This window comes from Limosilactobacillus sp. (assembly GCF_022651205.1).
Classification (GTDB): Bacteria; Bacillota; Bacilli; order Lactobacillales; family Lactobacillaceae; genus Limosilactobacillus.
The window spans coordinates 1-51,669 of sequence record NZ_JALCQI010000007.1 but is presented as its reverse complement, the minus strand read 5'-3'; the positions used below and the strand labels follow the sequence as shown (position 1 = coordinate 51,669).

Annotated in this window: 57 protein-coding genes, 2 tRNA genes, 1 pseudogene and 2 other annotated features; of the genes and pseudogenes, 52 read left to right on the top strand and 8 right to left on the bottom strand. The window is 39.9% G+C overall.

Going from position 1 to position 51,669, the window contains the following annotated elements; all coding sequences use genetic code 11:
* The 4 genes from LKJ51_RS03055 to LKJ51_RS03040 form a co-directional block, all read left to right on the top strand.
* A partial coding sequence (locus LKJ51_RS03055) for a methionine adenosyltransferase domain-containing protein (protein ID WP_291980095.1) occupies positions 1-477 on the top strand: 477 nt, incomplete at its 5' end.
* A gap of 44 nt (positions 478-521) precedes the next feature.
* Positions 522-734 (top strand) — a binding site (T-box leader).
* A 72-nt stretch (positions 735-806) separates the two neighbouring features.
* Complete coding sequence (gene leuS / locus LKJ51_RS03050) at positions 807-3,227, top strand: leucine--tRNA ligase (protein ID WP_291980094.1); 2,421 nt, start codon at positions 807-809, stop codon at positions 3,225-3,227.
* A gap of 101 nt (positions 3,228-3,328) precedes the next feature.
* The gene (locus tag LKJ51_RS03045) at positions 3,329-3,592 is read left to right on the top strand and encodes a type II toxin-antitoxin system HicB family antitoxin (RefSeq protein WP_291979165.1); all 264 of its coding nucleotides are present in this window, start codon (positions 3,329-3,331) and stop codon (positions 3,590-3,592) included.
* A 92-nt stretch (positions 3,593-3,684) separates the two neighbouring features.
* Positions 3,685-5,316, top strand: coding sequence for a putative polysaccharide biosynthesis protein (locus LKJ51_RS03040; protein ID WP_291979166.1), 1,632 nt, complete (start codon positions 3,685-3,687; stop codon positions 5,314-5,316).
* Positions 5,317-5,379: 63 nt separating this feature from the next.
* Here the strand turns inward: LKJ51_RS03040 and LKJ51_RS03035 are convergent, their stop codons facing one another.
* The gene (locus LKJ51_RS03035; protein WP_291979167.1) at positions 5,380-6,240 is read right to left on the bottom strand and encodes an NAD(P)H-hydrate dehydratase; all 861 of its coding nucleotides are present in this window, start codon (positions 6,238-6,240) and stop codon (positions 5,380-5,382) included.
* 95 nt (positions 6,241-6,335) lie between these two features.
* Between LKJ51_RS03035 and pepV the strand changes: the two genes are divergently transcribed.
* The 5 genes from pepV (at position 6,336) to LKJ51_RS03010 (ending at position 11,930) form a co-directional block, all read left to right on the top strand.
* Positions 6,336-7,736 carry a dipeptidase PepV gene (gene pepV, locus LKJ51_RS03030; protein WP_291979168.1) on the top strand — a complete coding sequence of 467 codons (1,401 nt, stop codon included), beginning with the start codon at positions 6,336-6,338 and terminating at the stop codon, positions 7,734-7,736.
* 70 nt (positions 7,737-7,806) lie between these two features.
* The gene (locus LKJ51_RS03025; RefSeq protein WP_291979170.1) at positions 7,807-8,304 is read left to right on the top strand and encodes a universal stress protein; all 498 of its coding nucleotides are present in this window, start codon (positions 7,807-7,809) and stop codon (positions 8,302-8,304) included.
* A 158-nt stretch (positions 8,305-8,462) separates the two neighbouring features.
* Complete coding sequence (locus tag LKJ51_RS03020) at positions 8,463-9,851, top strand: L,D-transpeptidase family protein (RefSeq protein WP_291980093.1); 1,389 nt, start codon at positions 8,463-8,465, stop codon at positions 9,849-9,851.
* Between the two features lie 170 nt (positions 9,852-10,021).
* Positions 10,022-11,092, top strand: a complete 1,071-nt coding sequence (locus LKJ51_RS03015; protein ID WP_291979175.1) for a glycoside hydrolase family 73 protein — start codon at positions 10,022-10,024, stop codon at positions 11,090-11,092.
* Positions 11,093-11,183: 91 nt separating this feature from the next.
* A complete protein-coding gene (locus LKJ51_RS03010) occupies positions 11,184-11,930 on the top strand; it encodes a metallophosphoesterase family protein (protein ID WP_291979177.1) in 747 nt (248 codons plus the stop codon).
* A 79-nt stretch (positions 11,931-12,009) separates the two neighbouring features.
* Here LKJ51_RS03010 and LKJ51_RS03005 read toward each other — a convergent pair whose 3' ends face one another.
* Complete coding sequence (locus tag LKJ51_RS03005) at positions 12,010-12,645, bottom strand: deoxynucleoside kinase (protein WP_291979179.1); 636 nt, start codon at positions 12,643-12,645, stop codon at positions 12,010-12,012.
* Positions 12,646-12,857: 212 nt separating this feature from the next.
* Here LKJ51_RS03005 and LKJ51_RS03000 point away from each other — a divergent pair, with 212 nt between their 5' ends.
* The 8 genes from LKJ51_RS03000 to LKJ51_RS02965 all read left to right on the top strand — a co-directional run bounded on the left by LKJ51_RS03000 (position 12,858) and on the right by LKJ51_RS02965 (position 16,471).
* Complete coding sequence (locus tag LKJ51_RS03000) at positions 12,858-13,466, top strand: hypothetical protein (RefSeq protein ID WP_291979181.1); 609 nt, start codon at positions 12,858-12,860, stop codon at positions 13,464-13,466.
* 63 nt (positions 13,467-13,529) lie between these two features.
* Positions 13,530-13,760 (top strand): hypothetical protein, encoded by a 231-nt coding sequence (locus LKJ51_RS02995; protein ID WP_291979183.1) that lies wholly within the window; start codon positions 13,530-13,532, stop codon positions 13,758-13,760.
* The gene (locus tag LKJ51_RS02990; RefSeq protein WP_291980092.1) at positions 13,747-14,427 is read left to right on the top strand and encodes a CPBP family intramembrane glutamic endopeptidase; all 681 of its coding nucleotides are present in this window, start codon (positions 13,747-13,749) and stop codon (positions 14,425-14,427) included. The genes LKJ51_RS02995 and LKJ51_RS02990 overlap by 14 nt, the downstream gene beginning before the upstream one ends.
* Positions 14,428-14,863: 436 nt before the next feature.
* On the top strand, positions 14,864-15,148 hold the full coding sequence (locus LKJ51_RS02985; protein WP_291979188.1) for a hypothetical protein: 285 nt from the start codon (positions 14,864-14,866) through the stop codon (positions 15,146-15,148).
* Positions 15,149-15,207: 59 nt separating this feature from the next.
* Positions 15,208-15,291 (top strand) — tRNA-Leu (locus LKJ51_RS02980).
* The gene (locus tag LKJ51_RS02975; RefSeq protein ID WP_291980091.1) at positions 15,253-15,414 is read left to right on the top strand and encodes a hypothetical protein; all 162 of its coding nucleotides are present in this window, start codon (positions 15,253-15,255) and stop codon (positions 15,412-15,414) included. Before LKJ51_RS02980 ends, LKJ51_RS02975 begins: the two co-directional genes overlap by 39 nt.
* A gap of 52 nt (positions 15,415-15,466) precedes the next feature.
* Positions 15,467-15,862: an ASCH domain-containing protein gene (locus LKJ51_RS02970; protein WP_291979190.1), complete on the top strand. Its 396-nt coding sequence runs from the start codon at positions 15,467-15,469 to the stop codon at positions 15,860-15,862.
* A gap of 12 nt (positions 15,863-15,874) precedes the next feature.
* Positions 15,875-16,471, top strand: a complete 597-nt coding sequence (locus LKJ51_RS02965; RefSeq protein ID WP_291979192.1) for a non-canonical purine NTP pyrophosphatase — start codon at positions 15,875-15,877, stop codon at positions 16,469-16,471.
* Here LKJ51_RS02965 and LKJ51_RS02960 read toward each other — a convergent pair.
* On the bottom strand, positions 16,445-16,786 hold the full coding sequence (locus LKJ51_RS02960) for a hypothetical protein (protein WP_291979194.1): 342 nt from the start codon (positions 16,784-16,786) through the stop codon (positions 16,445-16,447). The genes LKJ51_RS02965 and LKJ51_RS02960 overlap by 27 nt on opposite strands.
* 140 nt (positions 16,787-16,926) lie before the next feature.
* Between LKJ51_RS02960 and LKJ51_RS02955 the strand changes: the two genes are divergently transcribed.
* Both LKJ51_RS02955 and LKJ51_RS02950 read left to right on the top strand, forming a co-directional pair.
* Complete coding sequence (locus tag LKJ51_RS02955) at positions 16,927-17,256, top strand: hypothetical protein (protein ID WP_291979195.1); 330 nt, start codon at positions 16,927-16,929, stop codon at positions 17,254-17,256.
* A 47-nt stretch (positions 17,257-17,303) separates the two neighbouring features.
* A tRNA-Gly gene (locus LKJ51_RS02950) sits at positions 17,304-17,374 on the top strand.
* 52 nt (positions 17,375-17,426) lie between these two features.
* Here LKJ51_RS02950 and LKJ51_RS02945 read toward each other — a convergent pair.
* Positions 17,427-18,362: an L-lactate dehydrogenase gene (locus tag LKJ51_RS02945; protein ID WP_291979197.1), complete on the bottom strand. Its 936-nt coding sequence runs from the start codon at positions 18,360-18,362 to the stop codon at positions 17,427-17,429.
* Positions 18,362-19,189 carry a bifunctional hydroxymethylpyrimidine kinase/phosphomethylpyrimidine kinase gene (gene thiD / locus LKJ51_RS02940; protein WP_291979199.1) on the bottom strand — a complete coding sequence of 276 codons (828 nt, stop codon included), beginning with the start codon at positions 19,187-19,189 and terminating at the stop codon, positions 18,362-18,364. Before thiD ends, LKJ51_RS02945 begins: the two co-directional genes overlap by 1 nt.
* Before the next feature lie 395 nt (positions 19,190-19,584).
* Here thiD and argS point away from each other — a divergent pair, with 395 nt between their 5' ends.
* The 6 genes from argS to LKJ51_RS02910 all read left to right on the top strand — a co-directional run bounded on the left by argS (position 19,585) and on the right by LKJ51_RS02910 (position 28,874).
* Entirely contained in the window at positions 19,585-21,285 is a 1,701-nt protein-coding gene (gene argS / locus LKJ51_RS02935) for an arginine--tRNA ligase (RefSeq protein ID WP_291979201.1), read from the top strand.
* Positions 21,286-21,473: 188 nt separating this feature from the next.
* Complete coding sequence (locus tag LKJ51_RS02930; RefSeq protein ID WP_291979204.1) at positions 21,474-23,639, top strand: PBP1A family penicillin-binding protein; 2,166 nt, start codon at positions 21,474-21,476, stop codon at positions 23,637-23,639.
* Positions 23,640-23,706: 67 nt separating this feature from the next.
* The gene (locus LKJ51_RS02925; RefSeq protein WP_291979206.1) at positions 23,707-24,081 is read left to right on the top strand and encodes a YlbF family regulator; all 375 of its coding nucleotides are present in this window, start codon (positions 23,707-23,709) and stop codon (positions 24,079-24,081) included.
* Positions 24,082-24,176: 95 nt separating this feature from the next.
* Positions 24,177-25,379, top strand: a complete 1,203-nt coding sequence (locus LKJ51_RS02920) for a metallophosphoesterase family protein (RefSeq protein ID WP_291979208.1) — start codon at positions 24,177-24,179, stop codon at positions 25,377-25,379.
* A complete protein-coding gene (locus LKJ51_RS02915; protein ID WP_291979210.1) occupies positions 25,369-27,837 on the top strand; it encodes an ATP-binding protein in 2,469 nt (822 codons plus the stop codon). The genes LKJ51_RS02920 and LKJ51_RS02915 overlap by 11 nt, the downstream gene beginning before the upstream one ends.
* A 104-nt stretch (positions 27,838-27,941) precedes the next feature.
* Positions 27,942-28,874 carry a peptidylprolyl isomerase gene (locus tag LKJ51_RS02910; protein ID WP_291979212.1) on the top strand — a complete coding sequence of 311 codons (933 nt, stop codon included), beginning with the start codon at positions 27,942-27,944 and terminating at the stop codon, positions 28,872-28,874.
* Positions 28,875-29,145: 271 nt separating this feature from the next.
* Here LKJ51_RS02910 and LKJ51_RS02905 read toward each other — a convergent pair whose 3' ends face one another.
* Positions 29,146-29,583 carry an HIT family protein gene (locus tag LKJ51_RS02905; protein ID WP_291979214.1) on the bottom strand — a complete coding sequence of 146 codons (438 nt, stop codon included), beginning with the start codon at positions 29,581-29,583 and terminating at the stop codon, positions 29,146-29,148.
* 114 nt (positions 29,584-29,697) lie between these two features.
* On the opposite strand from LKJ51_RS02905, the gene LKJ51_RS02900 reads away from it, so the two are divergent.
* The 4 genes from LKJ51_RS02900 to LKJ51_RS02885 are packed head-to-tail and all read left to right on the top strand — an operon-like array spanning position 29,698 to position 32,698.
* Entirely contained in the window at positions 29,698-30,435 is a 738-nt protein-coding gene (locus tag LKJ51_RS02900; RefSeq protein ID WP_291979216.1) for an ABC transporter ATP-binding protein, read from the top strand.
* Positions 30,428-31,630, top strand: coding sequence for an ABC transporter permease (locus LKJ51_RS02895; protein WP_291979218.1), 1,203 nt, complete (start codon positions 30,428-30,430; stop codon positions 31,628-31,630). Before LKJ51_RS02900 ends, LKJ51_RS02895 begins: the two co-directional genes overlap by 8 nt.
* Before the next feature lie 8 nt (positions 31,631-31,638).
* Positions 31,639-32,295, top strand: coding sequence for a tRNA (guanosine(46)-N7)-methyltransferase TrmB (gene trmB / locus LKJ51_RS02890; RefSeq protein WP_291979219.1), 657 nt, complete (start codon positions 31,639-31,641; stop codon positions 32,293-32,295).
* A 16-nt stretch (positions 32,296-32,311) separates the two neighbouring features.
* Complete coding sequence (locus LKJ51_RS02885) at positions 32,312-32,698, top strand: HesB/YadR/YfhF family protein (RefSeq protein ID WP_291979221.1); 387 nt, start codon at positions 32,312-32,314, stop codon at positions 32,696-32,698.
* Positions 32,699-32,777: 79 nt separating this feature from the next.
* Here the strand turns inward: LKJ51_RS02885 and LKJ51_RS02880 are convergent, their stop codons facing one another.
* Positions 32,778-33,125, bottom strand: a complete 348-nt coding sequence (locus LKJ51_RS02880) for a hypothetical protein (protein ID WP_291980090.1) — start codon at positions 33,123-33,125, stop codon at positions 32,778-32,780.
* Positions 33,126-33,267: 142 nt separating this feature from the next.
* On the opposite strand from LKJ51_RS02880, the gene LKJ51_RS02875 reads away from it, so the two are divergent.
* The 23 genes from LKJ51_RS02875 to rpmF all read left to right on the top strand — a co-directional run bounded on the left by LKJ51_RS02875 (position 33,268) and on the right by rpmF (position 51,489).
* Positions 33,268-33,588 (top strand): thioredoxin family protein, encoded by a 321-nt coding sequence (locus LKJ51_RS02875; RefSeq protein WP_291979433.1) that lies wholly within the window; start codon positions 33,268-33,270, stop codon positions 33,586-33,588.
* Between the two features lie 88 nt (positions 33,589-33,676).
* The gene (ytpR, locus tag LKJ51_RS02870; protein ID WP_291979432.1) at positions 33,677-34,327 is read left to right on the top strand and encodes a YtpR family tRNA-binding protein; all 651 of its coding nucleotides are present in this window, start codon (positions 33,677-33,679) and stop codon (positions 34,325-34,327) included.
* A gap of 39 nt (positions 34,328-34,366) precedes the next feature.
* Positions 34,367-35,674 (top strand): UDP-N-acetylmuramate--L-alanine ligase, encoded by a 1,308-nt coding sequence (gene murC, locus LKJ51_RS02865; protein WP_291979431.1) that lies wholly within the window; start codon positions 34,367-34,369, stop codon positions 35,672-35,674.
* 82 nt (positions 35,675-35,756) lie between these two features.
* Entirely contained in the window at positions 35,757-36,470 is a 714-nt protein-coding gene (locus LKJ51_RS02860) for a Bax inhibitor-1/YccA family protein (RefSeq protein ID WP_291979430.1), read from the top strand.
* 178 nt (positions 36,471-36,648) lie between these two features.
* Positions 36,649-39,309, top strand: a complete 2,661-nt coding sequence (polA, locus tag LKJ51_RS02855) for a DNA polymerase I (protein ID WP_291979429.1) — start codon at positions 36,649-36,651, stop codon at positions 39,307-39,309.
* Between the two features lie 18 nt (positions 39,310-39,327).
* The gene (mutM, locus tag LKJ51_RS02850; protein WP_291979428.1) at positions 39,328-40,170 is read left to right on the top strand and encodes a DNA-formamidopyrimidine glycosylase; all 843 of its coding nucleotides are present in this window, start codon (positions 39,328-39,330) and stop codon (positions 40,168-40,170) included.
* The gene (coaE, locus tag LKJ51_RS02845; RefSeq protein ID WP_291979427.1) at positions 40,163-40,768 is read left to right on the top strand and encodes a dephospho-CoA kinase; all 606 of its coding nucleotides are present in this window, start codon (positions 40,163-40,165) and stop codon (positions 40,766-40,768) included. Before mutM ends, coaE begins: the two co-directional genes overlap by 8 nt.
* Positions 40,769-40,811: 43 nt before the next feature.
* Positions 40,812-41,276 carry a transcriptional regulator NrdR gene (gene nrdR, locus LKJ51_RS02840; RefSeq protein ID WP_291979426.1) on the top strand — a complete coding sequence of 155 codons (465 nt, stop codon included), beginning with the start codon at positions 40,812-40,814 and terminating at the stop codon, positions 41,274-41,276.
* 17 nt (positions 41,277-41,293) lie between these two features.
* A complete protein-coding gene (locus LKJ51_RS02835) occupies positions 41,294-42,676 on the top strand; it encodes a replication initiation and membrane attachment family protein (RefSeq protein ID WP_291979425.1) in 1,383 nt (460 codons plus the stop codon).
* Positions 42,673-43,611 carry a primosomal protein DnaI gene (gene dnaI, locus LKJ51_RS02830; RefSeq protein WP_291979424.1) on the top strand — a complete coding sequence of 313 codons (939 nt, stop codon included), beginning with the start codon at positions 42,673-42,675 and terminating at the stop codon, positions 43,609-43,611. The genes LKJ51_RS02835 and dnaI overlap by 4 nt, the downstream gene beginning before the upstream one ends.
* A 67-nt stretch (positions 43,612-43,678) precedes the next feature.
* Positions 43,679-43,808, top strand: a sequence feature (ribosomal protein L20 leader region).
* A gap of 42 nt (positions 43,809-43,850) precedes the next feature.
* Positions 43,851-44,363, top strand: a complete 513-nt coding sequence (gene infC, locus LKJ51_RS02825) for a translation initiation factor IF-3 (protein WP_291979423.1) — start codon at positions 43,851-43,853, stop codon at positions 44,361-44,363.
* 24 nt (positions 44,364-44,387) lie between these two features.
* Positions 44,388-44,585: a 50S ribosomal protein L35 gene (gene rpmI, locus LKJ51_RS02820; RefSeq protein WP_003715352.1), complete on the top strand. Its 198-nt coding sequence runs from the start codon at positions 44,388-44,390 to the stop codon at positions 44,583-44,585.
* Between the two features lie 42 nt (positions 44,586-44,627).
* Complete coding sequence (rplT, locus tag LKJ51_RS02815) at positions 44,628-44,981, top strand: 50S ribosomal protein L20 (RefSeq protein ID WP_291979422.1); 354 nt, start codon at positions 44,628-44,630, stop codon at positions 44,979-44,981.
* 141 nt (positions 44,982-45,122) lie between these two features.
* On the top strand, positions 45,123-45,653 hold the full coding sequence (locus LKJ51_RS02810) for a YqeG family HAD IIIA-type phosphatase (RefSeq protein ID WP_291979421.1): 531 nt from the start codon (positions 45,123-45,125) through the stop codon (positions 45,651-45,653).
* Positions 45,646-46,773 (top strand): ribosome biogenesis GTPase YqeH, encoded by a 1,128-nt coding sequence (gene yqeH, locus LKJ51_RS02805; protein WP_291979420.1) that lies wholly within the window; start codon positions 45,646-45,648, stop codon positions 46,771-46,773. Before LKJ51_RS02810 ends, yqeH begins: the two co-directional genes overlap by 8 nt.
* A gap of 13 nt (positions 46,774-46,786) precedes the next feature.
* The gene (gene yhbY / locus LKJ51_RS02800) at positions 46,787-47,098 is read left to right on the top strand and encodes a ribosome assembly RNA-binding protein YhbY (protein ID WP_291979419.1); all 312 of its coding nucleotides are present in this window, start codon (positions 46,787-46,789) and stop codon (positions 47,096-47,098) included.
* A gap of 15 nt (positions 47,099-47,113) precedes the next feature.
* The gene (locus LKJ51_RS02795) at positions 47,114-47,764 is read left to right on the top strand and encodes a nicotinate-nucleotide adenylyltransferase (RefSeq protein WP_291979418.1); all 651 of its coding nucleotides are present in this window, start codon (positions 47,114-47,116) and stop codon (positions 47,762-47,764) included.
* Positions 47,757-48,374, top strand: coding sequence for a bis(5'-nucleosyl)-tetraphosphatase (symmetrical) YqeK (gene yqeK / locus LKJ51_RS02790; RefSeq protein WP_291979417.1), 618 nt, complete (start codon positions 47,757-47,759; stop codon positions 48,372-48,374). Before LKJ51_RS02795 ends, yqeK begins: the two co-directional genes overlap by 8 nt.
* Complete coding sequence (gene rsfS / locus LKJ51_RS02785) at positions 48,375-48,731, top strand: ribosome silencing factor (protein WP_291979416.1); 357 nt, start codon at positions 48,375-48,377, stop codon at positions 48,729-48,731.
* On the top strand, positions 48,731-49,474 hold the full coding sequence (locus LKJ51_RS02780; protein ID WP_291979415.1) for a class I SAM-dependent DNA methyltransferase: 744 nt from the start codon (positions 48,731-48,733) through the stop codon (positions 49,472-49,474). The genes rsfS and LKJ51_RS02780 overlap by 1 nt, the downstream gene beginning before the upstream one ends.
* An 8-nt stretch (positions 49,475-49,482) precedes the next feature.
* Positions 49,483-50,613: a nucleotidyltransferase gene (locus LKJ51_RS02775; protein ID WP_291979436.1), complete on the top strand. Its 1,131-nt coding sequence runs from the start codon at positions 49,483-49,485 to the stop codon at positions 50,611-50,613.
* A gap of 77 nt (positions 50,614-50,690) precedes the next feature.
* Positions 50,691-51,257, top strand: a complete 567-nt coding sequence (locus LKJ51_RS02770) for a YceD family protein (protein WP_291979414.1) — start codon at positions 50,691-50,693, stop codon at positions 51,255-51,257.
* Positions 51,258-51,309: 52 nt separating this feature from the next.
* Positions 51,310-51,489 (top strand): 50S ribosomal protein L32, encoded by a 180-nt coding sequence (gene rpmF / locus LKJ51_RS02765; RefSeq protein WP_003717284.1) that lies wholly within the window; start codon positions 51,310-51,312, stop codon positions 51,487-51,489.
* Positions 51,490-51,561: 72 nt separating this feature from the next.
* Here rpmF and LKJ51_RS02760 read toward each other — a convergent pair.
* Positions 51,562-51,669, bottom strand: a pseudogene (locus LKJ51_RS02760) (IS30 family transposase); the annotation flags it as partial.

The window sequence follows — 51,669 nt, the reverse complement described above, 5'->3', positions numbered from 1 at the left end:
CCAACTGGACGCTTTGTTATCGGTGGCCCTCAAGGGGATGCTGGTTTAACTGGGCGGAAGATCATCGTTGATACATATGGTGGGGCAGCTCATCATGGTGGTGGTGCATTTTCAGGTAAGGATGCTACTAAGGTTGATCGTTCAGCAAGTTATGCTGCTAGGTACATTGCAAAGAACCTGGTTGCTGCTGGATACGCAAAGAAACTTGAAATCCAGGTTGCTTATGCAATTGGTGTTGCCGAACCGGTGTCAATTTCAATTGATACTTTTGGTACTGGTACGCGGAGTGAAGCAGAACTGATTGCTGCGGTTCGGAAGATATTTGATCTTCGTCCTGCGGGAATCATTAAGATGCTTAATTTGAAGCGGCCAATTTACGAGCCAACAGCAGCTTATGGTCATTTTGGCCGAACTGATGTTGAACTACCATGGGAACAACTAGATAAAGTTGAAGAACTAAAGAAGGTTCTTGGCTAGTTTAGTGCTTGCATTTACGAATGCGGGTTGTTAGAATATTCATTAAATATTTGATCGAATTGGAAGTAGTAATTGTTACTTAATTCTTCAGAGATCGTGTGGTGCTGTGAACACGAGAATTATTGACAACGAACTCATCCATCAAAATTATTACTGAACTTCGAGTAGGTAATAACGTATGCCGCGTTATGGCGTGAAGTGTCATGAGTTAACTCATGGAAATTCGGGTGGTACCGCGGAGTAAATTCGTCTCGTAGAAAGGATTCTACGGGACTTTTTTATTACGATCAAACAGTAGAAAAGTTGTGAATAAATAAAGGAGAGAAAATATGGCTTACGATCACACTGCCATCGAAAATAAGTGGCAACGATTTTGGAAAAAGAATGAAACCTTTAAGGCTACCTTAAATAAGGACCAAAAGAAGTACTACGCTTTGGACATGTTCCCATATCCATCTGGTCAGGGATTACACGTTGGTCACCCAGAAGGTTATACCGCTACCGATGTGATGTCACGGATGAAGCGGATGCAGCGATATAACGTTTTGCACCCAATGGGTTGGGATGCTTTTGGCTTACCAGCAGAACAATATGCATTGAAGACAGGTCATAACCCAAAGAGCTTTACTAACCAAAATATCGATCACTTCCGTAACCAGATTCAATCACTTGGTTTCTCATACGATTGGGACCGTGAAGTTAACACAACCGATCCAGAATACTACAAGTGGACTCAATGGATCTTTGAACAACTTTACAAAAAGGGTCTTGCTTACGAAAGTGAAATCATGGTTAATTGGGCACCAGATTTCATGGGCGGTACCGTTGTTGCTAACGAAGAGGTTGAAGATGGTAAAACCAAGCGTGGTGGTTATCCAGTTTACCGGAAGCCAATGAAGCAATGGGTTTTAAAGATCACAGCCTATGCAGATCGGTTGATCGATGATCTCGACCTCGTTGATTGGCCAGAAAGCGTTAAGGAAATGCAACGTAACTGGATTGGCCGTTCAGAGGGTGCCTCCGTTTACTTCCCAGTGGCAGGGGATGAAGATACAAAGATCGAAGTCTTCACTACTCGAGCAGATACTCTTTTTGGTGCATCTTATGTTGTCCTTGCTCCTGAACAAGAATTAGTTGATCAATTAACTACTCCAGAAAATAAGGAAGCAGTTAAGAAGTACCAAGAAGAAGCTTCCCGGCGTTCAGACCTTGAACGAACTGATCTGAACAAGGATAAGACTGGGGTATTTACCGGCTCATACGTTATTAACCCAGTAAATGGCGAAAAGCTCCCAATTTGGATCAGTGATTATGTCCTTGCATCTTACGGTACTGGTGCCGTAATGGCGGTTCCATCAGGCGATCAACGTGACTATGATTTTGCTAAGAAGTTTGATTTACCAATCAAGCCAATTATTGAAGGCGCAGATATTTCGGAAGGTGCCTTTGATGGCGATGGTAAGCACATTAACTCCGGATTCTTGGATGGCCTGAACATTGCAGATGCCAAGAAAAAGATGATCGAATGGCTTGACGAACATAATGCCGGACACAAGAAGGTTAATTACCGTCTTCGTGACTGGATCTTCAGCCGGCAACGTTACTGGGGTGAACCAATTCCGGTTATCCACTGGGATGATGGTCGAACTACCCTTGTGCCTGAAGATGAATTACCTTTGAAATTACCTGATACTGATAACATTGAACCATCAGGTACTGGTGAAAGCCCACTAGCTAACGTTAAGGACTGGGTTAACGTTTATGACGATCAGGGCCGACATGGTCTTCGGGAAACTAATACGATGCCACAATGGGCTGGTTCTTCATGGTACTGGCTCCGGTATACCGATCCACATAACGATAAGGAATTCGCATCAAAGGAAGCCTTGGACTACTGGTCACCAGTTGATCTCTATGTTGGTGGCGCTGAACACGCGGTTCTTCACCTTCTATATGCTCGTTTCTGGCACAAGGTTCTCTATGACCTAGGACTTGTACCTACTAAGGAACCATTTATGAAGTTGGTTAACCAAGGAATGATCCTTGGTGCTAACCACGAAAAGATGTCTAAGTCTAAAGGAAACGTTGTTAATCCAGATGACATTGTTGAAAAGTATGGTGCTGATACGCTTCGCCTTTACGAAATGTTCATGGGACCACTGACTGAATCTGTTCCGTGGGATGAAGAAGGGCTTCACGGTTCCTACAAGTGGATTCAACGTGTATGGCGTTTGCTAATGGACGAAAATAACCACCTTCGTGATCGGGTTTCAACCTTTAATGATGGAAAGTTAACCAAGGTTTATAACCAAACGGTGAAGAAGGTTACCGAAGATTACGAGCGGATGCACTTTAATACTGCCATTTCACAACTGATGGTCTTTGTTAACGAAGCATTTAAGGCCGATGATCTTCCTGTTGAATACATGGAAGGCTTTGTTAAGATGATTTCACCAGTAATTCCTCACGTTGCTGAAGAATTATGGAGTCACTTTAATGTTAGTGATACGATTGCTTACCAACCATGGCCAACTTATGATCCTAAGGCTTTAGAGGAAGATGAAGTTGAAATGATCATCCAAGTTAATGGTAAGCTTCGTTCCAAGATCAAAATGGCAAAGGACATTGATTGTGAAGAAGCACAAAAACTGGCCCTTGCTGATGAACACGTCCAAAAGTTTACTGATGGGAAGGACATTAAGAAAGTTATTGTTGTTCCTAACAAGATTGTAAACATCGTTGCTAAGTAAACTAATAAGAGATATGAGGTTGGAAATTTAACTTTCCAGCCTCATTTTTCTGATCGTGGTAAAATATTGGTTGTTTCAGTAAAGAAAAGAGAGGAATCGAAATGGAAATTGTTAGTTACCCGGCAATCTTTCAACACAAAAACAATCAGATTGAAGTCGACTTTCCGGATCTTCCCGAAGCATTTACTCAGGGGAAAGATATGGAGACGGCAATGGAATTCGCCAAATTAGGGTTAGCTATTACGCTAAATGATAAGTTGGGGCATTTTGAAAAAGCGCCGCAAGTTAGTGATTTAGCTGAGGTACAATCAGCGCACCCAAAGGCAGTGGTAAAAATGGTAACGGTTGATTTAGAACAGTATTAGCAAAGATTTCTAAAATAATTTGCGACGATGCTCTATTAAGGATAGAATGATTAGTATTGATTTTAGAAAGTAAAAGGTAGGATTCAAAAATTATGAGTGAAGGACAGCCAAAGGATACTGCTCGTTCAAAAATGCTGAATGGTTCAGCATGGATGACAGCGGGGAATATCACCTCGCGCATCCTTGGAGCAATTTATATCATTCCCTGGGTTACTTGGCTAGGAGCATACAGTGACGAAGCCAATGCCCTATACGCACAGGGTTACAACATTTATAGCCTCTTCATTACCATTTCAACTGCAGGAATACCGTCGGCAATTTCAAAACTCGTTGCGCACTATAACGGGTTAAACGAATACGGGGTTAGTCAAAAGCTAAACCGTTCAGCAATGTACATGGCACTTGCTTCGGGTGTTATTTGTGGGACCGTCATGATGTACATTGCTTCATGGCCGATTGTTTATAACGGTGATACAAACTTAATTCCGGTGCTTCGTTCGTTAGCATGGGCAATCTTTATTATCCCATTAATGGCGATTAGTCGAGGGATCTTTCAAGGCTATAGCATGATGGCGCCCTCGGCAATTTCCCAGTTTGTGGAGCAGCTCTTTCGAATAGTTTACATGCTGGTAGCAACTTACCTGATTATGAAGATTCAAAAGGGGAGCTGGGTTAGTGCCGTCAGTCAGTCAACATTTGCGGCATTTATTGGTGCTATCGGTGCCTGTGTTGTTCTCTTCTTGGCATGGTTAAAATACCGTGGCTTTATGCGAGGAGATGGTATGATTGAGCAACCAGCCGAAGAGGTTTCAACGACTGAATTAATCTTAAAAATTGTTTACCAATCGATTCCGTTCATTATTATTGAGTCAGGAATTAATATTTTCCAGTTAGTTGATCAATATAGTTTTAAGCGGATGATGCCGTTAGTCGGTCACTTTAGTAAATACCAAATTGATGTTTTGTACGCCTTGTTTGCATTTAATGCGAATAAGCTTTACATGATTATCATCGCCTTAGCCAATGCATTAGCGGTTACTGCAATTCCGTTACTAGCGATGGCTCGAGCAAGAAATGATCAAGCGGGGATGAGAAATCAGATTGAAAACGTCTTGATGCTCTTTTATTTCGTGATGATTCCGGCAGTCCTTGGCTTATACGCAGTTGCTCAGCAAATATATACCGTCTTTTATCGTTACAATCATGCTGGGGTAATTGTTCTTGAATTTGCGGCATTTATGGCAATTCCGCTTGGCCTCTATACGGTAGCGGCCGCGATGATGCAGGGAATTTCGGAAAACCGTCGGATGATGAAATATCTTGGGATTGGATTAGTAATCAAACTATTAATCCAGTTCCCGTGCATTTGGATTGCACAAGGCTTGGGGCCACTTTTAGCAACTGGAATCGCAATGATGATCATTAATTTGCTTATTATTCGTTCATTCAATCAAGAATTCCGATTGAACTTTGAACAGATGGCATTACCAACTAATCAGATTTTGGCATATTCACTAGTAATGCTAGTAGTGACTAAGGGATTAATGCTTTTACTTGGATTGTTTATCAATCCATACGGTCGTTATACTGCCTTCTTCACATTAATAATTGGTGTCCTTGTTGGTGCTGGTGTTTATGGTTACTTAGCGCTTCACTTCCGCCTTGCGGATCTCCTTCTTGGTGGTCGAGCAGAAAGGTTAAGACAAATATTACACATTAGCTGATTAACTAAAAAACGGCAACGTTAGAATTTACTAACGTTGTCGCCTTATTTTTAAAAATGAAAATTAATTCAAGAAGCCAATGTGGTGCTCTATATTGCCGCTCTCCATTTTCTTCATAAATGATGGAAGTGCACGACTAATTTGGTGAGGAAGGACAATGTATTGGTTCTTTGCGATTTGTTCAGCAACCGCACTATGAGCGTAGACAGCTGCCAAGGTTGCCTTCAATGGGTTGCTTGAAAATTCTGCGGTAAAACCACCAACCATTCCGGCTAGTGTATCGCCCATTCCACCAACAGCTTGAGCAGGGGTTCCAATTGTTAGTTGATATACTTCATCATTGGTGTAGATTTCTGTATGGTGCTTCTTAAGAACGACGGTTGCTCCTAGTTTTGCTTGGGCGGCCTTATTTTGGTCTTCGCTTTGCTCGGCAATTTTAATTCCTGCAAGCCGTTGCCATTCCATTTGGTGTGGTGTATAAATGATATTTCCCTTAGGTTGAGCTAATTCCTCTCGAGCCATTAGGGTGATTGCTGAACCATCAATAACCACATTTTGGTTTTCGCTGGTATGGGCAAAAACATTTTTAAGAATTGCAAGACTAGTTTCGTCATCTCCAAGCCCAGGACCAACGACCACTGTTGTAGCAGGTTCAACAAGTGAAGCAACTTGTTGGGCATCGTTGAAGTCAGCAAACATTGCTTCTGGCAATTGTGAATGAAGGGCACCAGAATTGCTTGGATCGGTAGCAGTTGTAACTAATCCTGCTCCGGAACAAACGGCAGCGGTAGAAGCCATGATGATGGCACCGCCGAAATTACGGTTACCGCCAACAAGGGTTACTTTACCGTATGTTCCCTTGAAACTGTCACTGGGCCGTGGCTTAATAACATCGAAGAGAATTTGATCAGTTAATTTTTGCATGTTTAAGACTCCCTTACATTGAATGCTTTCGAACTGAAAACTACTACTTTCATGGTATCATTATTTTAAGGAAAAGATTAATGGAGGTTGATAGAATGACAGATTGGATGAAGGCAGCCCAAAGCCAGCAGGAAGAATACTTAAACGACTTAACTAAATTATTGAAGATTCCAAGCGTTCGTGATGACGATGCGGCTACTGCTGAATACCCGCTTGGCCCCATGCCAGCAAAGGCCCTACAAGAATTTTTGAAGATGGCTAAACAAGATGGCTTTCGTACCAAAAATATTGACAACCTGGTCGGTTATGCCGAATGGGGTGAAGGGGATGAAACCCTTGCAATATTGGCTCACTTAGACGTTATGCCTGCCGGAAAAGGTTGGGACACCGATCCATTTGATCCAGTTATTAAGAATGGTAACTTGTATGCCCGAGGTGCTTCTGATGATAAGGGACCTGGAATGGCTTGCTATTATGCCTTGAAGTACCTGAAGGATCAGGGAGTTAAATTTAACAAGAAAGTGCGCTTTATCGTTGGGACGGATGAAGAAAGCAATTGGACGGGGATGCACCGTTACTTTGAAGTTGAACCGGCACCAACCCTTGGCTTTTCCCCAGACGCGGAATTCCCAGTGATTAATGGTGAAAAGGGACAATTCTCGTTACTTCTTGATGTTCCAGCTGGTAATAACGGTGAAGTCCAACTCAAGAGCTTTCAATCTGGATTGCGGTTTAATATGGTTCCGCGGGAAGCCGTTGCTGAAATCACAACGCCGGATCAGGATAAAGTGATTAGCGACTTTGAAAATTTTATAACTGAAAATCCAGTAACCGGTAATGTTGAGAAGAATGCCGATTATCTTAAAATAACCGTGATCGGAAAAGCTGCTCATGGAATGGAACCCGAAAAGGGAATTAATGCCGGAACATACCTTGCTCTGTTCTTAAACCAGTATAACTTTGGTGGTGGAGCTGCTAGTTTCATTAGGTTTCTTGCAGAGTATCTTCATCTTGATACCCGGATGAAGAAATTTAATGGTGCATTTACTGATGATGTGATGGGCGAATTGACGATGAATGCTGGAATCTTGAATTATGATGAAAAATCTGGCGGTAAAATTAATATGAATTTCCGTTATCCAAAGGGAATTACGCCCGATGAAATTCAAGCAAATGTTGAAAAGATAACCGGGCCACTAAACATTGTGGTAAAGCAGGGTGACGGTCAGGAACCACACTATGTCGATCCAGAAGATCCAATTGTGAAGACTTTAATGCAAGCCTACATTGATATTAGTGGGGATCAAAATGCACAGCCTGAGGTCGTTGGTGGAGGAACTTATGGCCGATTGATGAAGCGTGGGGTTGCATTTGGGGCACTGATGCCTAACACACCAAATACGATGCACCAGGCAAACGAATTTCAACCGGTTGATGATTTGATTGCATCGATGGCGATCTACATGCAAGCAATCAATAATTTAGTAACCGATTAACCCGCTTAGTGTCAATATGGTAAAATAAAGGTGAAATCCGTTAGGGTATGTATTTCTGGAGGTGTCGGTTATGAGTTATCAAAGAATTCTCGTCGGAATTGATGGTTCCAAGCAATCAGATATGGCTTTGGAGAAGGCTGTTGATATTGCAAAGAAAAATGATGCAGCATTGTACTTGTTGAGTGTAATTAATGGTGAACGCTATCCAACAACTAGCCCAAGTGGCTTTGGCTTTGTTGATAAGAGCATCTATGACTCTGCAATTCAGGAAATGAATAAGCGGTTAGCTGAAAGTAAACAGAAGGCAGAGAAAGCCGGAGTGAAAGAAGTTCATACTGACGTTGAAATCGGGAATGCAAAGGTTGAATTAGCTGAGAAGTACCCGAAGGATAACCACATTGACCTAATTGTTATCGGCGCTACTGGTCTCAATGCTATTGGTCGGTTAATCGTTGGTTCAACCGCAGCTTATACCGTTCGGATTGCACCATGTGATGTGACAGTCGTAAAAACCGATTTGGAAAACAAAAAATTAGAGATTAAAGAGAGTAGTTATCCTGAGATTTAGGATTTATTTAACAGCCTCTGCTGATTGAGATTATCAATCAACGGGGGTTATTTTTGACAACGTATGTTCGATTAGACGATGATAATTGCAACAGAACGTGGTAAAATATGACAGTCGATACTTTGTTATTTCTAGTTCGACGTTAGGAGTATTTATCAATGCGTTTTCAATTAAAGCACGGATTATTGGTGATTATTGCATTATTAGTGATTGTGATTGGGATAAATTGGTGGCATCAAGCACGCCATTTTAACCGCAATGTTACTATTAATGGAATTAATGTTGGCGGGTTAACGGCTAAGCAGGCTTCCCAAAAACTTAAAAATGCTAAGAATAGCAACTTAGTTTATTTGAATGGTGATCTAATCTATAACGGTCCAGATACTAATTCAACATTTACAACAGCTGACGAGGCAAAGGTAAAGGATGCATTGCATAAGCAGTTTTCGTTTTTCCCTTCTCGGAAGTCTTATTCTTTGCAGGTTAAGCCTACTAAGCGTGATCTTAGTCAATATGAAGCCAAAAAAGCAATTGTCCAAACGACTCTTCAACGAGAAAATCGTGGGCGGCAAGCACCTGTAGATGCTTATGCTGAATTGAAAAATGGTAAAGTGACAATTCATAAGGGCCAAAAAGGGACGAAGATTGATGAGCAACGAATCCTAAAGCAACTAAGCTCTCGAGCAACTGATAGTAAGATTTACCTTACAGCTAAACAGCAACAGCCACTTTTGCCGAACAGTAATACGGTTCTGAATGAAAAGAAAAAATTACAAAAACTAACCGGGAAAAAGGTCAACTACAAAGTTGAAAAGAAAACTTACCGGTTAACAACCGATGACGTAATCACTAGTGCTACTTACAAAGATGGTCAGTATCACTTTAATACGTCTGCAATAAACAAGAAAATCAAGCAAATTAACCAAAAGCAGTCAACTTTAGGTAAGGCGTTTAAATTTAAGACTCCTGATGGTAAAGATATAACTACTACTAAGGATGGAAGCTATGGTTGGAAGATTAGTCCGGAACGTGCTGGAAAGACTCTGGCGAACGCAATTGCGGATGGTAAAACTTCTGTTGATGCTAAAGCAGATATCTATGGAATCGGCTATAACCGCAGTGGGACCGGATATGGAGTAACCGAAAATAACGGAATTGGTAACACTTATGCGGTCATTTCAATCGCTGATCAACATGCTTGGTTCTATAAGAATGGGAAGTGTGTGGATGATGTCGATGTTGTCACTGGTAAGATGAGTAACAAGGCTGACCAAACGCCTAAGGGAGTCTGGTATATCATGTACAAACAATCCCCATCAGTCTTGAAAGGAACCAGCGATAATGGTTCTAAGTACAGTAGTAAGGTTAGCTACTGGGCACAGTTTACCGATAGTGGTTGTGGATTCCACGATGCTTCATGGCGCCATAACTGGTCTAAGACGGCCTACTTAAATGATGGCTCGAATGGATGTGCTAACATGCACCCGAGTGACGCTGCCGGAGCATATAATAGTCTGGAAGTTAATGAGCCAGTTATTGTCTATTAAGAGCATACTTGAATTTAATAAATAAAAGGGTCTAAAGTTTGGTAAGTGCTGAACTTCAGGCCTTTTTGTATGGGTATAGTTTTTATTGGTAAGATTATTTTAATTTAAAAATGCAAACTCCCATTAATTACGTATTAACTATTTAGAGGATTAAATTGGGAGTGAATACGATGAATGATAAAGTAATTTTAGGAACTGTTGTAATGTTGGTTTCACTTAATTCAGCGTTGCCGGTAATGGCTAACCAAGTACAGGAGGCACAAAATGATGCTGAGGTAGCGGTTATTAATCAGGAAGCGGTTGACGCAAAATCATTACGTAGCCATGGTGATGAATATACAAGGGAATTTTTAATTCAATTTCACACTGCAACCCAGAGATATCGGCAAGCTTTTCAACAAGGAGTAACTGATCAGGAAAATGGTCAATCTCATTCATTTGCTGGTCGAGTGGAAAATGCAGCTTACCAGCGAGGAAAAGAACACGGAAAAGCATTCAGTAATAATGAGAATGGTCAAGTACAAGAAAAAGGGAAAATGGTTACCCCTGGTGAGCAATCAACCGACCAAACAAAATACTCGGTGAAACAACCATTACCTGACCAGGCACGATTTATTAACCGAATTGCTAGGCATGCACAACGAATTGGCAGGACTTATGACTTATATCCTTCCGTAATTATTGCTCAGGCGGCCTTAGAAAGTAACTGGGGATCGAGTGGGTTAAGTTTAGCACCTCACCATAATTTATTTGGTGTTAAAGGACAATATGCGGGTCATAGGGTTTTAAAACCAACAACTGAATTTATCAATGAACAGCCACGACAAGTACAAGATGTTTTTCGTTCATATGCCGATGATGGTCAGTCATTACAAGATTATGCTGAGACGCTTCAACAGCCGTTATATAAGCATGTCCACCGTTCGCTTGCTAAAGATTATCGTGAAGCAACGCGGGCCCTTGTTGGGTGTTACGCAACGGATCCTGATTACGATAAAAAGCTAAATCAGATTATTGATAGTTATCAGTTAACTAGGTATGACAATCTGAAGGAAGAAGGTAATGAGCATGAAAGGGTTAGAAACTACCAACAATTAGGTGGACCAACAAGATCCGGCATTAAGAAAAACCAACAACAAGAAAAGGCAAAGCAAAAGAAAATTTCACCAGTTATTTCTGTCATTGGTGGTGCTGCATCAGCCGGGATGTTAGCGGGATTGAAGAAAATGATGATTAGTTAGTTATGAAAAAAAGCTAGAAAATAGCAAAATGCTTTTCTAGCTTACAAAGGTAAAATTCTATAGTGTGTTGTGGTACTTCTTTAGTAAGAAGATGAAGAAGATTATACATACGATTGAAGAAACAGCCACAATTCCGAAGCCGGCATTCCAGCTGGTCTTACCAACGATTTGTCTTCGGGGTAATTGGGATGATGATCTAATCCAAGCCTTTGATGGCTCTCATTCATATGATGACGAAACAAAAATTATGATTTCCCGAATTGGTGAATTTATCGGAAATAAAGTTGGCGTCGATTCTATCCAAGAGATGGCAAAATGGCCGATTACGACTAGCATTCAAGTTGGTGTTCTACACCTTATCTTGAATCATAATCTTCCACAAAATAATTCTGGACAAGGTCTCTTTCCGACAAATGAACAGCAGCAAATGGACCAGATTATGGGACCAACACAATGTTGTGATGTTGGAATTTATGCTCATGTTCACCATCAGTTATACCGTTATACCAGTAAGGAGCGATTAATTCTTAATCCTGGGTCAGTTGGTGAACCATATGATGGCTGGAATATTCACCAGACTAATTTACGTGCTAGATACCTATTACTTACTATTGATGACGAGGGAATTGCTGACCTTGACTACCGGAGAGTAACTTGGAATGTACAAGAAGAACGTGATCGGGCACTGAATGAAGAATTGCCATACAAAGAGATGTACTTACGGCATTTGGAAAATGGGCGGAATTTTATCCATGATCAACCATTCTTGGCTCAAATTAATCATGACCATAACTATTTGCAAGAAGTTATCAATTATTCCAAAAGTAGAAAGCATTAGTGATCAAAAAAATAACTTAGTTAAAGGTACCAACTAGGTTAATGGTGTAACTTTAACTAAGCTATTTAATTAATCACTATTAATGCCGAATATCCTTTAGACGATCGTCAATCATGCTAAGGACAGCCTTGACGTTTTGCGGCTCTTCTAGATCATACTTCTCCAGATCAATTTTCATCTTTGGACTCGCGTCATAATCACGATACCAGTCTTTATAAGCATTCCACATCTTATAGTAGTAATCTTTTAATTCAGGATTTTGATCGATTTGTTCATAATCTCGTCCACGCTTTTTAATTCGGTAAAGGATCGTTTCAAAATCAGTTTCAGAATATACCATTAAGTCGGGTGACTTCTTTGGTAGGCGGTTGAGGTCAGCCATCATGTTATCCAATAATTTCAAGTAAACCTCTAACTCAGTATCACTAATGTTTCCTTCAGCGTTATTTTCACGGGTAAACAACGCATCCTCGTAGATTGAACGATCCAAAACATTGTTATCATCAGACAATGCTTGCTTAATCATTGAAAAGCGTTTATTAAGAAAATAAATTTGTAGTAGAAATCCATACTGTTTTGGATTTGCATAATAAAGTGGTAATACTGGATTCTCACCGACTGGTTCATAGTAAGCTTTTGTATTCAAATGCTCAGCAATTTTACCGGTCAAGGTGGTTTTACCGACCCCAATCATTCCTGCAGTAATTATCACCATAGTGGCCCCTCTTTACTTTAATTTTAAACACAAGCATTATCTTACTACAAAATATTGTGGATTCCTATTGAATTTTTGATATATTTTGTATTATAGAATAATCATTTATCAAGCAGTAGGGCTTGTAAATTGAATTTACTGGATGATTCCTGGTAAACTATTTTTTACGAATTCTTATTTGATTAATCAAATGACAGTTAGGGGGCAAAAGTTTGGAACAATCAAATAACCAGGATATTAAGATTAAATTGACAATTGCTAAGCAGCAGGGAAAGTTAGTTGAAGTCCATAATATTAAGGGTGATGATTACTTTAATGTTGGCTTTGTCGTTAGTATTGATAATTACTTTTGTCTAATGATTAGTATTGACTGGGATGGCAAAATTAACGGACTAATTGCGATTAGAATTGAGAGCATTAATGAAGTTAATGACCAAACAGATTATTTAACCACCGTTTCGGAAAAAACTAAGGTAGCCCACGAAAATAATTATTTTGATATCTGGCAAGTACAGCGATTTTTAGATGAGCACCCTGAAATTACGAACGGAAATATTTTAATGAATGTTTTAAGGGATGCAGCTAGAAATGCATTGCCGGTGGTTATTGGGACGAAAAAATACCAGGGAATTGATGATTTCTCTGGAATGATTCACAATCTGAATGAAATTACCTTGAACCTTCACTATTTTAATGAGAAGGATTTATCTTCAATGTGGAGTTACGATATTCCCATTTCTCAAATTGATTATGTCCGTTCCCGCGGGACACAAACAGCAACCACAAGGCAAATATTGAAAGATATTTTTCATCAGGATTAAATGAACTTGCAAGCAGGGAGTGCTTTTAGTAAACTTTCTTTAAATAAATGGAGGATATGAGAAGTGAAAGCTGAATTAATCTTAAAAGTAGTCATACCACCGTTAGTCATTTTTGCAATTCTTGTGGCTTTAACGATTGGTAAAGTAATTTCTGGTTGGTCAATGTACATTTTATGGATCCTGGGGTTTGTGGTTGCTAACCTATTAGTTACAAAGGTAACGGCAAAGTGGAGTTATCAACAACGCAAGCAAAAGCGACTTCAGGAGACAAAAAAGGATAATGAAAATGAGTAAAATTTTTTCCTTGATTAAGCGGATCTGTCTAATGGCCGCTTTTTTCTTGTGTATTGAATTACCACCAATTGCCGTCCAGATTGCCAATCGAAGCCGGCAGGTTACAGTTAAAACGGTAATTTTAATTGTGATCTTCCTTCTATTGTTTGGTTTTATTATCGTTTGGGCACGACAAACATACGAGCATTATAATCAGATACCAATTAGGAAAAAGATTAATCTTAAGCTGGTTATTAAGGGTTACCTAGTTATTTTAGTTGGTGAATATATTTTAGGGATCCTGAATGTCCTTTTTTATCACCAAACGGAAACAGCTAATAATCGGAGCCTCATGACAATATTAGGTCATAATCCGTTAGTAACAATCGTTTTTGCTACTTCGGCGGTAGTCTTAACTCCAATAGCGGAAGAATTAATCTTTCGTGGGGTATTAATGAATCTCTTTTTTAAGCCCAATACTTTTTGGCCCAAGGTTGTATTATCGGGAGTTGTATTCTCTGCTGGCCATATAAGCACGAATATTATTAGTTTCCTTCTATACTGCGTTTTAGGGATGACTTTGGCGTATGTTTATCGGAAGAGTGGCGATATCCGGAACTCAATTTTATTGCATGGATTAAACAATCTAATTGCGATGTTATTGATGCTTTCGCAAGTTTTTAATTAAGTCTTGAAAACGCTTACTAGAGGTGGTATATTATTGGTGAGGAAGGAAAGCGAGGCAGTGTTAAAGCACTGAACCTCCCGTCTCAGTAGAGCCGAAGGAAGTTAAGGAGTAGGCTAGAAGCAACGTAAGAGTAACCAGAAAGATCTTGATTTTAAATTGGGGTTACCAGGGTGCACTACTAGAGCGGTATCAGATTAAAAAGCGACTTTGCGGAAGATGAGAATCAAAAGTTTGTATTTAGTAATTAAGTTCCAGTGCAAAGTGGCAAGATTCCTTCCGTAGATGTTATGAGGAAGCGGACGACAGAACTAATAGGTCGAACCCCTCATAAGTACAAAACGAGTTCCAATACTTGGTGACGATCAGGTATTGGAACTTTTTTAATCTTCGTTGAATAAAAGTCAAATCTGATATAATAAATTCGGGAGGTGGTCAGATGTTCCTTTCAACAGAGGATTATCCACAGGCACACAAGGTACTGGGAGTTGCAAATGCAACAGCGCATTTAATGCTACCAAGTGATGCAATCGATTCATTCGAGTCATTGGATCAACTATTTGCTGAGGTACAGCAAAAATTACGTGAACGAGCAGCAGAAAAGAATGCGGACGGCATTGTTGGTGTTCGTTTCAATACAAATGTTGCAAATGTCCAAGTTGCACCGAAGTTTTTAGTATTGACCGGTTATGGGACAATGATTCAATTCATTGAAAATAAATAGATCTTGTAATTCAATAAAATTCCGGTATAATTAAACTGTTGTTATTTATTAATAACGATGCCCCAGTGGCGGAATTGGCAGACGCGCAACGTTCAGGTCGTTGTATGGGTTTCCATGTACAGGTTCGAATCCTGTTTGGGGCATTCTTGAAGAAAATTAACAAAGCACAAAAGCTCGGTAAACGCTATTACATCAACGTTTACCGAGCTCTTTTTCTTTATATCAAAGAACACAGAAAAGCACACATTAAATTTGTTATTATATAGCTTGGATTCATCTCTAAGATATTTAAATAAAATAAGCAAGGAGTTACTCTCAATGAAAGCATTATCCATTCGTTCAGACTATGCAGCTGATATTATAAATGGCACCAAAACAGAGGAGTACCGTTCCTGGTCGACTAATTATCGGGGCGATCTTTTAATTTGTAATACTGCAAAGAAAATTCATGGCTTTGTCCCTGGCTATGCCCTTTGTGTTGCCAAAATCACGGGAGTCGAGCAACGTAATGATAAGGATGGAAAATACTATGCTTGGAAGATTGCTCCTTTTACGGATGGCGGTTCGTACTGGATTGAACCAATTAAGGTTAAAGGACAATTACGTTTGTTCAATGTGGATGATAAGTTAATAAAAAAGGCGCCGTTCACTAATATTCACAGTCAAGAAGCAATAGCCTGGATCAATCAGATGATCGACCCGCTTCGATACTAGGAGGGAAAATAATTGCAATTCGTCATTGCCAGCCATAATCAAGATAAGATTAATGAGCTTCAAAGGATTTTTCGTACCTGCCATCATGATGCGGTTCCATACACAGAGTTACTTTCTAAAAAGGTATTTCCAGCTGAAGGGGATACTTCATATATGGAAAATGCCAGTCAAAAAGCACTTTTCATTAGTAAATACCTGAATCGTTATTTAGTAATCGCTGACGATTCAGGTTTATTTCTTACTGCTCATCCAAATATTCTTGGAGTAAGGACAGCACGAGATCTTGTTAACTTTCCGACTCCACATGAATATGCGGAATATATTATCCAATTAGTGCATGGTAGAAATCGGGCATTTAAGATGCAAACTAGTATTGCATGTGCATACCATGGGAGAATTCTCAAAGTAACTAACGGAACCTTGGAAGGTCAGATTGCAATAACAGAACGGGGGACTGCTGGGGAAGGGTTTAGTCAGATTTTGATTCCCGAGAATTCCACTAAAACTTTAGCCCAAATGACATTCGCAGAACGTTATCCTTATTTAACCCGAGCACGAGCGGCTGAAGGACTTATTCAATGGCTAAAAGAGAATAACAATCAATACTAAACAAAGTTCGATAATCATCCCCGCAAAGATAATTCGTGAATGGCGAGGATTGCCAAATGTTACTATCTTTTCTCGAAAGGCATTTGCGGTCAGTGCAAACAAAATAATTGAAACGGTTAGCCAAATGAAATTAACAAGTAAACGGGTCTTCCAGGTAAGAAATAGTTGAACAATTTGGCATGTTAAAAGAATGAAAAAGAAACAGCGGGTAATGATTAACCAATCATTAACGTGCTTTTCCATCTTTGCGTGAAGACCGGCAGTGGAAGAGATCAATAGGATAATGATCGTGAAGAGGATAAACAAGTTTAGCATTATAATGCTCCTTTCAGGATATGATTTTATCACTGATAGGAATTTATGGGACGAGACGGGCCAACTTTGCTTGAAAAAAAGTCAAAAAAAGTGTATTGTACATTACTGTGTTTACTATACTTATGAAGAGGTGATAGCCTGTGGCTGATTTTGAAATTGGTGATCTTGTTAAAGCAAAGAAGTTTGGCCCAATGGATCATGATTTTACCGGAATCGTCGAGAAAGTTTATAACAATTCCGTGATGATTTCGATTCAAGATTTCGATCCTAGTGATAAGAACGGGGTCAATGAATTGAATAGTCGTGCTGTTATTCGGCAAAGTGAGGCTAAGATGATCAAGGCTGTTCCACGAACCGAAAAAGATGATGATGAAGACGAAGATGCTAGTGAAGGCGCGGATAAGAAGTCTTCCAAGAATACTGCCGATAAAAAGGCAACGAAAAAGTCATCAAAAAAAGCTGACAAATAATTTGATTAGCGGTATACTTACTAAGTAATTGTTATTGCTTAGTTTTTGCGGGTATAGTTTAGTGGTAAAACTTAACCTTCCCAAGGTTGCGTCGCGAGTTCGATTCTCGTTACCCGCTTAGTAAATAAAGGAGCTGGAAAGATTAATTCTTTTCAGCTCCTTTTTCAATCTTATTTAACTTCTTTCAAAACCTTTGTGAGTTGTTCAGCGGATGCGTGCATCTTAGCTAATTCCGCCGCTGATAACTGGTATTCAACAACTTGGCCGATTCCTTGCCGGTTGATAATGGCAGGGGAGCCAAGGTAAATATCGTTGATCCCGTACTGTCCGGTCATTGGGGCAGAAACAGGAATTACCGTATTTTGGTTTTCAATAATTGCACAGACAATTGAAGATAAACACTTAGCGACCCCGTAGAAAGTTGCACCTTTATGCTGAATGATTTTTGCGCCAGCTCGACGGACTTGTTCTTCAATTTCATTTCTTTCTTCTGCCGTTAATTTAATAACTTCACTTAATGGCTGACCATTAATCATGGTCTCATCAAATGTCACGAATGAGGAATCACCGTGTTCACCAAGAACTTGTGAATCAACTGCATTAACAGAAATATTTAACCGCTGACTAAGAATCAATCGTAGCCGCATTGTATCAAGTGAGGTTCCTGTACCAATAACCCGCTCTTTTGGAAAACCAGAAATCTGTTGGGTTAGGGTGGTTAGAAGATCAACTGGATTACTTGAAATAACGAAAACACCGTTGAAACCACTGGCAACGATTGGTTTAATAATGTCTTTAAGGATCTTAATATTCTTATGTATCAAGTCTAAACGACTCTCACCAGGTTTTCGGGGAACACCAGCGGTAATAACAACAACGTCTGCATCATGAGCGTCTTCATAATTACCTGCTAAAACATCTGTAGGACCTGTTAATGGAGTGATGTCGGCAAGGTCAAGAGCATCACCAATTGCCTTATCTTGCTGACGGGTAACGATAACTAATTCGTCAACTTCACGGTTTGATTGGAGGAGCGAAAAGGCAAACGCTGAACCTACAGCCCCATCACCGACGAGGACTACTTTATGTCGATAGTGATTAATCATTATAATTCCTTCTTTTTTAGTTCACGTTCTGCAGCCCAGTGATTAATTGGACCAAATTTATGACCGACTTCGATCGGGTTTGAAATTGCAGCATAGACTGCATCTTTAGCATAGAGAACAGCATTTTTAACGTTAGCTCCCTTAGCCAGTTCGGCAGCAATAATGGCTGAGAAAGTATCACCAGTGCCGTTAACATGAGTTGTATCAAAGAACGGTCTGCTTAATTCAAATTGAGAACCATCTTCCAATAGAACGACATCAACAACTTCCTTTTGGTTACGATTACTGTGCTTTCCCTTAATAACAACGTTTTTTGCTCCCATTTCCTGAAGCTTTTTTGCCGCGGCAAACATTTCTTGAGAGTCATTTAATTCAAGCCCTGTTAGCTTCTGGGCTTCGTAAAAGTTAGGGGTGATTACGGTAGCCAAGGGGATAATTCGTTCACGGAATAGTTCGTAGGCTGATTGTTCCAAGAGCATTGCCCCATGCTTAGTAATGATGACCGGATCAACTACTAGCGGGCCAAAATCTACCTTAGCATACTGGTCCGCAACAACATTAATCACATCATCATTCGCAAGCATCCCAGTTTTGGCAGCAGAAATCTTAAAATCACTTGATAAAGTTTTGAACTGTTGAGTAATGAAATCTTTTGGCATTACCTGTGCAGCATCAATCCCGTAAGAATTTCCGGCAACAGCTGCTGTAAGGAGGCCGTGACCATAAACACCATCCGCAAAGAAAGCGTGAAGGTCGGCCGGCATTCCTGCACTGCCATCTGAGTCGTGACCAGCAATCGTTACTGCTTGTATCTGTTGATTAACCATGTCTATCAACTACCTTTCTTTGAATATGTTTGAAAAAATTGTAACATAAAAAGGTGAGTAATGGCTTAATAAAGGGCTTACACGATGTAAAACATAGTGTATTTAATATCAAAGAAATTTTATCTAAAGCATAAAAAATATTGTTTACAAACAAATGGAATATGATAAACTAGACAAGAAACCAATGATTGAAGAGTAGTAATAAGAAATGGCTTATCAGCGATCCTGTGATGGTGGAAGTCAGGAATCCGTTTCTTATGAAGGCGTGCTTCATAGGTAAAGCTTAATAAAATGAGTGGAATTCTAATTCAATTAGAGTGGTACCGCGGGAAATTCTCGTCTCTAGTAAATGTTTGTTGTTTACTGGAGACTTTTTGTATAGGAGGAATTATTTTATGGATGAAAAGTTACAAGTAGCCAATGCCCTATCAGCAGCATTACCAGATTTAACGGTTAACGAAATCGAAGAAAAAATTGAACGACCAAAGGATTCAAACAATGGTGACTATGCCTTTCCAACATTCTTCTTGGCTAAGAGCTTACACAAGGCTCCACAAATGATCGCCAGTGAATTAGTGGAAAAGATCAGTCAAGATGGCTTTGATAAGGTTGTTGTTGTTGGTCCATACATTAACTTCTTCCTTGATAAAGCAAATGTTGGTGCCGGTGTTTTACAAACGATCTTAAATGATCCAGAACACTACGGTGAAAGTGACCTTGGCCATAAGGCAAACGTTACAATTGACTATTCTTCACCTAATATTGCTAAGCCAATGGGGATGGGACACCTTCGTTCAACAATGATTGGTGAAGCAATTGCGCGGATTCTTGAGAAGGTTAACTATAACTTAATCCGGGTTGATTACCTTGGTGACTGGGGAACTCAATTTGGAAAAATGATGGCTGCCTACAAGATGTGGGGTGACAGTCAAGAAGTTCAAGACGGATTAAAGAGTGACCCAATTAACACCTTATTACAACTTTACGTACGGATTAATACTGAAGCGGATGAACACCCAGAATATACTGATGCTGGTCGTGAATGGTTTGCTAAGCTAGAACACGGAGATGAGGAAGCTTGGCGTCTTTGGCACTGGTTCCGGGCAATTTCTCTTGAACGGTTCCAACGGGTTTACGACATGTTGGATGTTAAGTTTGATTCATTTAATGGTGAAGCATTCTCAGCACAAAAGATGGAAGAACCAATCCAACTCCTCCGTGATAAGGGATTATTAAAGAAGAGTCGGGGAGCCGAAATTGTTGACCTTGATAAATTTAACTTGCCACCATTGCTGATTATCAAGAGTAACGGGACAACCACTTACATTACTCGTGATTTAGCTACTGCACTATTCCGGAAGCGGATGTATGGTCACGCAAAGTCACTTTATGTCGTTGGTGCTGAACAAGAAGTTTACTTCAAGCAATTACGGATGGCTTTGAAGGAACTTGGCTTTAACTGGTGGAACCAAATTAAACATATTTCATTCGGTTTGATGAACCTGAATGGTCAAAAGATGTCAACACGGAAGGGAAATGTTGTTTCTCTTGAAGATGTGCTTAATGATTCCGTTGACTTGGCACGGAAGCAAATTGCGGAAAAGAACCCTGACTTAAAGAATGCCGATGAAGTTGCTAAACAGGTTGGTATTGGTGCCGTAATTTTCCATGATTTGAAGAATTACCGGCGGAATGCGGTTAACTTTAAGCTAGAAGATGTTGTTAAGTTTGAAGGGGAAACCGGTCCTTACGTTCAATATGCTCGGGCACGGGCAGAGAGTATTTTACGGAAGGGCGGTATCCGTGACTTCAGTAATGTTGACTTAACTCAAGTTGGTGATGGCGCATGGGAATTAATTAGTTTCTTAAGCCAGTACGGTGAAGCTGTAAAGCGAGCAGCTCTTAACTATGATCCATCTGTAGTTGCCAAGTATGCATTGGAACTTGCCAAGAAGTTTAACCAATACTACGCTCATAACCGGATCTTAAATGATGATCCACAACAACCTGCACGTTTGGCATTGACTCAGGCTGTTAGTCATGTCTTAAAGTCAGCCTTAGCCCTACTTGATGTTAAGGCTCCAGACGAAATGTAATATATAAAAGGCTGGGAATTACCCTAGCCATCCTTGCGGGGCGCAAAAACGAAGCCATAAGTGACTTCGTTTTCGCGCTCCCTTATTGTTTTAAATTTTCATTATGCTAGTCGAAAAGCAATCACGTTAAATTTACTCGTGTGTTAAAATGATTTAGATTTAACGTTATTAAATATGGGGATTAATAAATGAGAAGAGAACCAGAAGGAAAGCCACCTTTCCGTGAACGATTGCTTGTCTGGTTAAAGCAACTTTGGCAACGAATAAGGATGGCAGCAATTGAACTTTGGCAACGATTTGTTCGTTGGCTGAAACAGTTTTGGCATCGGTATCAATTGACCCGGTGGCTAATTGTAATCTTTTTAGGATTATTTTTAGTAACTAGCACGTATTTAACATTTGTCGCAAAAACAGCTGATGTTAAGAATCTAGAGCATCGTTTACAACGACCAACGATGATTTATGATCGCGATGGGGAATCGGCAGGAAGTTTATATTCACAAAAAGGAACTTATGTATCTTTGGACAAAATTTCTGCAAACGTTCCAGCAGCGGTAATTTCTACCGAGGACCGAAACTTTTACCATGAACATGGATTTTCGGTTAAAGGGCTGGGACGAGCTGGCTTATTATTAATTAAAAATAAGCTACTGCATCGCAACTACATTTCGGGTGGAGGGAGTACCTTGACTCAGCAGTTGGTTAAGAATGCCTTTTTAACTCAGCAGCAAACTTTTTCCCGGAAGGCACGAGAGATTTTTATTGCGATTGAGGTTGAAAATCAATATACCAAGAAGCAAATTCTTACAATGTATCTTAACAACGCCTACTTTGGTAACGGGGTATGGGGAGTTCAAGATGCGGCTAAACGGTATTTTGACTGTGATGCGGCTGAATTAACGGTCCCACAAGCGGCAACGTTAGCGGGGATGTTAACCTCACCTGGAATCTATGATCCTGTTTCTCATCCTGATGCAACTAAGCAGCGACGGAACTTGGTTTTACAATTAATGGTAGAAAATCACCAGCTAAGTCAGGCAAGTGCTAACCAATATAAAAAATCTCCGTTAGAAGTAAGAAACGGTTATGTTGCGGCGGACACTTATCGTTACCCATACTACTTTGATGCTGTGATCTCTGAAGCGATCAACAAGTACCACCTTTCGGAAAAGGAAATCATGAATAATGGTTACAAGATCTATACGACATTGGATCAGGATCAGCAGCGTTCAATGCAGCAAACTTATGAAGATGATGATAATTTCCCAAGTAACTCGATTGATGGTACAAAGGTTCAATCGGCTTCGGTTGCTATGAATCCGAAAACAGGTGGAGTTACTGCAATTGTTGGTGGGCGTGGAAAACACGTTTTTCGGGGCTTTAACCGTGGAACGCAGATGCGTCGTCAGCCGGGGTCAACGATTAAACCATTAGTAGTTTATGCTCCGGCTTTGGAACATGGCTACTTCTACGATTCAACTTTGCAGGATAAGAAGCAATCGTACGGGACCAATGATTATACGCCAAAGAACTATGATGATACTTATGCCGGTAGTGTTCCAATGTATAAGGCAGTTTACGAGAGCTTAAACGCTCCTGCTGTATGGTTGCTGAATAAGATTGGTGTTAATACCGGTTACAAGATGGCACAAAAGTTTGACTTGCCAGTTGAAAAGAGTGATAAGAATCTTGCCTTAGCTCTAGGGGGAATGACGAAGGGAGTTTCTCCTGAACAAATTGCCCGTGCTTATTCAACCTTCGCCAATGAGGGGAAAATGCCTGATACTCACTATATTACAAAGATTAAAGATGCTTCCGGGAAGACCATTGTTACTGCAAAAGTAGCTAAGCCAAAGCGGGTTGTGACCACGAATACCGCTAAAAACATGACAAGTATGTTGATTGGTGTGTTTGAGCATGGGACTGGTCAGTCCGCTCGGCCATCTGGTTATACCTTAGCCGGGAAAACCGGAACAACAGAATCTGCCGTTAAGAGTGATAGTGCTGATGATCGTGATAAATGGATTGTCGGCTATACTCCCGATGTGGTAGTTGCTACTTGGGAAGGGTACGATGATACTAACTCATCGCACGCTTTACAGGATATTTCGATGAGAAATGTTAATAGTCTTTATAAGGCGGAAATGACCGGAATCCTCCGAAACACACCAAATACAAAGTTCGACGTTCAAGATGCCCAGACGCGGGCAACCGCTAATAGTGGAAAGAGTAATAAGGGCTGGGGTTCACTACTTAAAAATGGTGGCGATTTAATGAATCGCTTTAACCGCTCAGTAGATAATTTTGGTAATCGTGCCGGTCAATTATGGGATAACGTTCGTTCTTTATTCTGAAAGAATGATGATTAACCGATATTATGATACAATCAAATTGTTGAATAAATGAAAAGGGGTTACACAAATGGTTAATATTTACGATACCGCTAACGAACTTAGTAATCAGTTAAAAGAAACACAAGAATATCAAGGACTTAAAAAGGCATTTGACAACTTGAAGGCCCAAAAGGATACTTTTGAAACCTTTAAGAAGTTCCAACAAATGCAAGCTAATGCTCAACAAAAGCAAATGGCTGGTCAAAAACTAAGTCAAGATGAAATTAATGCAATTCAAACCGTTGCTAAGGAAATGAGTTCTAAGCCAGAAGTTCAAACTTTAATGAACCAAGAACGAGCTGTTGACAACATGCTCCAACAACTTAACCGGACAATTACAAGTCCTATTCAAGATATTTACAAGGACGTTATGCCACAGGGTCCACAACCAACTGACAAGTAACTGTTAATTTAGTTATAAAAATGATAACGGGAAGAAGGATGATGACAGTCGTGTCTGATTGCTCTTCCCGTTTTCGTATTTGAAGGGTGGAGAATATGAAGTTTATTCATACTGCAGACTTACATTTGGATAGTCCATTTCGTGGCTTATCGGATATGCCGACACGAATTTGGCAACAGGTTCACCAGTCTACTTTTACAGCATTTGAGCGAATTGTTGATGCAGCAATTGCGCAGCAAGTTGATTTCGTCTTAATTGTTGGTGATATTTATGATCGAGACCACCACAGTGCTGAGGCTGAGGATTTCTTTGTTCGTCAGTGTCAACGACTTGACCAAAATCAAATTCCGGTTTATTTAAGCTACGGAAATCATGATTATCAAGTCGTTAGAGATCAGGAAAATGCATTTCCTAAAAATGTTCATGTATTTGGAAATAGTGTTGAGACAAAGAAACTTACTCTTGCTGATAAGCAGACTGTAGCAATTACTGGGTTTAGCTATGAAAAACGGTGGCTGGATCAACAGGTGATTAATAATTTCCCAGGACGTGAAAACACGGATTGGCAGATCGGAATGCTTCACGGTGCTCTTTCACAAAATAATCCTGATCAAGATCACTATGCTCCATTCACGATTCCTGAACTGCTTCAAAAGAATTATGATTATTGGGCTTTGGGACACATTCATAAGCACCAGCAACTTAATGATAACCCGCCAATTGTTTATCCTGGTGATCCACAAGGCCGTCATAAAAATGAAGAGGGCCAACATGGGTACTATCTTGTTCAGAGTAATTCCGGAAAGCTGGTACCAGAGTTTAAGGTAGTTGCTCCAATTGAGTGGTGCAAAATTAATGTTGAACCCCAGAATTCCCAATCAGGGGAGTCACTGGTAAAGGAACTTATTGATCAGGTTAAAGTGACAGATGATTTTAAAATGATCGCATTTAATGTAATCTTGACTGATAATTCTAGCAGCTTAATAAAGCAGTTACTTGGTAACGGAACAATCTTGGAAAGACTGCAAGATCAACTAGCGGGGGAGAAGTCTGTGCAGTGGTGGCCGTACCAAATAAACCTGATTGAACCAACCGGGCTACCTAAGATGACCGATTTAGATCAAGATTACTGGAAGCAAGCGGCTCAAGAAACCTTTACCCAATCCGCTGTTATTGATCTTGCAGGGAAATTAGCCAAGTATGACTTTATTGCTGAACAGCTTGCTGAACCTTCACTAATTGAAGAACTGCGTCAGGAGGCAAGTCGAGAATTGGAGGGGGAGCGTCATGATAATTAAGAAGATCCATATTGATGGCTTTGGTAAGTGGCATGACCAAGATTTTGACTTTACTAATAATCCTGTAATAGTCTACGGAGCTAACGAAGCCGGGAAAACAACCCTAGCATCTTTTGTTCTGAGTGTCCTCTTTGGGTTCGCGGATGGACGAGGAAAAAATAAATATCAACAATATATTCCTAAGGATGGGGCGAGTTACGGTGGCTCGCTGACCGTGATTGCGGATAATCACCAGTACGTTATTAAACGGGTTAAAGGAAAAAATGGTGGGAAAGTTACGATTACTAACGAGCAAGGGAAGAAAGAAAAGGCTGCTTTTCTGTCCACTTTGCTTGGGCCACTGGATCGTGAACTTTATCAGGCAATTTATAGTTTCAACCAGAGTAACATTTTGAATGATGAACTAGATCGTGAACAACTAGAGCAACAGTTACAAAGATTAGGGGCAGTGGGAAGCCAGGAATGGCTAAAGCAAATTGCCCGTCTAGAAAAAACTGCTGATTCACTATATAAGCCACGTGGTCGAAAACTGAGTTTGAACCGTCATTTGAAAGAATATGATGAGCTTCGTGAACGAGTTAACCAAGCCCAACTACAGAGTGGTGAATATCATCGATTTGCTCAGGAAAAAGCTGAAAAGCAGTCTAGGCTAAAGCAGCTACGCCAGAATCAACCGGAATTGAAACATCAAGTGGAACAGATGGAACGCCTTCAGCGATTGTGGCCGGTATATGAACAGTGGCAAAGTCACCAAAAAGAGACGGTAGCGGGAGTAAAATTGTCTGACGAGAAAGTTATTAAGGTTCAAAAGCTCCAAAATCGGGAACAAGAACTTCAGAAACAAATTACTTCTCTTGAACAACAGCTACTTGAACAACAAGCAATAATTAAAAGGTTTTCGAGATCTGAATTAAATAATTATCGGAAGCAAAAGGCTTATTACCAGCAGTTAAAGGACCAGTTATTAGCTTTGCAGATCCAGGCAAATGGTCAGTCGACGGGTCAACAAAGATCGTGGCAAGCGGAACTTGATCAATTAGCGGAACGCTACGGAAATACTAAATTACCAGACCCGCTTTCTGAACGTGCATTGAGTAAGCTAGAAGAACTTTTAAAGACAACTTCGCAAGAGAAGAATAATCAGAACCTTTTCATCCCTGGGATTGGAATTGTTCTCTTTGTAATTGGTTTAATCATCCATCAGCCATTAATCTGGATTTTAGGAATTATTGCCCTTTGTGGTGCAGGTGGATTGTGGTTTAAGCAGCAACAACAGGAAAAACAGCAAGCGGAAGACCATCGCTCAGCTTTGCGTGATTTTGGAGAGAAGTACGGTCTAACGGCATTTCCAACTAACAAGTGGTTAACAATGCAGGCTGATCTTCACCGTTACCATGATTTGAAAATTCAATTAGCACAAGCTACTAAGAGTAAAAATGACTTTGAGCAACAATTAGCCCAGATTGAGCAGCAGTTGCCAATAAAAATGACGGTTAATTCGATTAATGAACTAATTAATAGCTATAACCGGTGGCTAATTGAAATGCAGGATCAGTCACAACAACTGACAAATGCAGAACAAGAGTTATCGAGGACCGAAAAGCGGGTCGACCAATTAAAGTCTCAATTAACGACTGTCCAGGGAGATAAAGAAGGGGAATATCAGCAATTAGAAATTAAAACTGATGATGACTTTAAGCAACTTCAAGCACAAAGGGTAACAGCTCAAACCAAAAAGGTTACTACTGAAGCATATGCTCAACAGCTAACCGAAAAAGATCGGGAGCAGTTAGCACAGTATGATAAACATTCGTTGGATGATGGAGTTTCACAAGTTCACCAGCAACTAGCTGTCAATGAACGAGAACAAACTGAACTTGAGACTGCCTTAGCGCAGCTTAATGTTCAAATTAATTCCTTGGTTCAAGATGGTTCATTTAGTGAGTTAAACCAGCGATTAGTTAATTTACAGACAATAATTTGGAATGAGACTAAGCAATGGTTAAGTGAACGGTTTGCTATCCGGTGGATCAACGAAGCCCTAAAACTTGCTTCTCAGGATCGTTACCCAAAGATCCTCCATCAAGCAGAACGCTTCTTTGCGGTACTAACCGCTGATCGTTACCAAAAAATAATGGTCAATGATGAGGGAATAAGTGTCTTGAATCAGCAACAGCAGATATTCCAAGTGCCCGAACTATCACTTGGAACTGCTGAACAATTATTTATTTCTCTTCGCTTAGGCTTTGTTTCAGTGATTAGTGATCAAATTAAGTTACCTGTAATGGTTGATGATGGTTTTGTTAATTTTGATAATGTCCGGCGTAGTCGAATGTTGGAACTGCTAAAACGACTGGCTAGTGAAAATCAAGTGATTTACTTTACTGCTAACGATCAGATTAAAGACCTTGGGGCAACCGTTATTGATCTTGATAAAATAAATAAGAATAAAGTTTGAAAATCATTTAAACATTCTGGATCGATGGACGCATCACTTTTTGAGTGTGGTATATTAGATTGGTAATTTTTGAGAAAATTAAATTAAATCGAGGAAGTGTTTTTTTGAAGTCTAAAAAATTAATTGCCATTATTGCCTGTGCAACTTTAGTTCTTCCCTTAGCTGCTTGTGGAAGCAAGGCCGTTGCAACTACTAGTGGCGGTAAGATTACTCAAGAAGAGTACTACAACGAGATGAAGACTACTACTAATGGTAAGCAAGTCCTTCAACAAATGATTTTGGATAAGGTCTTGGAAAAAGAATATGGTAAGCAGGTTTCTGATAAGCAGGTTAATGCCCAATACAACATGTACAAAAACCAGTATGGTTCACAATTCAGTGCGGTATTGCAACAACAGGGATTAACCGAAAAGAAGTTAAAACAACAGATTCGGTCTAACTTGTGCCTAGAGGCTGCTGTTCGAAGCTACACCCACATTACGAATGCTCAAATTAATAAGCAATGGAAGAAGTACGAGCCAAAAGTTCAAACCGCTGAAATTCTTGTTGGAAGTAAGGATGATGCCCAAGAGATTATTGATCAATTAAATAACTCTGATCATCCATATAAGACCTTTAAAAAGTTAGTTAAGTCAAAGTCAACTGACGCTTCAACCAAGAATGCTGGAGGAAAAGTTGCTGCATTTGACAACACTTCCACATCTGTTGATTCTGCATATAAAAAGGCTGCCTTCAAGTTGAAGACTGGTGACTACACTACTGAACCAGTTAAGACCGATGATGGCTATGTTGTAATTTACATGATTGAACACCCAGCTAAGGGGAAGAAGAGTCAGCACATTAATGACTTAAGAACACAAATTGTTCAAGAAAAGATGAATGACTCCAAGTTCTTGCATAAGGTTGTTTCTAATGTTTTGAAGAAGGGGAACGTTTCAATTAAGGATAACGATCTGAAGAACATTATGGATGAATACCTAAACAGTAACGCAACTACTACTAAGTCAAATAGTGGTTCAACATTAGGTAACAATTAATTATTAAAATTAAAAGAAGTCCTTCACGTTCGATTGTCGAGCGTGAAGGACTTCTTTTAACAAATCGATTTAATTCATTTTATTAAGAATCTGTTGGATCTTTTCAAGCCGAGGCTGATTCTTAAACTGCCATTGGTTTACCAGCCTATTTACACTGGTGATATATTCTTCGACCTCTTTAGAAGAGTTGCGTAGGTCTTGGACACTTGTTTGTAACTGATGAAGTGCGTTACAAAGTTCTTTAATGTTGGACCAGTTGGCTTGAAAGTGGTTAGTTATTGGTGTTATTAAATTGCTTTTTGATTGATTCTTGAATTTCTTTATATTTAGCATCATTATATTCACCCGAATTATCTTTGAAAATCATCTTAAAGTCATCCTGATCAGAGTAACGAGGGATTAAGTGAATGTGTGAGTGAAAGACTGATTGATAAGCAACTTTACCGTTATTATTAAGGACGTTTAATCCCTTGATCTTTGGGTTAGATGCCTTGACTGCCCGCGCGATCTTTGGAAGACGGGAGAAGACAGCCGCTGCTAACTCTTCATCGTAGGCAAATAGATCAGGGACGTGTTTTTTAGGGATTACTAAGGTGTGACCTGGAGTTCCTTGTGAAATATCAAGAAATGCCTTGACCACATCATCCTCATATACCGTATAACTAGGAATTTCACCTTTTACAATTTTACAAAAAATACAGTCATCCATTAGTGATCGCTCCTTTTTTATTCCTTATTACCATAAGTATACCAAAAAACAGCTGTCAATAAGTAACCTATGATATAATCAACGCTAGATAAGTCAATAAAAAGAGGAAAGATAATGGCACTTGAAGTAAAAAAACTGGTAGGCGGGTATTCCCAAATTCCAGTGTTAAAAAATGTAAGTTTTCAGGTAGAACCTGGAGAATTAGTTGGATTAATTGGCCTTAACGGTGCTGGTAAATCAACGACAATCAACCATGTTATCGGGTTATTAAGGCCATTTTCTGGTGAAATTACCTTAAATGGTGTTAATATCCAGAAAAATCCGGTTGAATATAAAAAGCAAATCGCATATGTCCCAGAAACGCCAATCTTATATGATGAATTGACTCTCCGGGAACATATCGAATTAACAATTAATGCGTATTCCCTAGATCATGAGGAGGCTTGGAAGAATGCCAATCATTTATTGAAGACATTCCGACTTGATAATAAACTTGATTGGTTCCCAGCTAACTTTTCAAAGGGGATGAAGCAGAAAGTAATGATCTGCTGTGCATTAATGACTAATGCTAAGTTATTAATCGTTGACGAACCGTTCTATGGTCTTGATCCACTAGCGGTTCACGATTTGTTGGAATTAATTGAAGAGAAGAAGAAGGCGGGGACGGCCGTTTTAATGTCAACTCATGTTCTTGATACTGCTCAACGCTATTGTGACCGTTTTGTTCTGTTGGCTAATGGTAAGGTCCGAGCACACGGAACATTGGATGAGCTGCGTCAAAAGGCTGATCGACCAGATGAATCACTTGACGATATCTATCTTAGCTTAGCAAGGAATGATCAAAATGAATAATTTATTTCGTCAACGTCGTCAAAAGCACTTTATGGAGTTGTTAAAGTACTGGCGACTAGTGTTTAATGATCATTTTGTAATCGCGTTATTCTTCCTCTTTGGCGCACTAGCTTATGGTTATTCGCAATGGTTACCCCAATTAAATAGCCATCTATGGTGGTCACGTTGGCTATTGGTATTATGGTTTATCTTGATTACTCAAGTGGGCCGACTTGCGACACTGCTTAAGCGGCCTGATCCAATTTTTCTTTTGCCTCAGGTGACTGCAATTAACCATTACCTTAAACAGGCTATCATTTATAGTATAACCTTGGGCTTGGTTATGATGACTGCACTTTCAGCGATCGCGTTGCCATTTGCCTTAACTACAGAACGATTAACTGAAATTGATGTTGTTCTAATCCTTGTAACGGCATTACTTACTAAAGTAACTTGGCTTTGGACCGCAAGAAAGGCCATTAGTATTCGGTGGGGTGCGCAGCATTACCGAACACTAGCTGAGTACTGGGTAAATCCAGCAATCGTTTGGCTTGTTACCTGGCTTGGTAACCCATTTTGGGGATTATTAGTTTCATTGCTTTTGTTAATTGCAATGGTTGCTTATTATAGACAGGTTGCAATCGATTGGCGGCTGGCGGTTCGGAGTGAGCAGGACCGAATGTACAGTATTTATCGGTTCTTTAATCTGTTCACTGATGTTCCAACTGTACAGGGAAACGTTAAACGGCGAAGATGGGCAAACGGTGTAATAGCCTTACTAGAAAACAAAAGCCACCCATGGTCTTACTTGTACGTCCGTGGCTTTATTCGGAATACGGAAATCAGTGGTCTGGTAGCTCGCCTAACAATTGTTGGAATGCTGTTTGCGTTTTTTATCCCGTTAGACTGGTTAAATAGTGTGGTTGTTATGCTATTTATCTACCTTGTCGCAAGTCAGATGATTCCATTTTATGAACAGTACCGAGCAAATGTATTTACTCATATTTATCCAATTGCCCATGAATCACAGGTTAAGGATTTTCAACAGTTACTGAATAAGATTACAGTAGTTGTGATGCTGTTAATTGTTATTGCTAGTGTTGGTAGTGATCTTAACTGGCAACGATTAGTTGTGAACCTTGTGTTAGGTATCGGAGAAAGTTATCTGCTAACCAAATTTTATTTTCAAAGTCGCGTTAAGAAATTAGCAAAGTGAGGAATAGTATGCGTGTAAAACATAAAAAGTGGGCTGATCCATTAATGGCTGCTCACCCAGAACTCTTGGTTGATGATGCAACAAAGTTAAAGGGAAAATGGCAATCACGATTTCCAAATGAGCAACCATTACACCTTGAAGTTGGAATGGGGAAAGGCCAGTTTATCATTGGAATGGCAAAGACTCATCCAGAGATTAACTTCATTGGCTTAGAGATTCAACGGACCGTTGCGGCGATCGCCTTAAAAAAGGCTTTACCAGAAAAATTGCCTAATTTACAGTTGATTTGTGGTGAAGGTGAAGAATTAACGGAGTATTTTGAACCGGGTGAGGTTGACAAACTATACCTCAATTTTTCCGATCCATGGCCAAAAAAGCGTCATGCCAAGCGTCGATTAACCTACCATACCTTTTTAAGTGAATACCAGTTGATTTTGCAGTCGCAAGGGCAAGTAGAGCTGAAAACAGATAATATGGGATTCTTTGAATTTTCTGTTGTTAGTATGAACAACTTCGGAATGAAATTTGATGGAATTTGGCTTGATTTGCATAACAGTGATGAAAATGAACATAATGTTGAGACTGAGTATGAGCATAAGTTTGCTGCCAAAGGACAGCCAATATACAAGCTAACCGCAACGATGCCGTTAATGAATAATCAGTAATTAAGGAAATGATTTCATGAAATTGATTATTACGGATAATGCCAGCAAGTGGTTTCAGAATAAATATGCTCTTCAAACCGGTGATGGAATAAAGTTATATGGTAAAACAGTCCAGCCACGGGATGTCCGTCATGGACCTTGGCAGGGCTTCACTCCCGAAAAGAAACTAATAAATGCAGCAATTGTGGAAAAGAAAGACGGGATTAATTACCACATTAATTTTGAGGATGCGTGGTTTTTTTCCGGATTAATAACGTTAATTGATTATCGAATTAATGATGAGCAGCCGTTATTTAATTTTCAAAGGGAAACTGCAAGACCAACTACGATCAATACTTTTTCTGCAGAAGACGTTGATGCTTCTACAGGAGCTTCGAGTAAGTTTGAGGATTACTGGGAGTAATTTTTATTAAGATAAAAGAAGAGACCAGGGAGGACATTTTGTTCTTCCTGGTCTCTATATATAACTGGTAGTTTTCTATTTAGTTATTCAATGATCGTTCAACTCGTTTTAACGAAAGAAGGCTTCCTGTTTTAGCGTCAGCAACAAATTGATAGTCAACAGGCTGATCATCTTCTAAACGGGTAATGCCGCCTTCGTATGCTTCGGTTTTAACCGCAAAGCGTTGGTAAGGGATTCGGCGTTGATTTATCCAACTGCCTGTGACTTTGCCCTCACTCTTAAAATCATCACGAATCATTTTGAGGATCTGGTCACCTGAAATATGTCGTTGACCAAACAACTTTCCAGCAAGGAAGCCAACCACTCCAGATGCACCGAGAGTAACTGGCAGTAACCATGGGTTAAGTGAATTATTAGAATCATTCATTTAATTTATTGCTTCCTTTGTTAGTTAGTATCAAAATTGATAACTTTAATTCTAACATTAAGAAGTGGAAAAAGCGAATTAGACACTGGTCAAGGAGTGAGATGGTATAATTGTTTCAAAATTATTATGGAGGTCAAAAGAAATGGAAAAGTTGCCACAAATGCAAGAAGAACAACTATTAGCCAAAATCAGTAACGGACGGTATGTACTATTTTTTGATGCTAGTTGGTGCCCAGACTGCCACTTTATTAAGCCAGCAATGCCTGAAATTGAGCAAGACTTTTCAGAATATCAGTTCATTGAAGTCGATCGTGATGAGAACATTGATCTTGCTGCTGAACTAAATGTTTTTGGGATTCCAAGTTTTGTCGTTTATAATGACGGAAAAGAGATTGGTCGGTTTGTTAATAAAGATCGAAAAACAAAGCAACAAGTAGAAGATTTTTTGAGTGATTTGAAGTAAAATGGTAATCGGTAAAATGAATGAAGGGGTCAGTGAGGGACGATCACGATTCCCTTCATTGTTATTTTGATGGAGAAAGGAAAATTTGATGTTAATTTCTAGTTATAATCCCCAAGAAATGGGAGACGTATTAGTTGTAATTACAGGTCCTGATACAGCTAGTCAAACCGTCACAACCAAAGAAAACGTTACACAAATTATTGACGCGAAGGATGGCCACCTTCTTGGCTATAACTTCTTTAATGCAAGTCAACTATTACCTGAACTAAAAGAACAACAAGGGCAAGTATTTTTAAGTGATGCTCAAGTTGAAAAATTAAATGAATTATTGGAAAAGGTTGGCTTTAAAGATAAGTTGGTTGCTGATCATACACCAAAGTTTGTCGTTGGATATGTTGAAAAGATTGAAGATCATCCAAAGTCAGATCACCTTAAGATTACCCAAACACAGGTGGAAGATGGGAAAACCGTCCAAATTGTTTGCGGTTCACCTAACGTTAAGGAACACATTAAGGTTGTCGCTGCTCGTCCAGGAGCTATGATGCCGGATGGAAAAATTATTTGGCCTGGTGAGTTGATGGGAGTTGCAAGTGATGGAATGCTTTGTGGTTTCCGTGAACTTCGCTTAAAGAACGCCCCAGATAAGAAGGGACTATGGATTATCCCTGATGATTGGCAAGAGACTGGCGAAGCAGTTGACTTTGACCGAGCAAATACGTATTTCCCTGCCAAAGATTAACCACTTATTTAATAACTTTTTGGGAAAGGAACCGGATTAATGGATAAGCAAACTTATTATTTTATTGGAATTAAAGGAACTGGGATGGCATCACTTGCTCGGATACTTCATGATAAGGGAAACCAAGTTTTAGGATCAGACATTGAAAAAGAGACCTTTACTCAGGGTCCATTGTTAAAGAATGGAATTAAAATTTTACCGTTTGATCCTGCTAACTTAAAGCCAGGAATGATTGTTATTCAAGGGAACGCATTCGGCGATGATCATCCTGAAGTCAAAAGAGCGCACGAACTTGGGCTAACGGTTATGAGTTATCCTGAAGCTGTTGAATGGGAAGTAACTAGCCACACTAGTATCGGAATTGCAGGTGCTCATGGTAAAACTAGTACGACCGCTTTGCTTGCCCACGTTCTTGACGGTGTTGAACCAACAAGCTACTTAATTGGTGACGGTGTTGGTAAGGGAAATGCCAAGGATCGTTTCTTTGTCTTTGAAGCAGATGAATACCGTGATCACTTTTTGGCTTACCACCCAGATTACGCTATTATGACTAACATTGACTTCGATCACCCGGACTTCTTTAAGGATATTAATGATGTCTGTGATTCTTTTGAAACATACGGTAAGCAAGTAAAAAAGGCAATCTTTGCCTGGGGTGATGACAAGAACCTTCGTCAACTTAATGTTAACGTACCGGTATATTACTACGGAACAAATGAAAATGATGATTTTCGGGCTGAGAATATTCAACGGACCCCAGCCGGTTCAACATACGACGCCTACTTTAAGGATCAAAAGCTAGGAACATTTACCATTCATTTGTATGGAGAACATAGTATTCTTAATAGCTTAGCTGTAATCGCGGTTGCATACATGGAACACGTTGATATGGCAGATATTAAGCGGGAACTAGCAAACTTTACCGGAGTCAAACGACGATTTAGCGAGACTGATGTTGCTGATGAGAAGGTAATTGATGATTACGCTCACCACCCGAGTGAAATTAAAGCAACCATTGATGCTGCACGGCAAAAATACCCAGATCGCCAAGTAATCGCCGTTTTCCAACCACATACTTATTCACGGTTAGCAGCTTATATTGATGGCTTTGCTGAATCATTAAGCCGGGCAGACAAGGTATTCGTTACCCCAATTTTTGGTTCAATTCGTGAACAAGCCGGTCACATTTCTAGTGAAGATCTTGAGGCAAAGATTCCCAATAGTGAAGGAATTGATATGGATACAATGACTAAACTCCTTCACTACCATGATGCAGTGATCGTCTTCATGGGTGCTGGGGATGTTGAAAAGTATGAAGATAAGTATAAGGAATTGTTGAATAAGTAGTAAGAGGGTTGAAGCTCGTTACTAGATTTGTTATTATTCTTGAAAAGGTCAAAGATAGTCAAATTAAAAGGAATGATATTAAATGAATAACTTTTCTGAGCAGCCACAGCGGCGGGTTGTAACGGATTCCGTAGGGTTAAATCGGTTTTTAACCCGGATGTACGGTAATATGGTTGTTGCAATCCTTGTTTCTGCAATTTCTGCATATTTAACAATGAACACTTTCCGTCAAGCAGTTTTCGGTTACTTTGGTGCTCATCCAGCAATGATTTGGCTCGTATTACTGTTGCCAATTGCACTTTCTATGGGGGTCAGCTTTAGTGCTACCCGTAATCCAGTTGGTGCTTTTGTGATGTTAATGCTAATATCCATTATTTATGGAGTTGAGTTTGCGTTAATTGCGGGTGTTTATACTGGAGCAAGCATTGCGTCAGCTTTTGTTTCGTCATCTGTTATCTTTACTGTAATGGCAGTTTATGGGACGGTAACGAAGCGTGACTTAACCAAATTCGGTTCACACGCAATGGCAGCTTTAATCGCTCTGATTATTGCATATATTATTAATATGTTTCTTCAGAGTCCAGCCATTGCCTACATCTTTTCCTTTATTGCGGTAATTATCTTTACTGTTTTAACCGGGTGGGATGCCCAAAAGATGAAGCAAATTTACGTTAACTACGTTGACCAAGTTTCCGTAACAGGGTTGGCTGTATTAGGTGCGTTACAATTGTACTTAGACTTTGTTAACCTCTTTATTTCACTGTTACAAATTTTTGGAATGAGTGACAGAAATTAGTTAAAAAGCCAATATTGAAAACGAGATAGGGATCTGAAGTGATTCCTACCTCGTTTTTTAGGCTTAATGGAGAGTAAAATGGTTTTATCAATATTTTTTAATTCCATAAACAGGGAATTAACGAAGGTTCGCAATCTTTGGTACAATAATTAGGAATAAGAGAAGGGGCGGAAATTAAATGGCAAAGCAATTATTATTGATTGACGGTAATAGCATCGTATTTCGAGCATTTTTTGCGATGCACAATCAGATTGATAAGTTTACTAATAAGGATGGTCTGCATACCGCGGCGATTTATGGCTTTAAATTGATGCTTGATCATGTATTGAAGAGCTTTCATCCGGATGCCGCACTAGTTGCGTTTGATGCCGGTAAGGTAACCTTCAGGACAAAAATGTACAGTGATTATAAGGGTGGAAGGAACAAAACCCCTGAGGAATTAAGTGAACAGTTTCCGTATGTTCGTGAATTGGTCCAAGATTGTGGGCTCCATAGCTATGAATTAAAGGGGTACGAAGCAGACGATATTATTGGGACCCTTGCAAAAGAAGCAGATGCTGCAGGATACGAAACCCTAATCGTTACCGGTGACCGAGACCTAACACAATTAGCAAGCGCACACACAACCGTTGCCGTTACTCATAAGGGAGTTACTGATACTGAGCACTATACGCCGGAACATGTTGAAGAAAAATTAGGGATTACGCCGACACAGATTATTGATATGAAAGCGTTAATGGGTGATTCCTCTGATAATTATCCTGGGGTCACTAAGATTGGTGAGAAGACAGCAATTAAGTTAGTAAAGCAATTTGGCTCGGTTGAAGGAATTTACGAGAATATCGATCAATTAAAGAAGAGCAAGATGAAGGAACACCTTGTGGAAGAAGAGGCAATTGCTCGTCAATGTAAGACGCTTGCAACGATTCTTAGGGATGCACCACTTGATATTAAGTTAGCTGACCTGAAATATTTTGGCCCACAGACTGAAAATTTAGTGGACTTCTACCAAAAGATGGACTTTAATTCTTTCCTTAAGAACATGAATGTAACCTTTGAAGGTGAGGATACTCAAATAGCGCCAATTAAATATACAGAATTAACGGCTCAAAACTTAGACTTAGTTACTAAGTTAGGCGAGCGGGGCAGTTTTTACTTAGAAATGCCAGATGCTAACTATCATACGTCACCATTTGCTGGATTTGCGATTGGTAACGAAAAGCAATGGTTAGTTAGCCGTAATCCTGAATTATTAAAATCCAAGCAAATTAAGCAATGGTTAACGTCACCAGAAATTAAGAAAGACGTCTTTAATGCCAAAGCACAAATAGTTGGTTTAAATCGTCTTGGTATTAGTTTGAGTGGGGTTGATTTTGATCTTCTCCTAGCATCGTACTTATTAAACACGAATGATAACAGTAATGATCTTGGTAAATTAGCTCATGAACACGAGTATCATGATGTTCAGACGGATGAAGAGGTTTACGGCAAGGGGGTTAAACGAGCGATTCCCGATGATGATCAGCTCTTCTTTGAACATCTTGCTAATAAAGCGCGCGCAATTGAAGCTTTAAGGACGAAGCTGTTTGACCAATTGAAAGAAAATGAACAGCTGCCACTTTACACGGATATCGAGCTACCGTTAACACGGGTGTTGGCGAAGATGGAGATTACAGGGGTTCATGTTGATGCTCAAACACTGAAGAATATGGGAAGCAAGCTGACAGAACGGTTAGCGGAAATTCAAGATCAGATTTACCAAGAGGCTGGTGAAGAGTTTAATATTAATTCCACTAAGCAGCTGGGTAAAATCTTGTTTGAAAAGCTAAAATTACCCGTAATCAAAAAAACGAAGACGGGTTACTCAACGGCTGTCGAAGTTCTTGAAAAATTGGCAGATCAGGCCCCAATTGTTGAAAACATCCTCCAATACCGTCAAATTTCAAAGCTCCAATCAACATATATTAAGGGTCTTCTAAAGGTAATCCATTCAAGTGACCAAAAGATTCATACCCGTTACTTACAAACGCTGACCCAAACCGGTCGATTATCATCCGTTGATCCAAACCTGCAAAACATCCCAGTACGGTTGCCAGAAGGCCGTCAGATCCGTCGTGCATTTGTTCCAAGCCATGATGGTTGGCAGATCTTCTCATCTGACTATTCACAAGTGGAATTGCGGGTATTGGCCCATATTACGGGTGATCATAATCTCCAGGAAGATTTTAAGAACGGTGAAGATATTCACGCAAGTACTGCACGCCGGATCTTCCACTTAAAACCTGATCAAGAAATAGACCGAAATATGCGACGTCGAGCAAAGGCCGTTAACTTTGGAATTGTTTACGGAATTAGCGACTACGGTTTGGCACAACGAATTCATGTTAGTCGAAGTCAGGCACATGAATTTATTCAAAGTTATTTTAAGGAATTTCCTAAGGTCCAAGATTATATCCATGACACCATTGAGTTTGCTCGTGAACATGGTTATGTCGAAACGATTACTCATCGTCGCCGTTATTTGCCGGATATAAATGCCAAAAGTTTTAACCGCCGCTCGTTTGCTGAACGGACAGCAATGAACACGCCAATTCAAGGAAGCGCCGCGGATATTATTAAAATTGCAATGATTAAAATGCAGGACGAATTAGAAAAACGTCAATTAAAAGCAAAAATGCTTCTTCAAATTCATGACGAATTGGTTTTTGAAGCACCAAAAGATGAGATTCCTGTATTAAATAAATTAGTTCCATCCGTAATGGATTCAGCTGTTAAATTATCCGTTCCCCTTAAGGTAGACAGTAAATACGGTGATACGTGGTATGATTTGAAGAAATAAAGTGAGGAGATAGTTAAAATGCCGGAATTACCAGAAGTTGAGACGGTTCGTCGGGGATTATTAAAAATTGCCACTGGCCGAAAAATTAACGGGATCGATGTTTATTACGGCAAGACAATTACTAATGACGTTGAAGATTTCAGGCAATCTTTAATTGGCCAGACGATCGAGACGGTAGATCGACGTGGTAAGTACCTTCTTTTTCGCTTTAGTAATCAGCTCACAATGGTTTCACATTTACGAATGGAAGGTAGCTATTACTCCCAACCAGTTAATACTCCGGTTGATAAGCATACTCACGTTGTATTTAAATTCACTGATGGGACAGAACTTTGTTATCGTGATACCCGTAAGTTTGGCCGGATGACCCTTGTTAAGACTGGCGAGGAGATGACTGTTGGAGGACTCAAGACAATTGGTCCTGAACCAACAGCGGCTGACTTTAAGGTTGAGTATTTTCAAAAGATCCTTCATCGTAGTCGGGGGAAGATTAAACCATTTTTACTTAATCAACGCCACGTTGCTGGGTTAGGGAATATTTATGCTGATGAGGTTTTGTGGATGAGTCGAATTAATCCTGAGCAACCGGCTAATTCCCTTAGTCAAGCTCAGGTTCAAACATTGCATGATAATATTATTAAAGAATTATCGATTGCTACTAAGTATAAGGGGACAACAGTTCATACATTTAAGAATGCATTCGGTGATGCGGGTGCCTTTCAGGACCGGTTAAATGCGTATGGGCATGGTGGCGATCGCTGTCCGCGTTGTGGTACAAAAATGGTTAAGATTAAAGTAAACCAGCGGGGAACAACATTTTGCCCTCATTGCCAACCGCTAATGGAGAAAACTAATGACTAAATTAATTGGTTTAACTGGTGGAATCGCAAGTGGCAAGTCAACGGTTAGTAACTTGTTGAGGTTGAGTGGCTATCCAGTTATTGATGCTGACCAAATTGTTCGTCAGCTGCAGTCTGCTCACTCAAAGGGATTAGCACAATTAACGAGAGTGTTCGGAACGACAATCCTTAATCCTGATCAATCATTAAATCGCCGGGCTTTAGGTTCACTTGTCTTTAATGATCAAGAGAAGTTAGATGAGCTAAACTCGACAATGCAACCTCTTATTCGTGATGAAATTTGGCAGCAAGTAAATCTCTATAAGGATCGGCAGTTTCCATATATTATTCTGGATGTTCCGTTGCTGTTTGAAGCGGACTATGCTCGTGATTGTGACTTGGTTATTGTTGTCGCAGTTGATCGAGCAGTACAGATTCAGCGGCTAATGAAACGAAACGGCTATTCTAGAAATGAGGCGGAACAACGAATTAATGCCCAAATGCCGTTGGCTAAGAAAAAGCAACTAGCCGATATCTTGATTGATAACAATGGTAATCGGGAAGAATTAAAACGACAGGTTGCCGCGTTGATTGATCAAATGCATAGTTGTAAGCTATGATAAAATTATAAGTATTTAAAACGATATTAAGGAGGGAAGCCAAATGCGTTGTCCACATTGTCATAAAAATGGTTCACGGGTTGTTGATAGTCGACCGAGTGAAGATGGAACCTTTATTCGTCGTCGTCGGGAATGCGTTCATTGTGGCTTTCGGTTTACTACTTTTGAGCGTTACGAGGAGACGCCACTGTTAGTAATTAAAAAGGATGGAACCAGGCAAGAATTTAGTCGACAAAAGGTTTTGAACGGAATCGTCAGATCAGCCGAAAAACGTCCTGTTAGCATGGAACGTTTAACTAAGATTGCTGATAAGATTGAAAAAGAAGTTCGGAGTCTTGGAGAAAATGAAGTATCTAGTCAGGTGATTGGTAAGTTCGTAATGCAGGAACTGAAAGATGTGGATGAAATTGCCTATATTCGTTTTGCAAGTGTCTATCGTCAATTTAAGGATGTCGATGCGTTTATGAATGAACTAGAATCAATGATGAAGAACGGCGATAAGAAATAGGGGAGAACGAGGCCATAATGACTGAAGATAAAGTAGTTTTTGATCCAGGAGCTGGATATATTGTTACTGCCAGTTACCAATGGTCAAACTTTGATGAACATGTTTTTGAGTTGTTTTATCAACCAATCCTCGGTCCCGTTTCTTTTGCAATGTTTCACGCATTACGGACAAAGTTAAGTGATAGACCAGTAATTAGTGAGCGACAACCACAATCACAGTTGCTTATTCAATTAAATGCTGGTCGTCAGGCGGCAGATGATGCTATTCAGCGGTTAGAAGCGACAGGAATGTTACGGACGTTTAGGCAAACCGATCAGCTAGGGGAGTTATTTGTTTATGAGTTACAGCCGACGATTACCCCAGATGAATTTATTAATGATAATCTTTTGAGCGTATTGTTATTAGAGGCTGTTGGCGAGAGTCGTTTTAATGAGTTGCAAAAATTTGCCAGCCGTTTTTCATTACCAAAAGTCCATTCCTCATTGAAGGAGATTACCCGGAACTTTTTTGATGTTTTTCATGTTAATGAACAACTGATTACTCATTTACCAGCTGAAATTGGTGCCGCACGGAAAAAAATCGGTGATGAACCAAGATTAGCAAAGCAAGAAAACATAACTGATTTTGATTGGCCGACATTGGTTCAGTTATTGAAAGGGCAGCCAATTACGGAAGAAGACCTATCATTAAATCGTGAATTAATTGAGGTTGAACACCGTCTTTATGGTATTGATGAACCATCAATGGCTCGTTTGCTGACACAAGCGACGGATCTATCCTCAAATAGGATCAAACCGCAAAGACTTAAACAGATTATTGCAAGTAAATATCGAGTTGACGCTAAGAAAATTGAAACAAGTAAAAACAAGCAAAAGGCGAGTCAGCAAGTTAGTCCTTCTCAAGAGGAACAACAATTGATTGAGGCTTGTAATTACTATGCTCCAATTACCTTTCTTCAGCAGTTGAAGCAACAAATGGGGGGCTTTGTTACTTCTGGAGAAAGGGCGATCATTCGAAGCCTGATTCAGGAACAGCAATTGAATCCGGGCGTTGTGAATGTTCTTTCTTGGTATGTGGTTGCATCTCTTGAGCGACCAACTCTTCAGGCAAATTACGTTAACGCGATTGCCAATAACTGGTTACGTGCTGGAGTTACCACTGCAAAGGGCGCACTCGAACAGATTCAAACCTTTGCTAACAAGAAAGCTCAGAAGCGGTCTGGTCGGCAGTCAAACCGTTATCGTCAGCGAGTAACAACAGTTAGGGAGAAAATGCCTGCATGGACGAAAGAAGACGAAAAACAAGGTGAAAAATCAACACCGGAACAATTAAAGAAACTTCGTCAGCGATTAGCCAGAAGGAAGAAAACAAACAGTTCCGAAAGGGATGAGAACAAGTGAAGTCATTAAGCAAAACAATGAAGGAAATTATGGAAAAACGCAATTTTGGCTCTGCATATGAACAGATGATGAGCCAAGTATTAAAGGATCCAGAGGTTTCTTCATTCTTAAAGAATAATGCCAAAGTCCTTTCACCGCAGGCAATTGATCGGGGAGAAGCCAAGCTTTATGAATACTATCATGAGAAGCAATTGCTCAATAAGGGGACAGCAACGGTAGCTCCTGGCTATTCACCGCAGTTAATCGTTAATGCAGGACAAATTGACGTTACCTACGTTCCAACTAAGAAGCTGATAGAGCAGCAACGTGTAGCGCATATCAAGCAGTTGGTTTCCTCAATTAATATGCCGAAATTTATCCGTAGTTCGTCATTCGATAATTTTTATATCGATGATGCTCACCAAACTGAGAAACGGAATACTGCCCTAAATTCAGCACTTGATTTTGTTGAACAGTATTCCGCAAATGATTTTCGTCCTGGACTGTACCTTTATGGTCGATTTGGTGTCGGTAAGACCTATCTTTTAGGGGCAATTGCTAATGAACTTGCACGCCAAAAAGGTGTTGCGACAACCATGATGCATTTCCCAAGTTTCGTGGTTGAAATGCGAAATTCAATTAAGAATAATAATTTAGGTCAAAAACTAGATGCAGTAAAAAGAGCACCGGTACTAGTCCTCGATGATATTGGGGCGGATGCAATGACTACTTGGGCTCGTGATGATATTCTCGGAGTTATTTTGGAGTATAGAATGCAAGAAGAATTACCAACTTTCTTTAGTTCTAATTTCTCAATGAATGAACTTCAAGAGCATTTGACTGTGAATGTCAAAGGGGAAGAAGAGCCCGTAAAGGCAAGTCGGATCATGGAACGAATTAAGTTTCTCTCACGGCAATACGAAATGGATGGGGCTAACCTTCGTGATAAAGGATAGAAATTTAATAGATCCAGGTCTTTCTCTTGACATTCTCTAGGTGCTTTAGTATGCTAGTAAACGTTGAAAGAAAAAGCAGGAGCACCCGCTTCTCGCCTAGGTGATTAAAATTGCCGGGCTGACGAGTTAAATAAAACAATTTTAAAATTGTTTATTATTAGCGGGGTGCAGATTGCATTCCGCTTTTTTGCTTGATCTTTCGCTAATAAAATTGGAGGTGCGTTGCCATAGCTCAAGATATGATTGTCAATAACGGTATTCGTGCTCGTGAAGTACGGCTAATTGGTCAAGATGGCGAACAATTAGGGATTAAGTCAAAGCGTGATGCTTTGCAATTAGCTGAGGATGCTAACCTTGATTTGGTTCTGGTCGCTCCAAAGGCTCGGCCAGCTGTTGCCCGGATCATGGATTACGGAAAGTACCGTTACGAAATGCAAAAGAAAGAGCGTGAAGCTCGAAAGAAGCAAAAGACCGTAACGGTTAAGGAGATTCGGTTGAGTCCTTCAATCGATACGAATGACTTTAATGTTAAATTAAAGCGTGTTCGGAAGTTTATTGAGAAGGGCGATAAGGTTCGCGTTTCCTTGAGATTCCGTGGTCGTGCTATCACACATAAGGATATCGGTCGTGACATGATTGAAAGAATGGCCAAAGAAACTGAGGACATTGCAACAGTTGTACAACGACCAAAGATGGAGGGACGGAGTATTTTCTTAACTCTTGCCCCAGCTGCTGATAAAGCAAAAAACTAATTTAAGAAAGTAGGGAATTTTCTTATGCCAAAGATGAAGACTAACCGTGCCGCTGCAAAGCGTTTTAAGCGTACTGCTAATGGTGGATTTAAGAGTGGTAACTCATTCACCAGTCACCGTTTCCACGGTAAGACCAAGAAGCAACGTCGTCAATTACGTGGCTTGAGCATGATGGACAAGTCCAACGTAAAACGTTACAAGAAGTTATTACCATTTAAGTAAACTTCGTTCGAAATAAAGAAAAACACGTAGGAGGAATTCAACATGCGAGTTAAAGGTGGAACTGTTACGCGCGCACGTCGTAAGCGCATTATGAAATTAGCAAAGGGTTACCGTGGTTCAAAGCACCGTCTTTTTAAGACTGCTAAGGATCAAGTAATGAAGAGCTACACTTATGCTTTCCGTGACCGGAAGGTTAATAAGCGTAAGTTCCGTGAACTTTGGATTGCCCGGATTAACGCTGCTGCACGTATGAACGATATTAGCTACAGCAAGTTAATGCACGGTTTGAAGTTAGCTAACATTGACATTAACCGGAAGATGTTAGCTGATTTGGCTGTTAACGATGCTGATGCTTTCAAGGCTATCGTTGACGAAGCAAAAAAGGCTCTTAACTAAGAGACCTTAAAATGAAGCAACGATCATTGGTGAGCGGCCAGTGGTTCGTTGCTTTTTATTTTAATTAAAAAGTTAAAAGTAGCAGTGGAGAGAAACAATCGTTATAATTAAAATGATAGTAATTAATTGAGAGGTATGGCTTTGTTAAAAAATTTTAAACCAACATGGATGGTGGAGAGTATTTATTCGGTTTCTCCAGAACAATTAAAGGAACGGGGAATTCGTGCTGTCTTTAGTGATTTGGATAACACCTTAATTGCTTGGAATAATCCACAGGGGACTCCAGAATTACATCGATGGATGGCTGAGCTAGAAAAGGCCGGCATCCCGTTAATCGTCATTTCTAATAACAGTAAGGAGCGAGTTGCCAAAGCTGTTTCTTCTTTGGATTTGCCATTTATGTCTCGTTCACTAAAACCGCTAAACTTCGGAATTAATCGAGCACGGAAAAAGTTGGGCTTAAGTAAACAAGAAGTTGTGATGGTTGGCGACCAATTAATGACTGATATGCTTGCTGCCCATCAGGCCGGTGTCTGTAGTATTTTGGTTAAACCGATTATTAATACTGATAAGTGGACGACGAGGATGAATCGTTTTGTCGAAAAGTACGTATGGCGCGCTCTACTTGAGCATTATCCAGATTTGAAATGGAAGAAGGATTTGAATGACTGAAGAAAAGAATAATCTTGAAGATCTGCGATGCATTGGTTGTGGAGCTAAAATTCAAACATCTGATCCTAAACAGCCGGGTTATACACCTCAGTCGGCAATTGATAAGGGACTTGAAAATGATGAACTATATTGTCAGCGCTGCTTTCGGCTTCGTCACTATAACGAAATTGCGCCAGTTTCTTTGAGTGACGATGATTTTCTTCGGCTTCTTAGCCAGATTCGCAATGATGATGCACTAATTGTTTATGTGGTTGATATTTTTGACTTTAACGGCAGCATAATCCCAGGGTTACATCGTTTTGTCGGTTCAAACCCAGTCTTGCTTGTTGGAAATAAGGAAGATTTGTTGCCACGGTCATTAAGACGCTCGAAGCTACGTGATTGGTTGCGTCAACAGGCTAATCTTTCTGGCTTACGTCCCATCAATACGGTTTTAGTGTCCGCTAAGAAAAATCACCAGATTGATAACTTACTGGAAGTAATTGATAAGGAACGTCAGGGACGAGATGTTTACGTTGTCGGAGTCACTAATGTTGGAAAGTCAACGTTAATCAACCAGATAATTAAGCAACGGACTGGAATTAAAGAACTGATTACAACATCTCGTTTTCCAGGAACAACCTTGGATAAAATAGAGATTCCGCTTGATGACGGTCATCAATTAATTGATACTCCCGGAATTATTCACCAACACCAGATGGCTCACGTTTTGTCAGCTAAGGATCTGAAATACGTTTCACCACAAAAAGAGATTAAACCGCGAACTTACCAATTAGAACCAGAACAAACACTTTTTATGGGTGGAGTAGCACGGTTTGACTATGTTTCAGGTCCACGAGCTGGAATGGTTGCTTACTTTGATAACAACCTTCCCCTTCACAGAACAAAGTTGAAGAATGCGGATGAATTCTACAAAAAGCATAATGGTGAATTATTAAATCCGCCAACAAAAGATGAATTGGCAACATTTCCACCTTTAGAACGTCAAGAATTTCATTTAACTGAAAAGAGCGATGTCGTTTTTGAAGGATTGGGCTGGATTACCGTGCCAGCAGGAACAACGGTTGCGGCATGGGTTCCTAAAGGAATTTCGAGTTTAGTTCGCCGTTCAATGATTTGAAAAGAGGTACAGAATGGAATTAAGAGGAAAACAAAAAAGATTTTTGAGAGCTCAGGCTAACCATCTCCAGCCTATTTTTGCTGTTGGTAAGGAAGGATTAACCCAGAATTGGGTAGATCAACTTGATGGCGCTTTAGATCGTCGTGAATTAATTAAGGTTAATATTTTACAGAATGCTGATGTAACGACTAACGAAGTTCAACACTTTATCGAAAGTCGCACTGAGATTCAGGTTGTTCAAACCATTGGTCGCGTATTGGTTCTTTTTAAAGTATCCAAGAATAAGGATGCGCGTGAATTATCATCAAAGGTAAAGAAGATCTAATAGAGGTGTTGTTCTTTGCAACAATGTGAAGTCTTAACGAATACCGAAACCGTTACTGAGCCTCAGACAGAGCTTCTCCATGGTCAGCAACGACAACGGATCGGTATATACGGTGGAACATTTAATCCAATTCATAATGCTCATTTATTAGTTGCGGATCAGGTTCAATCTTTATTGTGTTTGAATCGGGTTGATTTTATGCCTGATTTTATACCACCACACGTTGATAAGAAGACTGCGATTGATGCCAAAAAACGGGTTGAAATGATTAAATTAGCAATTAGTGATAATGCTCATTTTGGAATTCAAATGGCTGAATTAGAGCGTGGCGGTGTCAGCTACACTTATGACACAATGAAACAACTGCTCGATCAGAACCCCTTGACAGAGTACTACTTTATTATCGGTGGTGATATGGTGGACTACCTACCAAAGTGGTACCGGATTAATGATTTAGTAAAGTTACCGCGTTTTCACTTTGTTGGGGTTCGGCGGCAAGGAGCTAAAAATGAAACTAATTATCCTGTAATTTGGGTAGATGTTCCTACCGTTGCCTTTAGTTCAACCGATATTCGTCGGCGAATTTCGATGGGGCAGTCAATTAAGTATATGGTTCCAGGAAAAGTTGAACAATTTATAAAGGAGCATCAACTTTATCATGAATGAAGAGACAATTGTATACAAGAACCACTATATTCCACTTAACCGTGACGAGTTGGTGGAACGGTTACAGTTAGCATTACGGCCGAAGCGTTTTAATCATGTCTTACGGGTAGAGAAAACCGCAATTAAGCTAGCTAAGGCAAATGACGTTGATCCAGAAAAAGCAAGTATCGCAGGATTATGTCATGATTACGCTAAGCAGCGACCGGATGATGTCTTTATTCAGGTGATTAAAGAAAAGAAAATGTCACCAGAATTATTGAACTATGGAAATGCAATTTGGCATGGGGTTGTTGGCGCCGAACTGTTAAAGGATGAACTTGGCATTTGGGATGAAGATATCTTAAATGCGGTTCGTCATCATACCACTGGTGCGGCAATTATGAGTAAGTTGGAACAAATTATTTATATGGCAGATTATATTGAGCCTGCTCGTGACTTTGATGGTGTTCAAAGGGCTCGTGAGATTACTGCTACTGATCTTGGTGCAGGAGTTGCTTACCAGACTAAACACACTCTTCAATACCTAATTGCCAATAATAAGCCAGTGTACCCAAAGACGATAGAGACTTATAATGCTTGGGTGCCTAAATATGGAAGGAAGATAGACTAGATGGATAGTAAACAATTATTAGAAATGGCTGTTAAGGCCGGTGATGGTCGTCGAGCTGAAGATATCGTTGCCTTGAAAGTTGATCAAATTAGCCCAATGGCTGACTACTTTGTTATTATGACTGGTGGTTCAGATCGTCAGGTACAAGCGATTGCTAATGCCATTATTGAAAAGGCGCATGAAGAAAAGGTTAATATTGGTAGTGTGGAAGGTAAGAACCATGCTCATTGGGTATTAATCGATCTTGGTGACGTTATTGTTCATGTTTTTCGTGAAGAAACACGGGCTTTCTACAATCTTGAAAAACTATGGTCAGATGCACCAATCGTTAATATTAATGGATGGGTTAATGACTAATGATTTACCAGAGCTTTGCCCAACTCTATGATCGGTTGTTTGACCAAGAATTATATAAGCGTTGGCTTGACTTTACGTTAGAAAATAGACAAGCGGTTACTCAGGGTAACTGCTTAGATCTAGCGGGAGGAGCCGGTCGTCTTGCTATAATGCTTGCTCAACACCACCTTGATGTTACCGTAGCTGACTTTTCTTCTGAAATGTTAAGCCTTGCTCGTCAGCATGCCGATGATGCAAATGTTAACCTTAATCTAATTGAAACGGACATGCGTGATCTTAGCAATTTACCAAACTATGATCTAATTACTTGTTATGCTGACTCATTAAACTATTTGGATGATTTAGCAGCTGTTCAGATAACGTTTAGTCAGGTTTATGAACATTTAAATGATGGTGGGATCTTCTTGTTTGATATGATTACTCCCCATAAGACCGATATTGAATATCCTGGATACATGTATAACTATGAGGACGAAAAGCATCAACATGCATTCATGTGGCAAAGCTTTAGCGATGATGATATTGAACATGGTGTAATCCATGAATTAACATTTTTTAATCAATTAGCCGATGGAAATTATCAACGTGTTAGCGAAAACCATTTTGAAAGAGCATATTCAATGCCAGAATTGAAATCTAGCTTGAACGGGGCTGGTTTTGCGCAGGTTGAAATTAGTAGTGATTTTGGTCAAAAAGTAGCAACTGATACTGATGATCGGTGGTTTTTTAAGTGTCAGAAATAGAAGAGAAAATACATGCAGTTGGTTTGGTGACTGAATATAATCCATTTCATGATGGTCATATTTACCATATTAAACGTGCTAAAAGTATTACTCATGCTGATGCAGTAGTTGCAGTAATGAGCGGCAACTTTACGCAACGTGGTGAACCAGCAATTTTAGATAAATGGCAGCGAGCACAGGCAGCATTAGAGAACGGTGTTGACTTAGTGGTTGAGTTGCCAGTATTTATGGCCGTCCAGCCAGCACACCGCTTTGCAGATGGAGCATTACAATTATTAAATGATTTGAAGGTTAAGGATGTTGTCTTTGGGGCTGAACATCCATCGTGGAAATTTTCTGATTTTGTTACGGCGGAAAAACAATTTAACGAAACAACATTTGAAAAATATAATGCCACCTATGCAACTCAGTTTAACCAGCAGCTAGTTAAACTTACCGGACATAGTTTGGTTGATCCAAATGATATTTTAGCGTTTTCGTATTACAAGGCTAATCTTGAAAATCACTACCCAATAATCTTACACCCAATTGGTCGGTTAGGAAGTCAATACCATGACCAGTCAATTACAGGGACAATTGCGAGTGCAAGTGCTATTCGGCAAGCTGTTAATAATCATGAGGATATAAGAAAGGTTGCACCGTCAAGAACGGTAGAATCGTTAACGGGGGTGGAAAGAATTCCTGATTGGGAGCTCCTTTACCCTTTACTGCGAAATTTTCTTATCCAAGCGCCATTATCCCGCCTTCAGCAGATTTATCAGATGGCGGAGGGGCTTGAATATCGTTATCGTGAAGCTGCTGAACAAGAGTTAACGTTCGCTGGATTTATTCACCACGTAAAGACAAAACGTTATACTTACTCGCGATTGCTTCGTGTCTGCCTTTATGCGGTGATGGAAATTACAAATGGCCAGATGGAGCTGGCGTGGAAGCAGCCGTATCTTCACGTCCTTGGCTTCACTGAGCGTGGTCAGGAGTATTTGCACCAGATTAAGAAGAAAGTGCAGTATCCGTTATTAACTAAGATTGGTCAAGATGAGCGGGAAAGTTTAATTGATTTAGATTATCGAGCAGGGAAACTGTATCAGATGTTTACTCAGGTTGAACAAGACGTTAAACACGCACCGATTATTAAATAAAAGTGTCAAGGATAAAGCATTGACAAGCAATTTTGTGACTAGTATAATTGGGCTTGTTGCATTAGGAGGTTAATACGATGAAATGGTCAATAGCAGAGTTACATCGTTACTCAGATGAACCGCTACACATTCAGACAACCCTCGATTTAAACAAGATCTTAACAACATCATTTCCGGACACCATCTTGGCTGTTCAACCAGTTAAGGTTGATGGATATGTTAGTTATGATCAGGGGGATGTTACCGTTAGTTCCAATGTCCGGACAACGGTGACTGTGCCTTCTAGTCGATCATTAACACCCGTAGCGTTACCGCTTGATTTTTCGTTTACCGAGATATATATTGATGATCCTGCTCATCTTTCCCGTTATGAGGATAGTGAGGAGAATGATCAGATTGTCTTTGTTCTCAAGCACGGTGAGAAAATTGATTTCGATGAAGCCGTTGCGGAAAATATTGTTGAGCAGGTTCCGTTGCGAGTTCTTTCTGATGATGAACGTCATGGTAAGTCATTACCAAACGGGAAAGGCTGGGAGGTCATTACAGAAGATGACTACAAAGCTAAGCATCAGAATGCTAAAAAAGTTGATCCACGTCTCGCTAAGTTGAAAAAACTATTTCCTGATCAGGATGAAAAAAAGTAGCGGACGGTTAATAACCATTTGTGGATAATTAATTTCTTAGGAGGTGTCAAACATGGCTGTTCCAGCACGGAAGACTTCAAAGACTAAGAAGCGTATGCGTCGGGGTCACATTAAGTTAAGTGTACCTGGTCTTGCACCTTGCCCAAACTGTGGTGAACTTCGCAAGTCACACATGGTATGTCCAAATTGTGGCTACTACGACGGTAAGCAAGTTGTTGATACTAACAACTAAATAACAAAAAAATCTTTCCTTAGGCGCCGGACCTGGAAAGGTTTTTTATTTTTCCCGAAATGTCAATTTAAATTAGAAAAAAGTTGAGAGCTGTTCATCGGTGACATGACTTAAGAATTCTTCAAGTGGTGTGTGGTAATTAAGTGACTTTCGTGGAATATTGTTTCTTCGATGCATTAG

Coding starts and splice junctions, on each gene's coding strand:
- LKJ51_RS03015 (WP_291979175.1), top strand. CDS start 10,022: ATGAATGATAAAGTAATTTTAGGAACTGTTGTAATGTTGGTTTCACTT.
- LKJ51_RS02880 (WP_291980090.1), bottom strand. CDS start 33,125: ATGAATGATTCTAATAATTCACTTAACCCATGGTTACTGCCAGTTACT.
- trmB (WP_291979219.1), top strand. CDS start 31,639: ATGCGTGTAAAACATAAAAAGTGGGCTGATCCATTAATGGCTGCTCAC.
- LKJ51_RS03045 (WP_291979165.1), top strand. CDS start 3,329: ATGGAAATTGTTAGTTACCCGGCAATCTTTCAACACAAAAACAATCAG.
- polA (WP_291979429.1), top strand. CDS start 36,649: ATGGCAAAGCAATTATTATTGATTGACGGTAATAGCATCGTATTTCGA.
- rpmF (WP_003717284.1), top strand. CDS start 51,310: ATGGCTGTTCCAGCACGGAAGACTTCAAAGACTAAGAAGCGTATGCGT.
- LKJ51_RS02975 (WP_291980091.1), top strand. CDS start 15,253: ATGGGTTTCCATGTACAGGTTCGAATCCTGTTTGGGGCATTCTTGAAG.
- murC (WP_291979431.1), top strand. CDS start 34,367: ATGGATAAGCAAACTTATTATTTTATTGGAATTAAAGGAACTGGGATG.
- LKJ51_RS03035 (WP_291979167.1), bottom strand. CDS start 6,240: ATGCAAAAATTAACTGATCAAATTCTCTTCGATGTTATTAAGCCACGG.
- argS (WP_291979201.1), top strand. CDS start 19,585: ATGGATGAAAAGTTACAAGTAGCCAATGCCCTATCAGCAGCATTACCA.
- LKJ51_RS02925 (WP_291979206.1), top strand. CDS start 23,707: ATGGTTAATATTTACGATACCGCTAACGAACTTAGTAATCAGTTAAAA.
- LKJ51_RS03020 (WP_291980093.1), top strand. CDS start 8,463: ATGCGTTTTCAATTAAAGCACGGATTATTGGTGATTATTGCATTATTA.
- leuS (WP_291980094.1), top strand. CDS start 807: ATGGCTTACGATCACACTGCCATCGAAAATAAGTGGCAACGATTTTGG.
- LKJ51_RS02885 (WP_291979221.1), top strand. CDS start 32,312: ATGAAATTGATTATTACGGATAATGCCAGCAAGTGGTTTCAGAATAAA.
- infC (WP_291979423.1), top strand. CDS start 43,851: ATGATTGTCAATAACGGTATTCGTGCTCGTGAAGTACGGCTAATTGGT.
- LKJ51_RS02970 (WP_291979190.1), top strand. CDS start 15,467: ATGAAAGCATTATCCATTCGTTCAGACTATGCAGCTGATATTATAAAT.
- LKJ51_RS02915 (WP_291979210.1), top strand. CDS start 25,369: ATGATAATTAAGAAGATCCATATTGATGGCTTTGGTAAGTGGCATGAC.
- LKJ51_RS02985 (WP_291979188.1), top strand. CDS start 14,864: ATGTTCCTTTCAACAGAGGATTATCCACAGGCACACAAGGTACTGGGA.
- LKJ51_RS02945 (WP_291979197.1), bottom strand. CDS start 18,362: ATGATTAATCACTATCGACATAAAGTAGTCCTCGTCGGTGATGGGGCT.
- rplT (WP_291979422.1), top strand. CDS start 44,628: ATGCGAGTTAAAGGTGGAACTGTTACGCGCGCACGTCGTAAGCGCATT.
- LKJ51_RS02920 (WP_291979208.1), top strand. CDS start 24,177: ATGAAGTTTATTCATACTGCAGACTTACATTTGGATAGTCCATTTCGT.
- nrdR (WP_291979426.1), top strand. CDS start 40,812: ATGCGTTGTCCACATTGTCATAAAAATGGTTCACGGGTTGTTGATAGT.
- LKJ51_RS02990 (WP_291980092.1), top strand. CDS start 13,747: ATGAAAATGAGTAAAATTTTTTCCTTGATTAAGCGGATCTGTCTAATG.
- rpmI (WP_003715352.1), top strand. CDS start 44,388: ATGCCAAAGATGAAGACTAACCGTGCCGCTGCAAAGCGTTTTAAGCGT.
- yqeH (WP_291979420.1), top strand. CDS start 45,646: ATGACTGAAGAAAAGAATAATCTTGAAGATCTGCGATGCATTGGTTGT.
- thiD (WP_291979199.1), bottom strand. CDS start 19,189: ATGGTTAATCAACAGATACAAGCAGTAACGATTGCTGGTCACGACTCA.
- LKJ51_RS02895 (WP_291979218.1), top strand. CDS start 30,428: ATGAATAATTTATTTCGTCAACGTCGTCAAAAGCACTTTATGGAGTTG.
- yqeK (WP_291979417.1), top strand. CDS start 47,757: ATGAATGAAGAGACAATTGTATACAAGAACCACTATATTCCACTTAAC.
- LKJ51_RS03040 (WP_291979166.1), top strand. CDS start 3,685: ATGAGTGAAGGACAGCCAAAGGATACTGCTCGTTCAAAAATGCTGAAT.
- LKJ51_RS02930 (WP_291979204.1), top strand. CDS start 21,474: ATGAGAAGAGAACCAGAAGGAAAGCCACCTTTCCGTGAACGATTGCTT.
- pepV (WP_291979168.1), top strand. CDS start 6,336: ATGACAGATTGGATGAAGGCAGCCCAAAGCCAGCAGGAAGAATACTTA.
- LKJ51_RS03005 (WP_291979179.1), bottom strand. CDS start 12,645: ATGGTGATAATTACTGCAGGAATGATTGGGGTCGGTAAAACCACCTTG.
- ytpR (WP_291979432.1), top strand. CDS start 33,677: ATGTTAATTTCTAGTTATAATCCCCAAGAAATGGGAGACGTATTAGTT.
- LKJ51_RS02835 (WP_291979425.1), top strand. CDS start 41,294: ATGACTGAAGATAAAGTAGTTTTTGATCCAGGAGCTGGATATATTGTT.
- LKJ51_RS02780 (WP_291979415.1), top strand. CDS start 48,731: ATGATTTACCAGAGCTTTGCCCAACTCTATGATCGGTTGTTTGACCAA.
- LKJ51_RS02900 (WP_291979216.1), top strand. CDS start 29,698: ATGGCACTTGAAGTAAAAAAACTGGTAGGCGGGTATTCCCAAATTCCA.
- yhbY (WP_291979419.1), top strand. CDS start 46,787: ATGGAATTAAGAGGAAAACAAAAAAGATTTTTGAGAGCTCAGGCTAAC.
- LKJ51_RS02960 (WP_291979194.1), bottom strand. CDS start 16,786: ATGCTAAACTTGTTTATCCTCTTCACGATCATTATCCTATTGATCTCT.
- LKJ51_RS03025 (WP_291979170.1), top strand. CDS start 7,807: ATGAGTTATCAAAGAATTCTCGTCGGAATTGATGGTTCCAAGCAATCA.
- LKJ51_RS02905 (WP_291979214.1), bottom strand. CDS start 29,583: ATGGATGACTGTATTTTTTGTAAAATTGTAAAAGGTGAAATTCCTAGT.
- LKJ51_RS02860 (WP_291979430.1), top strand. CDS start 35,757: ATGAATAACTTTTCTGAGCAGCCACAGCGGCGGGTTGTAACGGATTCC.
- mutM (WP_291979428.1), top strand. CDS start 39,328: ATGCCGGAATTACCAGAAGTTGAGACGGTTCGTCGGGGATTATTAAAA.
- rsfS (WP_291979416.1), top strand. CDS start 48,375: ATGGATAGTAAACAATTATTAGAAATGGCTGTTAAGGCCGGTGATGGT.
- LKJ51_RS03010 (WP_291979177.1), top strand. CDS start 11,184: ATGAAGAAGATTATACATACGATTGAAGAAACAGCCACAATTCCGAAG.
- LKJ51_RS02770 (WP_291979414.1), top strand. CDS start 50,691: ATGAAATGGTCAATAGCAGAGTTACATCGTTACTCAGATGAACCGCTA.
- LKJ51_RS02875 (WP_291979433.1), top strand. CDS start 33,268: ATGGAAAAGTTGCCACAAATGCAAGAAGAACAACTATTAGCCAAAATC.
- coaE (WP_291979427.1), top strand. CDS start 40,163: ATGACTAAATTAATTGGTTTAACTGGTGGAATCGCAAGTGGCAAGTCA.